Genomic DNA, 52,526 nt, shown 5'->3' on the forward strand with positions numbered 1-52,526 from the left:
GACATAGAACACGTCTGCGGCGATCTCGGTTGCGCGGTTGAGGACCGCTACGGGATCGACAGCACTGTCGGGGTTGCGTGATGTTCTTTCTGCTTCGCATGGCATTCTGGCTCGGGCTCGTGCTGGTGCTGCTGCCGCGCGAGAAGAGCCCTGACACCGACAAGCTGCCGCAGATCAATGCGCACGAAGCCGTGCAGGCCGCGACGGCTGCGGTCTCCGACATGAGTCAGTTCTGCAAGCGGCAGCCGCAGGCCTGCGAGGTCGGCGGCCAGGCCGCGACCGTGATCGGTCACCGCGCCCAGGAAGGCGCGCGCAAGATCTATCAGATCATCACCGACAAGCCCGAGACCACGGAGAAGCCGGGCGACAAGTTCATCGGTCCGGTGAAGCCCGCAAGCCTCGACAAGCGCGGCAACGATCATACCGGGTCCATCGATGCGCCCGTGGCCGAGGAGGTTCCGAGCAACGAGGCCCCGGCGGACACGCTGTCGTCGGACGATCTCACGGCCGAATGGCAGCTGCCGCCTGCGCCCTGATCGGCGGAACCAGCTGTCGCTTTCGTCGTCCCGAGCGCCTATATGAGGGCTGTTTCCGGGACCGAAGAGCACCATGACCATCGACGAGATCCGCGACAATTTCGCCCTGCTGGACGATTGGGACGACCGCTACCGCTACGTGATCGAGCTCGGCCGCACGCTCGCGCCGATGCCGGAGGACGAGCACTCCGCCGCCAACAAGGTTCAGGGCTGCGCGAGCCAGGTCTGGCTCTCAAAGCACGTCGACGACAAGAGCGCCGTGCCGGTGCTGAACTATCTCGGCGACAGCGACGCGCACATTGTCCGCGGCCTGATCGCCATCCTGCTCACACTGTATTCGGGGCGGACGCCGCAGGAGATCCTGACCATCGATGCGCCGGCCGTGTTCGATGAACTCGGGTTCCGCGAGCACCTCACGCCGCAGCGCTCGAACGGCCTGCGCTCGATGGTGGAGCGAATCCGGTCAGACGCGCGCGAGGCACTCGCCGCCGCGTCCTGAAAGGTCAGGTCGTTCGAGCATCGTGCGCATCTTGGGACGCATGATGCTTTGACTGACGATTGGGACAAGGCTCGGTGGATGTTTTGCCCGAAGATCGCCAGCGGCCGATCGCGACGGAGCAAGGCACCGCACTCCCGGCCACCCTCCCCTGGAGGGGGAGGGTCGATCGCACGCGAAGCGGGCGAGCGGGGTGGGGTGAAACCGCGGAAACCGGTGCGAGTGGAGAGATCACCCCACCCCGGCTCACACGCGCTTCGCGCCTATGAGCCGACCCTCCCCCTCCAGGGGAGGAGGGTGGGCAGCGAGGAATATCTCCCAATCTACTTTTCGCGTTCGGGACGCTGCTGGCCGAGGCCCATCTTCTTGGCGAGCTGCGAACGTGTCACCGCGTAGTTCGGCGCCACCATCGGATAGTCCGCCGGCAGGTTCCATTTGTCGCGGTACTGCTCGGGGGTCATGTTGTACTGCGTGCGCAGATGCCGCCGCAGCGACTTGAAGCGCTTGCCGTCCTCGAGACACACCAGATAGTCCGGGTGGATCGACTTCTTCACCGGTACCGCAGGCCTTGCCGGTTCTGGCGCCGGCTCGCTGCGCCCGGCCGCCACGCGGGTCAGCGCCGCGTGCACCTGGCTGATCAGCGACGGAATTTCCGCTGCCGGCGTCGGATTGTTGCTGAGATAGGCCGAGACGATGTCGGCCGTCAGATCGATAAAGCTTTTGCCGGCGCCGTCTGTCATCGCAATCTCACCCCCGCTCCCACCCGTTGCCGCTGATGGCAATTGCCACCCCGCCCAGGGTCACCCCCAATGATGACCCGCCAAGTATCACTTGCGCGGAGTGACGGCGTTGTTCAGCGATTCTGCAACCAATATGGGCGAATGACTGGCAAAATGACAAGATAGTGAGGACTTCTTCTTGGGAAGTCTGTCACCATCCAAGTAATGTGTCCTGTATGCCAGAGGGGATCAACCCGGGCGTGTCAGGAGCGGCCTTCGAGGTGAGTGCGCAGCTCGTCGATCGAAGCGAAGCGCATCATGCCCTCGGGCATCTGCGCCTCGATCGAGCCGTCCGAATAGAGTGAGTAGGCCATCCCGTCCACGACGCCCGACTTGATGATGCTGACGGCCGGCGCGTCCAGATCCTGCGGCTCGGGTGGCGGAGGTGGCGCCGGCTCTGGCTCGACGAAGGCCGGCGCGGCGCGGGCCAGCCGCCGCGGGAAAGGCGGACGCGACGGCTCCGCGCTGCGCGTTCGCTCCGGTCGCGACCAGCTGTCCTGGAAAGGCGGGCTTGGTTCAGCAGCAGCCGGCTCCTCCGGCGGAAGCGACGGCGGTTCATTCAGCGGCGGCGATCGGAAATCCGTCGGCATCGGCTCGGCACCGCGCCGTTCCGCCCGTTCGCGCTCTCGCTCGCGGCGAGACGACGAGGCGAACAGCAGGTTGCGCCTCGGCCGCTCGGCAGGCTCCGCGGCCGCCTCGCCCGCCGGTTCGGTTTCGGCGGCACGCAGGGTGGCGGACAGCGGCGGCGGCGGAGACGCAGGCGGTGACGACAGCGGCGACGACGCCAGTCCCGAGGACAAGGGTGACGACAGGTCGGGCATGCGGGGACGAGGCCGGGGCGAGCCCCCTTCCCGCCAGACGTCCTCGCTCGGAAGCACCGGGGGCGGGTCGAGGTCGTCGGCCTTGGTGCCGGCGCCGGGAAGCTGCAGAGGCCGCGAGTCGGCATCCGATGCAAGGCGCTGCTGCCGCAGGCGGGCAGAGATGATCTTCAGTTCGCCGAGGACAGCCGCCATCGCAAACAGGATCAGTCCGCTGCACACGCCAAGAGTCCCGGACAGGATCAGCGTGCTGCCGACGCTGAACTCCTTGAACGGGATTCCATAGGCGATCGCCCCGAGCCCGGCCAACACGGCGAGCGCACCAGCGACCAACATAGCACTCATCATTCGAACCTATCCCCTAATGCGCCGGTTCCGGACCGGGTCCCGACCGAAATCACATTAGATAGCCTGCGGTTGCACGCGCCCCTGAATCCGGTTTCTAGTCCAAATCCGCGACAATTTGCAGCAGAAGTTCGACCAAGAGCCGCGGGCCCTGTTCGGCACCCAACTGCGCCCGCCACGGTTTCGCCATATTACACCCTTGCCAACCATCGGCATTCATTGAAGTTCCCCCGGGTTTTCCCTGTCTCCGTGGTTCAGCGGGCGTTCATTTGGCTGTGCCAGTATGGCGCGAAGCAGCCGGAATTCGGGTCTTCGCTGCACTGCGATGGAAGCGTGAAGCTCAACTTTCCAACACCTCGGGAACCGGGACGCGCTATACGCAGGCGGGGAACACAGGCCTGAAGCGCGGAAGCGGGGTCGTTAGGGGACGCCGGGTCACTATCAGCCATGACAACGATAACCACTTCGGTCCTCGAGACGCCCACGCGGCGGTCGCTCGAGCGGACCTATGACGATCTCGCGATGCTCGTGCTCGCCGCAGTCGCGGTGGTGGCCGGGCTGACCTTCCGCGATTATGGCCTCGGCTGGGACGACTACACCCATGCCGAATATGCCGATCTGTTGCTGCGCATGTATGGTTCCGGGTTCAGGGACCAGGCGGCGCTGTCGTTCGCCAATCTCTATATGTACGGCGGCGGCTTCGACATGGTTGCAGCGCTGCTGCACAAGATCCTGCCGCTGGAATTGTTCGAGACCCGCCGGCTGGTCGGCGCCATCGTCGGCCTGATCGGCCTTGGCGTGACCTGGCGGCTGGCGCGCCGCATCGGTGGCCCGGTCGCCGGCCTTGCCGCCCTGCTGCTGCTGGCGCTCTGCCCGATCTTCTACGGCCACATGTTCATGAACCCGAAGGACGCCCCCTTCGCGGTCGCCATGGTCGTGCTGCTGATGGGCCTCGTGCGTCTCGCCGAGGAGTATCCCTACCCCTCGCCGCGCACCATCCTGATCCTCGGCCTGGGCGCTGGCTTCGCGATCGGCTCGCGCATCCTGGGCGGCATGGCCGTGGTCTACGCCATGGTCGGCTTCATGCCGCTGTTCCTGGAGGAATACCGTACCCAGGGGCCGCGTGAGGCGGTCCGCCGCTTCGCCCATTTGCTCTATGTGCTGATCCCGGGCCTGATCCTGGGCTACCTGATCATGGGGCTGATCTGGCCGTGGTCGATCCTCGAACCGGCCAATCCGTTCCGCGCTCTGACCTACTTCTCGCACTTCTTCGAGAAGCCGTGGAAGGAGATGTTCGACGGCGCGCTGGTGTCGGTGCCGGACATGCCCTGGTCGTATCTGCCGACCCTGTTCGCGCTGCAGCTGCCCGAGCTGATGATCGCGCTGTTCGTCGCCGGTGCCGTCGCCTCGATCATGTCGCTGTCGCGGCCGGACATGCCGGCCCGCCAGAAGAGCATCCTGCTGATGCTCACGCTCGCGGCGACGCTGCCGATCCTGATCGCGATCGTCAAACGCCCGGCGCTGTACAACGGCATTCGCCACTTCGTGTTCGTGATCCCGCCGATGGCGCTGCTCGGCGGCGTCGCGTTCTCCTGGCTGCTGTCCTGGCTCAACAATGACGAGCGCCGCAGCTGGCAGCCGGTGGCGATCGCCGCCTTCTGCTTCGGATTGCTGCTGCCGCTGGCGGAGATGATCCGGCTGCATCCCTACCAGTACACGCATTTCAACTTCATCGCCGGCACCGTGCGCGAGGCCGACACGCGTTTCATGCTCGACTATTGGGGCCTGGCGCTGAAGCAGGCCTCGGACGGGCTCAAGGAGCAGCTCGACGAGCGCCAGGAGGTGCCGCCGATCGGGCACAAATGGAAGGTCGCGGTGTGCGGCCCGCAGCGCCCCGCCCAGGTCGCGCTCGGCCCCGATTTCACCATCGGCTGGGACAGCCACGCGGCCGACTTCGCCATGACGCTCGGCGAGTTCTACTGCAAGGGACTGACCGCCCCGGTGATGGTCGAGATCAAGCGCGACGACGTCGTGTTCGCCCGGGTCTACGACATCCGCGGCCGCAGCATCTCCAGCCTGCTGTCGATCCCGGCGCCCTAGCCCACAGACGAGATTGACCAGGCGACCGCCCCGATGACGGACGATCGCCTTGGTTGGCCGTCTTGCTTCAGACCACGCACCGCTCAGAAGTGCGCATCGATGTCGACGACGCCGATCAGCTTCTGGTTGACGAACTCCTTGAGACCCAGCCCGATCAACTCGCGGCCATAACCCGATCGCCGGATGCCACCAAACGGCAGATCGGCCTCGACCTTGGTCGGATGGTTCACGAACACCATGCCTGTCGAGATCCGCTTGGCGAGCTCGGCGCCATGGGCCGGATTGCCGGTGAACACGGACCCGCCGAGCCCGAACGGCGAATCATTGGCGATGCGGACCGCATCATCCTCGTCCTTCGCCCGGAACAGCATCGACACCGGGCCGAAGAACTCCCAATGACGCGCCGGATTGTCCGCAGCGACGTCCGTGAGGATCGTCGGCTGCACGAACGCACCGCGATTTGGCACGGGCGGACCGACCTCCTCGGCCGTGGCGCCGAACGCAACGGCGGCCCTGATCTTTTCCTTCACCTCCTCGGCAGCGCCCTGCGAGGACAGCGGCGCCAGCGTCGTCCTCGGATCGAACGGATCGCCCGCCACCAGGCCAGCGACACCCTGGCGATACCTGCCGAGAAAATCGTCGTAGATCGGATCGACCAGGATCATGCGCTTGGACGAGACGCAGACCTGGCCGCCATTCCAGTGGCGTCCGAACACGGCCCATCGCGTGGTCTTCTCGAGGTCGGCATCCGCGAGCACGATGAAGGCGTCGGCGCCGCCGAGCTCCATGGTCGATTTCTTCAGGGCCTTGCCGGCCTGCGCGGCAACCACCGCGCCCGCACCCTCCGAGCCCGTCAGCGCCACGCCGTGAACCCTGTCGTCATTGAGAATGAGCTCGACCTGCGATCGGCTGGCATAGAGGTTCTGGAACGCGCCGCGCGGCAACCCGGCCTCAGCCATCAGCTTCTCGAACGCAGCCGCCGATTGCGGGACGTTCGAGGCATGCTTCAGAAGCAGCGTGTTGCCGGCCGACAGCTGCGGCGCCAGGATGCGCGCGATCTGATAATAGGGAAAGTTCCACGGCTCGATCGCCAGGAGAACCCCGAGGGGCTCACAGACCAGGACGGCCTCGCCTTCGGCCGGGTCGAGCACCGGGAGCTTCTCCGGGGCCAGCAGCGCCTCGGCATGGCGCGTGTAGTATTCGAGGATCTTCGCCGACAGCTCGACCTCTGCCTTGGCTTCGCCGAACAGCTTGCCCATTTCCAGCGTCAGCAGCCGCGCATAGGCCTCGCTGTCGCGGCGCAGGATGTCTGCCGCGGCCTGCAATATCCGGCCGCGCTCGGCGAACGACGTCTGCCGCCAGGCGAGAAACGCCTCGTGCGCGGCGCTGATCGCCGCGCGCACCTCATCATCGGTCGCATCCGGAAATGAGGCGAGTGTTTCCCCCGTATAGGGATTGATGGTCTGGTAGGTCATGGTCGTTCTCCGTGGCGCCCTCGCCCGCTACACATGCGTGCTGCGGCGGACGCCCGCGGGAGTCCCCGGAAGCCACGGCATGAGCATGTCCGGCCTACCTAGCTGTGCAGAAATTATGCATCTTGATGGGCATCAACAGGAGCGTCCCCCTAACGCGACCGTGATGATGGAGCGCCGGTCCGGGCCGGCGGCAGCATGCCCCGTCATGCAGAGGCAAACGGCCGCGAAGCGCGCATGGCGGCCCTCTGGCTACGCGACTTGCCGGAGTCACTCGGGCCGCCTAGGCTTCGACGATGATTTCGAGAGCGGGAAATGCCATGTCGCCAGCCGAAGCGCGCCTGAAGGAAGTGCCCTCCAACATGACGGAAGCGGAGTGGTCGCAGCGGGTCAACCTCGCCGCCGCCTATCGCCTGGTGGCGATGTTCGGCTGGGATGATCTGGTCGACACCCACATCTCGGCCCGCGTCCCCGGCCCGGAGCATCACTTTCTGATCAACCCCTACGGCCTGCTGTTCGAGGAAATCACGGCGTCCAGCCTGATCAAGGTCGACCTTTACGGCAACCAGCTCTCCGAGAGCGAATACAGCATCAACCCCGCCGGCTTCACCATTCATTCGGCGATCCACGAGGTGCGCGAGGACGCCGGCTGCGTGATCCATCTGCACACGCTCGACGGCGTCGCGGTGTCGAGCTGCGCCGACGGCCTGCTGCCGCTGAACCAGATCGCGCAATACGTCACCCACGACCTCGCCTATCACGACTATGAAGGCGTGGCGCTGGACCATGACGAGCGCCCGCGGCTGCAGCGAGATCTCGGCACCAAGAACCACATGCTGCTGCGCAATCATGGCACGCTGACCGTCGGCCGCTCGGTCGCCTCCGCGTTCGAGCGCATGTACCACCTCGAGCGCGCCTGCTCGATCCAGGTGCGCACCCGCACCCTGGGGCCTGCGGCCTATCCGGTGCGCGAGGAGGTCGTCGACAAGAACGCCAAGCTGTTCGACAACGAGGATCGGATCGAGCTCCGCTCCAACAAGCTGGTCTGGCCGCCGCTGCTGCGCCGGCTCGACCGGGTCAACCCGGGCTACCGGAATTGATTTTGGCGGGGTGATGGGCTATCAACGCGCATCACCCTCTACGCTATCTTGAATGAAACGCCGTCCAATTCCGGGCGGCGTTTTTGCGTCCGGGGTCACGGCATCAGTCGGCGCTGCATTCGATCTTGCCCTGTACCTCGCGCCGGGTGCCTGCCTTGTCGTCCGGCAGAGTGGCGATGAGTTGGTACTGTCCGCGATACGGCGCATCGTCGCCACGGGCACGACGGGTCTTGATGATCAGGACCAGTTCGGGCGAAGGCTCCTTACCCTCCTTCATCCAGCTCACGGCGAGCCTGATCTCCCGATCGTCGGACCAGGACTGGGTCAGATGCCCGGCCTCGAAGCTGACCCGGCGGACCGCCTGCGGCATCCAGGACATCTTGAACTCGGCTTCGCCGCCGAACCCGCTGATCCCGCTGCCGATCGAACGTCCGGCCGAGCCGTGCAATTCGACGTCGATGGCCTTGTCCTTGGCGTAGCAGATCACCGTGCTGCTGGCGCGTGCCGACACGGTCGCACCAAAGACAAGCGTCGCAGCAAGGGCGATGCTCACGCCCCGTCCAGTCACGGCCATTCCAAACATCCTCGAGCCTCGATTGCACACCGTGCATTGGTCGTCGGATGGCGGCGTCCGGTTTGACGGACAATCAAGCAGGCGCCAGACGACAAACGCCGCCCTGACAGGGCGGCGTTCATGTCCTCGTGGACGTCCTGCAGGCTGCGCTCACACCAGGCTCGCGCGCGAGGCCTCCCGCCAATCCCCGGCCGAGCCGGCGCCTTGCAGTTCGGCCGCCAGCCGGCGCTCGACGAACCGGCGCTCATGATCGGCGAGCTTGGTCGCAAGCAACCGGCGATAACGCCGCACATTGGCTTCGCGGGAAAACCGCAGACGGGCGGCCGGCCGCGTCCAGACGGCTGACGCGCCGGGCGCATGCTCACCCGCAGCACCGTCAGCCTCGACATCGACCCGCGGCACGATGCGCATGGCCGCCCCGCCGCGCGGGCGTGGCGGCTGATCCTCGCGGTCCAGCTGACGCAGCGCGCCGAGAATGTCGGACAGGCGGAGCGGATGGACGAGCCCTGGAATCTTGCGCAGGCCGGGCTGCGACTCCACGGCGTACATGTCCGATGCCCAGGACGACAGGATCAGCCGCTTCTCGGCCCGCGACAGCTTGACGTCGTTGATCAGGTCGGCCGGAGATTCGTAATGCGAGGCCGGATGGAAACCGGCTCCGGCTGCGGTAATCGAAACACGATGCTCGCTCATGGCGTCTCTCCTCCTCAACTCCTTTCACAAGAGACTGATGGCATCGCGACGCGGGCGACAAGGCGTCCCCGCGTCGCAGGTCAAAACGCGTCAGGCCGCCTTCTGCTGCGCGATCTGCTCCACCTGTGCGGTGCCGATGGCGATGCGGCGCGGCTTCATGGCCTCGGGGATTTCGCGCACCAGCTCGATCCGCAGCAGGCCGTTGTCGAAGGTCGCTGACGTCACCTGCACATAGTCGGCGAGGTTGAACTGCCGCTTGAACGGGCGCGACGAGATGCCCTGGTAGAGGTACTCGCGGCCCTCTTTGTCCGTCTTGCGGCCTTCCACCGTCAGCACATTGTGCTCGGCGGTAATGGACAGCTCATCGGGGGCGAAGCCGGCCAGCGCCAGCGAGATCTGATAGCGGTCGTCGCCGAGCCGCTCGATGTTGTACGGGGGATAGTTGTCCTCGACGGCGCGCTGCGTCTCGTCGAGCATGTCGAACAGGCGGTCGAAGCCGATCGTCGAACGCCACAGCGGGGTGAAGTCGTAGGTCCTCATAGCCAAGTCCTCCTGGGAGCAAGATGGATACAAGGAGCGCCGAGCGATGCAGGACGAACTCTGCTGTCCAGACACCCGGTCAGCGCCCAGATCGTCAACCGGGCCCGGATGGCACCCGGCGCCGCCGGAGCGGCGACAAACGAATTAGAAAATTCAGTGCGGGATTCAAGAGGGCTCGTGCGGATTTTTTTGCCGCGATTTCTCGCCGCGCAAACGCGTGTCAGGCGGCGACGGCGGACAACCGCTGCAACCGCATCGTCGCCTCGCGGAGCACGCTGACGAGGCGGTCGCGCTCGCGCTGATCGATGTCGCCGCGCGACAGCACCGCCTGGCAATGCGCCACCACGCGCTGTTCGCTCTCGATCAGGAAGCGGGTCAGACGCCGGGGATCCCCCATGCTCATGACCGCGGTGGGGTTGGGCGGCGGATGATCGTACTGCCACGCTGGCATGATCGGCCCTGCGAGCTCTTGCTGCCTGCGCTGCTGATGAGACCGGGGCGGCGCGACAGCGCGCAATCACACCTCCCGTCGACCGTCGGTCCGCCCGGCCACGGCAGCGATTGTGGCCGGTTCTGGACCGATTGCGGTCGTGACAGGGATTGATAGCTGCGCGTTGTGGCCGATCCACGACCAGCGCTGCGGCAATGAGTTGTTTGTCCGGATTATTTGTTGCCGGGGCGGGCCGGCGGCCTGCCGTCCGCCCCGGCGTCACGATCAGTAGTCCATCGCCGGGGCAGCGGCGGCTTCGGCCTTCTTCGGCTTGTCGGCCACCAGCGCCTCCGTGGTGATCAGGAGCGAGGCGACCGAGGCCGCATCCTGCAGCGCGGTGCGAACCACCTTGGCCGGGTCGATCACGCCGGCCTGCACCAGATCCTGGTACTCGCCGGTCGCGGCGTTGAAGCCCCAGCTATAGGTATCCTTCTCCAGCAGCTTGCCGACCACCAGCGAGCCGTCGTCGCCGGCATTCTGCACGATCTGCCGCACCGGCACCTGGATCGCGCGCCGGATGATGTCGACGCCGGCCTTCTGGTCGGAGTTCGCGGTCTTGACGCCGTCGAGCACCTTGGTCGCTCGCAGGAGCGCTACGCCGCCGCCGGGCAGGATGCCCTCCTCCACCGCGGCGCGGGTGGCGTGCAGCGCGTCGTCGACGCGGTCCTTGCGCTCCTTGACCTCGACCTCGGTGGCACCGCCGACCCGGATCACCGCGACGCCGCCGGCGAGCTTGGCCAGCCGCTCCTGCAGCTTCTCGCGGTCGTAGTCGGAGGTGGTCTCCTCGATCTGCAGCCTGATCTGCTGCGTGCGGGCCTCGATGTCCTTCTTCGCGCCGGCGCCGTCGACGATCGTGGTGTTCTCCTTGTCGATCACCACCTTCTTGGCGCGGCCGAGCATCGACAAGGTCACGTTCTCCAGCTTGATGCCGAGATCCTCGGAGATCGTCGTGCCGCCGGTGAGGATCGCGATGTCCTCCAGCATGGCCTTGCGGCGGTCGCCGAAGCCAGGCGCCTTGACGGCCGCGATCTTCAGGCCGCCACGCAGCTTGTTGACGACGAGCGTGGCCAGCGCCTCGCCCTCGACGTCCTCGGCGACGATCAAGAGCGGCTTGCCGGACTGTACGACGGCTTCGAGCAGCGGCAGCATGGTCTGCAGGCCCGACAGCTTCTTCTCGTGGATCAGGATGTAGGGATCCTCGAGCTCGACCCGCATCTTCTCGGAGTTGGTGACGAAATACGGCGAGACATAGCCGCGGTCGAACTGCATGCCCTCGACCACTTCGAGCTCGGTGTCGAGGCTCTTGGCCTCCTCCACCGTGATCACGCCCTCATTGCCGACCTTCTGCATGGCCTCGGCGAGGAAGCGGCCGATCTCGCTGTCACCATTGGCAGAGATGGTGCCGACCTGCGCGATCTCGTCATTGCTGGTGATCTTCTTGGCGTGCGCCTTGAGATCTTTCACGATCGCGTCGACCGCCAGATCGATGCCGCGCTTGAGGTCCATCGGGTTCATGCCGGCGGCGACCGACTTCGCGCCTTCCTTGACGATGGCCTGGGCGAGCACGGTGGCGGTGGTGGTGCCGTCGCCGGCGAGATCAGCGGTCTTCGAGGCCACTTCGCGCACCATCTGCGCGCCCATGTTCTCGAACTTGTCCTCCAGCTCGATCTCCTTGGCGACCGTCACGCCGTCCTTGGTGATGCGCGGCGCGCCGAACGATTTCTCGATCACGACGTTGCGGCCCTTGGGACCGAGCGTGACCTTCACGGCATTGGCGAGGATGTCGACGCCGCGCAGCATGCGGTCGCGCGCGTCGGTGGAAAACTTCACGTCCTTGGCAGCCATGTTCATCGTCTCCTTTCTCTAATGACTGTCAGTTCTGAGGATTAAGCGGCCTTCTTCGCCGCGACGGGGGCGTCGATGATGCCGAGCAGGTCGCTCTCCTTCATGATCAGGAGATCCTTGCCGTCGATCTTCACCTCGGTGCCCGACCATTTGCCGAACAGCACGCGGTCGCCGGGCTTGACGTCGAGCGGCACGAGTTGCCCCTGCTCATTCCGCGCGCCAGGGCCCGCGGCGACGATCTCGCCCTCCTGCGGCTTCTCCTTGGCGGTGTCGGGAATGATGATGCCGCCCTTGGTCTTCTCCTCGGCATCGATACGGCGCACGAGCACGCGGTCGTGCAATGGACGGAAATGCATGCACATCCTCCTTCACAAGATCAGCGATGTCATAAGCCTCGGGTCCCATGAGGCCCCCGGGCGAGCAACGACCTAGGAAAGCCGAGATTTTCGTTCAAGAGGGTCACGAAAAATTTTTGGCACTCGGCGGGAACGATTGCCAGGACGGCTTGACCGCGGCTGCCGTCCTGACCAGTTCTACGGGCGCCAAAAACCGTCCCCTTCCGTCGAGGAAAAAACGATGCAGCTTCTGCGTTGTGTCCGGCCTTTGGTCCTACTGCCGGCGATCGTGCTCTCCCTCCTGACAGCCCCTGCCCTCGCCCAGATCCCCGACCTTAAGCTCGGCCGAGTGCCGACGCTCGCGCCGCTGGTCAAGGAGGTGACGCCCGCCGTCGTCAACATCTCGGTCGAAGGCAAGGTCCGGCAGGACAATCCGCTGTACCAGGACCCGCTGTTCCGCGATTTCTTCGACGTGCCCAAGCAGGTCGAGAAGCAGATCAGCGCCACCGGCTCGGGCGTCATCGTCGATGCGGCAAGGGGCTATGTGATGACGGCCAATCATGTCGTCGAGCACGTCACGACCGCGCAGATCCGCACCAAGGACGGCCGCAAATTCTCGGCACGCCTGGTCGGCCGCGACCCCGCCACCGACATCGCGCTGCTGCAGATCAAGGACCCGACCGAGTTGAAGGCCATCGCGCTCGGCGACAGCGACGCGCTCGAGGTCGGCGACTTCGTGATCGCGGTCGGCAATCCCTTCGGCCTCGGACAGACCGTCACCTCCGGCCTCGTCAGCGCGCTCGGCCGCACCGGCCTCGGCAAGCAGGGCTATGAGGATTTCATCCAGACCGATGCCGCGATCAATCCCGGCAATTCCGGCGGCGCGCTGATCAATCTGCGCGGCGAGCTGGTCGGCATCAACACCGCGATCATCTCGCCGGGCGGCGGCAATGTCGGCATCGGCTTCGCCGTGCCGATCAACATGGCGCGGCGGGTGATGGAGCAGCTGGTCGCCAATGGCCGGGTCGATCGCGGCCGCATCGGCGTCACCCTGCTCGACCTGGACTCGCCCGCCGACGGCCGGGTGATCGGCGCGCGCGTCGCCGACGTGGCGGCAGGCTCCCCGGCCGAGCGCGCCGGCCTGCGCAAGGGCGACGTCATCGTGAAGGCCAACGACATGCCGGTGCGCAGCGCCACGCAGGTTCGCAATCTCATCGGGCTCACGCCGGTCGGCCAGCGCGTCCGTCTCGTGTTCGAGCGCGACCGCGCACTCGGCAATGCGACGGTCGAAGTTGCTCCCGTCGCAGAGGAGCGCGCGCGGGTGCGGACGTCGGGCTGAGGGGCCATTTCAACCTTCAGTCCCCGGCGGAGACGAACACGACGTGTAGTAAATTTTTACCGCACATCAAGCATGGAACGAGACGCGGATACCTCCCTAAACGGCTGTTAAGTGCTGCCGCGCTTAGTGCGCCCGGGTGGAGGGTGTGCAATGCGGACTGATGGGCTGGCGTTCAGTTTGCCACGCTGGCGCGTGACGCGGTGGCTGGCGGATCCGGGACATGAGGTGTCCGCGGACATCCGCCTCGCCTTGACCGGCGAGCTCTACGGCTGCTGGTCGGTGTTCGCCGGCGGCGCCATCAACACGGTGGCCGTCGCCGCCGCGCTCGCACTGCGCACGCCGACCTCCCTTTTCATCACCTGGTTCTTGCTCGAAGTCGCGATCTGCCTGTCACGCCTGATCGTGATGATCATAGCCTATCGCCGCGCGCGCCGGCAGCTCTCGACCCCGACCGACATCCACATCCTGCTCGCGGTCGCCTGGAGCGCCAGCGTCGGCTTCGGTGTCGGCATCAGCCTCGCGTCCGGCGACTGGATCGCCGCGTCGCTCACCTGCATCTCCTCGGCGGCCATGGTCGGCGGCATCTGCTTCCGCAATTTCAGCGCGCCGCGCCTGGTCGGCACGATGATCCTGTGCAGCATCGGCCCGGTCATCCCCGGCGTCGCCACCTCGCACGAGCCGCTGCTGTTCGCGATGTATCTGCAGATGCCGGTCTATTTCCTCGCCATGACCGGCGCGGCGTTTCGCCTGAACAAGATGCTGGTCGCGGTCATGCATGCCAAGAGCGAGAGCGACGAGCGCGCCCGGCTCGATCCGCTGACCGGACTCAACAATCGCGCCGGCCTGATCGACGCGCTGCAGCGCCGGCTCGCCAGCAAGCACCATGACGGCCCGGGATTCGCCGTCCTCTATCTCGATCTCGACGGATTCAAGCCCGTCAACGATACATTCGGCCACGCCGCCGGCGACGAGCTCCTGATGATCGTCGGCCGGACGCTCAGGGAGATCGTCGCGCCGTCCGACGTCATCGCCCGGATCGGCGGCGATGAGTTCGTCGTGCTCTCCACCGATCCCGCGCTCGATCACGCGCTGGCGCTCGGCGATCGCATCATCGAGGTGATGACCACGCCCTTCGTCCTTCCGAACGGCGCCCAGGTTCATGTCGGCATGAGCATCGGCATCGCCGCGGCGCCAGACCACGGCACAGATCCGGAGTCGCTGCTGTTTGCGGCGGACGCCGCGCTGTATGAGGCCAAGGCGAGCGGCAAGTCGTGCTGGAGATTGGCCTCGGCGGAGGCCAATCTCGCAGCGCTGCGCAAGGTCACGGGCGACCAGATCACGACGAGGCCGGTCGTGACGGCGGCCTGATTTCGGCCTAGGCGGCCGAGGCGAGCCAGCTGTCGAAATCGATCGCGCCCAGCCGGGCCTGCCCGAGCGGTGTCAGCGACTGGTCATCGATGAGAGCGCCGAAATAGCCGGCCTTGGGATCGGCCACCACCTCCCTTCCATCGCCTGCAGCCCGCAGGCGTCGCGAGACGAAGCTGGCAAAGGGCTGCTTGTCGGGACCGGCAATGTCGATCGTGGCATTCAGCGGCGCCCGCAACACCACGTCGGCAAGCGCGGCCGCGACATCATCGGCCGCGATCGGCTGGAACATTGCCGCGGGCACGACGACCTTCCCGTCGACCGCGCCCGCATCGGCGATGCCGCGGACGAACTCGAAGAATTGCGTCGCCCGCACGATCGTGTACGGCAGGCCCGAGGTCTTGATCACCTGCTCCTGCGCGACCTTGGCGCGGAAATAAGCGAGGTCGGTCATTCTGTCGGTGCCGACGATCGACAGCGCGACATGGTGCTTGATGCCGGCGGCCTTGCCCGCGGTGACCAGGTTGCGGCTCGAACGCTCGAAGAAGTCGAGCACCGCCGCCGGGCTGAAATCGGGCGCATTCGAGACGTCGACGACCACGTCCGCGCCTTCCAGCGCGCGGCCGAGACCCTCGCCCGTGACGCTGTTCACGCCGGACTTCGGTGACGCCGGCACCGCGTCATGACCTTGCGCGGCCAGCCGCGCCACCAGCTTCGATCCGATCAGCCCCGTGCCACCGATAACGACGATCTTCATGGCTTCGCCTCCTATGAATTCGAGTGTCATGCCCGCACGAAGGCAAGCAGGTCCGGATTGATCACCTCGTGATGGGTGGTGCACATGCCGTGGGGAAAGGTCTCGTAGATCTTGAGCCTGCCGCGCTTCAGAAGCTTGACCGACAGCCGCGCGGACGCATCGATCGGCACGATCTGATCGTCGTCGCCGTGCATCACCAAGGTGGGCACGTCGATGGTCGACAGATCGTCGCTGAAGTCGGTTTCGGAGAACGCCTTGATCCCGTCGTGGTGGGCCTTGGCGCCGCCCATCATGCCCTGGCGCCACCAGTTATGGATGACGCTGTCCGACGGCGTCGCGCCCGGCCGGTTGAAGCTGTAGAACGGGCCGGAGGGAAACTCGGTGTAGAACTGCGTCCGGTTGTCGGCGAGCGCCTTGCGCAGTCCGTCGAACACCTCGACCGGCAATCCCCCGGGATTGCCAGGGGTCTTGACCATGATCGGCGGCACCGCCCCGATCAGCACGAGCTTGGATACACGCCCCTGCGGCTGGCCATGACGCGCGACATAGCGCGTCGCCTCGCCGCCGCCGGTCGAATGACCGATATGGACGGCGTCGCGCAAATCCAGGTGCTCGACCACGGCAGCCGCGTCGGCCGCATAATGGTCCATGTCGTGTCCGTCGCTGACCTGCGCCGAGCGCCCGTGACCGCGGCGGTCGATCCCGATCACGCGATAGCCGTTCGCGAGGAAGAACAGCATCTGATTGTCCCAATCGTCGGAGGACAGCGGCCAGCCGTGATGGAACACGATCGGCTGCGCCGTCTTCGGTCCCCAATCCTTGAAAAAAATGTCGACGCCGTCGTTGGTCGTCACATAGGCCATCGTCGCTCTCCTGCACTGATCAGCGGGGCGCCCGACAATGGGCGCGGCGACGGTATTTTTGCCTGGGCGGAGCTTCGGCTCTTGCTTCGGACCGGCTCGGATTGTCGAAAACCGGCGTAACGGTCAGTGAGCGTCCTGCGCGGAGGCGCGTCTGATCGCCGCACGTCCGTTCGACCGCCGCCAGCGGTCCGGACTGAGGCCGACCAGCTTCGTGAACGTCCGGGTGAAGTGGCTCTGGTCGGCGAAGCCCACCTCGAGTGCGATCATTCCCAGAGTGAGCTCGCCCTGCAAAAGCAGATCGCGGGACCGCGCGACCCGACGCTGCAACAACCATTGATGCGGAGCGACACCGACCGACTTCTTGAAGGCCCGCGCGAAGTAGCTCGGCGACAGGTCGAACTCCGAAGCGATGTCCTGAAGCAGGATGTTGCCGGAGAGCCTGGCCTCGATCAGATCGCAGGCACGGCGCACCTGCCAGGCGGCCAACCCGCCCGGCAACAGCGGCGCCGGTTCGCCGCAGCCACCATATGTTCGCACCACATGGGCAGCGATCGTCATCGACAAATGATCGACAAACAGCCGGTTGGCCTCATCAGGCCGTCCCAACGCCTCGCTCATCGCATGGCTGAGATGGCGCATGGTCGGGTCGTCGACGCCCACCGCCGGCTCGTAGGACAGTTCGCCGACGGATGCCATGAACATCTCGCGGGCCGTGACGTCGATGACCTCGCGTGACAGACGATAAAAGATCGAATGAAACGGCTTGTCGATGACATAACAGGGCGCCCGCTTCATGTCGTAGAGATAGGTGCCGCCGGCGAAGATGTCCTTCTTGGCTACCGCCCGCCCGTTCTCCCAGCATTCGCATTCGGGATAGTCGCGAAACTTGACGCTGACCATGTAGGCGTCGTCAGGCGGAAGCGGGTCTGACAGGCCCCTCTGCGGGTTGTCCGACCGGCATTCTGCGGACTCCAACGCGCTGTCGGCGAACGCCCGAGTGACGAGCGTCGGCGCCTGTTCGAGCCGCAGACCCGCCTTCAATCGCTTGCCAAAAATCTCGCTTTCGGCCATGGCGCCTTTCCTGCCGACCAGGGTTGTATGGTACCCTGATCGGGCGGGAAAGGAGGAGCCCCGTTGTCGCAGCGGCCGCATGTCGGAGACGCGGGCCGCTGGAGTTCCATGACGGCTATCGCGGCATCTCCGCGAGCGCGGCGAGGATGCGGGCCCAGGAGCGGATGCCCTTGTGGTAGCTCTTGAGGTCGTACTTCTCGTTCGGCGAATGGATGTTGTCGTCGTCGAGACCGAAGCCGACCAGCAGCGAGTCGAGGCCGAGCGTCTTCTTGAAGTCGGTGACGATCGGGATCGAGGCGCCCGAGCCCATCAGGATGGTTTCCTTGCCCCACTCCTCGGTCAGCGCCTGCTTGGCGGCGGCGAGCGGCTTCATGGTCCAGTCGAGCGCGATCGCGGCACCGGCCGAATGGTCGCCGAACTCGACCGAGCAGTCGCCGGGAATGCGCGCCGACACGTAGTCGCGGAACGCCTTGCGGATCTTCAAAGGATCCTGGCCTTCAACGAGGCGGAACGAGACCTTGGCATGCGCCAGCGACGGGATCACCGTCTTGGAGCCCTCGCCGATATAGCCGCCCCAGATGCCGTTGATGTCGCAGGTCGGGCGTGAGGAGATTTGCTCGATCAGCAGGCGATCCTTTTCGCCGGCCGGGATCGACAGCCCGATCGGCTTGAGGAAACTCTCCGGCGTCAGGTTCAGCTTCTTCCACTGCTCCAGGACGTCCGGCGGCACGTCCTTCACGCCGTCATAGAAGCCGGGGATGGTGATGCGGCCGTCGGCATCGAACAGTCCGCCGAGCACCTCGGTCAGCACGCGGATCGGATTGCGCGCGCCGCCGCCGAACACGCCCGAATGCAGGTCGCGATTGGCAGCCTTGATCTTGATCTCTTCATAAAGAAGACCGCGCAGCGAGGTCGTGATCGCGGGCGTGTTCGGGTCCCACATGCCGGTGTCGCAGACCAGCGCGAAGTCGGCCTTGAACTCGTCCTTGTTCTGTTCGAGGAACGGCACGAAGTTCTTCGAGCCGACCTCCTCCTCGCCCTCGATCACCACGGTGACGTCGAGCGGCAGCGAACCCGTCACCTTCTTCCAGGCGCGGCAGGCCTCGACGAAGGTCATCAGCTGGCCCTTGTCGTCCTCGGCGCCGCGCGCGACGATGATCTTGCGGCCGTCGGCGTGGTCAGTGACCACGGGCTCGAACGGCGGCCGGTGCCACAGGTCGAGCGGGTCGACCGGCTGCACGTCGTAATGGCCATAGAACAGCACGTGCGGCTTGGCCGCGCCGTGGCCGTTGCTCTTGCCGACCACAGCCGGATGGCCGGCGGTCGGCCGCACCTCGGTGGCGAAGCCGAGCGTCGTGAGATCCTTGGCGAGATGATCGGCCGCCGCCTTGCAATCCTCAGCGAAGGCCGGGTCGGCCGAGATCGACTTGATGCGGATCAGTTGGAACAGCCGGTCCAGGCTGTTGTCGAAATCAGCATCGATGTGATCGAGAACGGATTGAAGCTGCGCATTGGCCATGGCCAAGAGATCCCTTCGCAAGTGACGCCTGTCGGCTTGCTTTTAGCCCCGTTGCGCGGTCCGGACCAGCGTGATGCCGCGAGCATCACGCTGGCGTTGACAGCATGGCTCAGCGCCGCAGCAACCCGCCGAGCGCGCCGCGCACGAGACTGCGGCCTATCGAGCTGCCCAGCGAACCACCGACCTGCTTGCCGAGATCGGCGGCGATGCCGCCGACGACCTTGTCGGTCACCTGGCGCGCGACGTTGCGGGCAATCACCTGCGTGGTCGAGAGCTGGCCACGCTTGACGTTGGTGCCGAAGATCGTCGCCGCGAGATTGCCGATCGTGCCGAGCACGCCGCCGGACGAGCCTTCCGTGGTCGCCGCCTTTCCGGCGATCCGCTGCTGCAGGAGTTCGTAGGCTGACTCCGCATCGATCTCGGTGTCGTACTTCCCCTTCACCGGACTTGCCGCGATGACCGCCTTGCGCTCCTCCGCCGTGACCGGCCCGATCCGCGCCGACGGCGGCCGGATCAGCACGCGTTCCACCATCGACGGCGTGCCGTTGCCTTCCAGGAACGAGACCAGCGCCTCGCCCTTGCCGAGCTCGGTAATCACCTTGGCGGTGTCGAGCTTCGGGTTGGGACGGAACGTATCGGCGGCGGCGGCCACCGCCTTCTGGTCGCGCGGCGTGAACGCGCGCAGCGCATGCTGCACGCGGTTGCCCAACTGCCCGAGCACGCGATCGGGAACGTCGAGCGGGTTCTGCGTGACGAAATACACGCCGACACCCTTGGAGCGAATGAGGCGCACCACCTGCTCGATCTTGTCCATCAGCGCCTTCGGCGCGTCATTGAACAACAGATGCGCCTCGTCGAAGAAGAACACCAGCTTCGGCTTGGCGACGTCGCCGACCTCCGGCAGTTCCTCGAACAGCTCGGACAGCATCCACAGCAGGAAGGTCGCGTAGAGCCGCGGGTTCTGCAGAAGCTTGTCGGCGACGAGGATGTTGATCATGCCGCGGCCGTCGCGGTCGGTCTTCATGAAGTCCGTCAAGGTCAGCGCCGGCTCGCCGAAGAACTTGGTGCCGCCCTGGTTCTCCAGCACGAGCAGCTGGCGCTGGATGGTGCCGACGGTGGCGCGGGTGACATTGCCGAACGACTGCGCAGCCTTCCGGATCGGCGCCAGTGGATCGGCCTCCGCATTCGCGCCCTTCTTGGTGTCGGGAATGATCGCGTCGAGCAGCGCGCGCAGATCCTTCATGTCGATCAGCGCGAGCCCGTTCTCATCAGCGACACGAAACGCAACGTTGAGCACGCCTTCCTGGACATCGTTGAGGTCGAGCATCCGCGCGAGCAGCAGCGGTCCCATCTCGGTGACGGTGGCGCGCACCGGATGCCCCTGCTCGCCGAACACATCCCAAAATACCGTCGAGAACTGATCGGGCTGATAGGTCAGGCCGAGCTCGCCCGCGCGCTTGACGATGAAGTCCTTGGCTTCCCCGGTCTGGGAGATGCCGGACAGGTCTCCCTTGATGTCGGAGGCAAAGACCGGAACGCCTGCGCGCGCAAACCCTTCGGCCATGACCTGCAGCGACACGGTCTTGCCGGTGCCGGTCGCACCGGTGACTAATCCGTGGCGATTGGCGAGCGCGAGCGTCAACCAGGCCGGCTGCTCGCCGGCACCCACGAGAATTTTTTCGTCGGTATCAGCCAGAGATTTTCCGGATGGTGCCATGTTGATCCATCTTTCCAGAGTGCTTGTTTCGCATCGCACGGCGGCGGGGCGTCTCGTGCGGTAACATACTTTAGTTTCGCAGGTTGGAACCAGCGTCAGGGTGCCTCACCTCTTCGCAACGCGCGCGCATTGTTGAGCGATGGTGCTGCGCGGCGCGCACATTTGGCCGGTCGATTCAACATTCGGTCTTGCATCGTTGCAACAGTTCATCGTCGATCGCGAATCGATTCGCGAGCGAGGCTGGGTCGTCGCTTGTATTTCACGGATCGTCCGATCAAGATGAATTCAGCGAGAGGACATCCGGTCTTGGGGGATCGGATGAAGACGGGGTTCACATGAACGAGTTGATTGAGCCGCTGGCCAGAATGGCCGGCTTCGATGGAGTCGTGGCTGAATTCATCGGTATCGAGCCTGACCTCCGCCGCAACGACCGACAGCCGCGACTGGCGCCGCCTTCCCTGCCCGATGAACTCTTCGACCTCGACCGCAACCGGACCGACGCGGATCAGACGGCGCGATCCCGACAGGCTCACCCGGCCTGAGCCGGCCGCCTTGAGGCCCCTCACAGGGGCCACATCACCTGAAGCACCTTCGCGCGCGCCGAGTATCATGACATATCCAATCACCGAACTCGAAGGCATGACGACGTTCTATGCCTCCAAGCTGAAAACATTGGGCATCCGGACGACCGACGCCTTTCTCGAAGCCGCCCGTACCGTGAAGGGACGCAAATCTCTCGCCGCGAAGACCGGTATCAGTGAGCAGCAACTGCTCGACTGGGCGAATGCCGCCGACTACATGCGCATCCCCGGCATGGGCAAGGCCAAGGTCTGCCTGGTCCGCGCAGCCGGCGTCACCACGGTGCGTGAACTGGCACACCGCAACCCGGCCCGACTGGCGCAGAACATCAAGGAAGTGAATACCAAGCGGAAGCTGGTTCGCATCCTGCCGTCGGAGAAATCGGTCGGCCGGCTGATCGAAAAAGCGCGGCAGTTGGAGCCGAAGATCAGCTATTGACGGACAGGCTCGCCGCTTCGTGCGGCTTCGGCGGTGCAACGTCTTGACTCGCCCGTGGCAACCGCGCAAAGCGGCGCCCATGAGCGCCGTTCTGCCCTCTTCCGCCCCGGACCTCGCGTCGAGCCACCCGCTGCTGCGGACGTGGCTGGCCCGTCCTTTTGCCGCGGTCATGGGCATCCTCAACGTGACACCGGATTCCTTCTCCGACGGCGGCCATTTCGATGCGCCGGAACGCGCGCTGGCGCAAGCCACGCGGATGATCGCGGCGGGCGCCGACATCATCGACATCGGCGCCGAGTCGACCCGGCCCTACAAGGGCGCGGAGCCGGTCACGGCCGACGCGGAACTGGCGCGCCTGAAACCGATCCTGCCTGCAATCGTGGCACTGGGGGTCCCCGTGTCGATCGACAGCATGAAGGCCAGCGTAGCCGCCTACGCGCTCGACCAGGGCGCTCAGATTGCCAACGACGTCTGGGGCCTGCAGCGCGATCCAGCCATGGCCGAGATCGTCGCGGCCCACGGGGCGCCGGTGGTGGTGATGCACAATCGCGCCGAAGTCGATCCTGAGATCGACATCATCGACGACATGGTCCGCTTCTTCGCGCGTTCGCTGGACATCGCCGCGAAGGCCGGCATTCCCGCAGGCAATATCGTGCTCGATCCCGGCATCGGCTTCGGCAAGACCGCGCCGCAGAGCATGACGGCGCTGGCACGCCTCGACGAATTCAAGCGTTTCGGACTGCCGATCTTGGTCGGCGCGTCACGCAAGCGCTTCATCAGCACCGTCGTGGCCTCGGAGCCGCAGGAACGGCTGGGCGGATCGATCGCGGCGCATCTGATCGCGGCCCAGCGCGGGGCTGCGATCATCCGGGCGCATGACGTCGCCGAGACGGTTCAGGCCGTGCGCGTGGCAGCGGCAATCGAGGCACAGAGATGACCGATACCATTTTCATCAAAGGCGTCCTCATTCACGCCCGTCACGGCGTGATGGAGCATGAGAGCGAGGTCGGCCAGCGCTTCGTCATCGATCTCGAACTCTATACAGACCTCTCGGACTCCTCGCGCAGTGACCGTCTCGCGGACACGGTCTCCTACTCCGATGTGGTCGAGACGGCGACGGCCGCGTTCAAGGACGTCAACTACCGGCTGCTCGAACGCGCCGCGGGCGCGGTGGCCGACGCGATCCTCGCGACCTTCGCCCGCATTCGCGCGGTCAAGGTCACCGTGCACAAGCCGCACGCGCCGATCGCCGCGATCTTCGAGGATGTCGGCGTGGTGCTGACGCGCTCGCGCCATCCGTGATGCCATGTCCAGCGCGCTGATCGCTCTCGGCGGCAATGTCGGCGATGTCAGGTCGACATTTCGGCACGCCATTCCCGAGATCATCACGCGCGCACAGGCTACGCTCGCCGCGCGTTCGGCCGACTACATCACACCGCCCTGGGGCGAGGAGCAGCAGCCGCCCTTCATCAATGCCTGCGTCGCGATCGAGACCGCCGTCGCGCCTCGCGCGCTTCTCTCCGTCCTGCACGAGGTCGAGCGGATGTTCGGCCGCAATCGCGCACAGGAGACACGATGGGGGCCGCGCACGCTCGATCTCGACCTGATCGCCTACGACGATGTGAGCCTCGACACGCCCGATCTCACGCTGCCGCATCCGCGGCTGTTCGAACGCGGCTTCGTGCTGGTGCCGCTGGCGGAGATCGCCGGGGATCGCCGGATCTCCGGCCGCCGGGTCGACGAGGCGCTGCGGGCGGTTTCGCGCGACGGAATCCGGCCGCTGCCCTCAGCCGAATAGCTGACATTCCCGGCCAAACAACCGTTTGGCTTCGCGTTCCCGACGTGGCATTTTGCGCCACAATAATCGCCATAACAGACGCCCGGGAGATGCGAGCCGCATGACGACCGACACCGACACTCTGCGCCTGGCCGCCGACTTCGCGCCGGCCAGCGAAGCGGACTGGCGCAAGCTGGTCGATGGCGTGCTGAAAGGCGCCGCCTTCGAGAAGCTGGTCGGCAAGACCTATGACGGGCTCAAGATCCAGCCGATCTATCCGCGCGCCAAGGATGCCGCGCCGGTCGCGGGCCGCGCCCCGGCCGCGCCTTGGCAGATCATGCAGCGCGTCGATCATCCGGACGCCGCGAAGGCCAATGCGCAGGCGCTGGTCGACCTCGAAAACGGCGCCACCGGGCTGACGCTGGTGTTTGCGGGATCGAATGCGGCGCATGGCTTCGGCCTCGCCGCGACCGCCGATGCGCTTGCCCGCGCGCTCGACGGCGTACATATCGATGCTGCGATTGCCATCGAATTGCAGCTTGGTGAATCGTCCGCGCCTGCCTCGGTTCTCGCCAACTACGTCAAGCAGCGCGGCTTCAAGCCCGAGGCCTGTGACATTCGCTTCGGCCTCGACCCGATCGGCGATGCGGCGAGCCGCGGCGCCAGCGCCCATGACGCGGCTCACCTCGCGTCCAGCGCCGTCGACGTCGTCAAGCAACTGCACGGTGCCGGATTCAGCGGGCCCTTCCTCGCTGCCGATGGCCGGGTCGTCCACGACGCCGGCGGATCGGAGGCGCAGGAGCTGGCCTTCGTGCTCGCCTCCGGCGTCGCCTATCTGCGCGCGCTCGAGGCCGGCGGCATCGCGCTCGAGACCGCGCGCAACATGATTTACGCGCGGCTCGCGGCCGACACTGATCAGTTCCTCTCGCTGGCGAAATTCCGCAGCCTGCGCCGGCTGTGGGCGCGCATCGAGCAGGCCTGCGGTCTGCAGCCGAAGCCGCTCTTCATCTCCGGCGAGACGGCGTGGCGCATGCTCACGCGGCGCGATCCCTATGTAAACATGCTGCGCGCCACGATCGCGACCTTCGCGGCCGGCCTCGGCGGCGCCAACGCCGTCACCGTCCTTCCGCACACCGCCGCGCTCGGCCTGCCCGATGCGTTCGCACGCCGCGTCGCGCGCAACACGCAACTGGTGCTGCTGGAGGAGAGCAATCTCGCCCGCGTCGCCGATCCCGCCGCCGGTGCCGGCGGCATCGAGGCGCTGACGGCCGAGCTTTGCACCACCGCCTGGGCGCTGTTCCAGGAGATCGAGAAGGCCGGCGGAGTCGTGGCCGCGCTGCAGGCTGGGCTGATCCAGTCCAAGGTCGCCGCGGTGAAGCAGGCGCGCGATGCCAACATCGCCAAGCGCCGCGACGTGCTGACCGGGGCCAGCGAGTTTCCGAACCTCAACGAGGCCGAGGTGGCGGTCGAACCGGTCGCGCCGCTGGCTTCGCCCTCGCCTGCCAAGGCCGCGCTCAGCTTCGCGCCGCTGACGCCGATCCGTCTTGCCGACGCCTTCGAGCGGCTGCGCGATCGCTCCGACAGCCTGCTCAAGAGCAAGGGCCAGCGTCCTCAGGTGTTCCTCGCCAATCTCGGCACCGCCGCCGACTTCACCGCGCGCGCGACATTCGCCCGCAGCTTCTTCGAAGCCGGCGGCATTGCCGCCATCGACGGCCCGGGCGGCTCCGATCCGGCCGCGCTCGCGGAGGCCTATCGCGCCTCCGGCGCAACGATCGTGTGTCTCTGCTCGTCAGACAAGGTTTATGGCGATACCGCAGTTCCCGCGGCCAAGGCCCTGCAAGCGGCCGGCGCGCGACATATCTATCTCGCAGGCCGCGGCGGCGAGCAGGAGGCTCCTCTTCGCGAGGCCGGCATCGGCAGCTTCGTGTTCGCCGGCGGCGATGCGCTGAAGACGCTCGAAGACGCCTATACGCATCTGGAGTGAGCATGACCGAGGCCAGCAAACCCGTCCTCACCGGCGGCTGCCAATGCGGCGCCATCCGCTACGCGCTGATGGCGGCGCCGACGCGCGTCAGCATCTGCCATTGCCGGATGTGCCAGAAGGCGACGGGCTCGCCGTTCGCGTCGCTCGCCGACATCAACCACGAAAGCTTTGCCTGGACGCGCGGCACGCCGGGAACGTTCCGCTCCTCCTCGATCGCGAACCGCTATTTCTGCGCCGCCTGCGGCACGCCGCTCGGCTTCGGCGCCATCGACGGGCCGCGCATCGAGATCATGACCGGCAGCTTCGACCGGCCGGACCGGGTCGTGCCGACGCGGCAGTTCGGCTCGGAATCCCGCCTCGGCTGGGTCGTCGCGATCGCCAATCTGCCGAGCCAGACCACGCAGCAGAACTACGGACCGGAGAAGATGGCCCGCATCGTCAGCCATCAGCATCCGGATCATGACTGAGCGCTGACCGATGCATCAGGATCGACCATGTTCAGCTGGCTGGCCGCACTCATCGAAACCGCGATCCACACGGTCTGGACCCGCAGCGTGACGGCGGATCCACGCAATGATCCGGTCTACAAGACGAAGCTGAAAGAGCTCATCGAGAGAAACCGCAGGTTTGAGGACGCCCGGGAATGACCCGCATTCCGAATTTCGCCGACATCGCCTTTGAACCGACCGCTGCCCCCGCGCCTACGGGCGCCGCCGAGCCATGGCTGACACCAGAGGGCATTCCGGTGAAGCCGGCCTATGGCGAGGCCGATCTCGCCGGCATAGACTTCCTCGAGACATGGCCGGGCACCGCGCCCTATCTGCGCGGCCCCTACCCGACCATGTATGTCAACCAGCCCTGGACCGTCCGGCAATATGCCGGCTTCTCCACGGCCGAGGATTCCAACGCGTTTTATCGCCGCAACCTCGCCGCGGGGCAGAAGGGCCTGTCGGTCGCGTTCGATCTCGCCACCCATCGCGGCTATGATTCCGATCATCCGCGCGTCGGCGGCGATGTCGGCATGGCGGGCGTGGCGATCGACTCGATCTACGACATGCGCACCTTGTTCGCCGGCATCCCGCTCGACCAGATGAGCGTGTCGATGACCATGAACGGCGCGGTGCTGCCGATCCTCGCTTTGTTCGTCGTCGCCGCCGAAGAGCAAGGCGTGCCGCCGGAGAAGCTGTCGGGCACCATTCAGAATGACATTCTGAAAGAGTTCATGGTGCGCAACACCTACATCTATCCGCCGTCGCCCTCGATGCGGATCATCTCCGACATCTTCGCCTTCACCTCGCAGCGGATGCCGAAGTTCAATTCGATCTCGATCTCCGGTTATCACATGCAGGAGGCCGGCGCGACGCAGGACCTGGAGCTCGCCTATACGCTCGCCGACGGCGTCGAATACTTACGCGCCGGCATCGCCGCGGGCCTCGACGTCGACCGCTTCGCGCCGCGGCTGTCGTTCTTCTGGGCGATCGGCATGAACTTCTTCATGGAGGTCGCCAAGCTCCGCGCCGCGCGGCTGTTGTGGGCGAAGCTGCTGAAGCCATTCAATCCGAAGGACCCGCGCTCGCTGTCCTTGCGCACGCACAGCCAGACCTCGGGTTGGTCGCTGACCGCGCAGGACGTCTACAACAACGTCGTCCGCACCGCGGTCGAGGCGATGGCGGCAACGCAAGGCCATACCCAGTCGCTGCACACCAACGCGCTCGACGAGGCGCTCGCGCTGCCGACCGACTTCTCCGCCCGCATTGCCCGCAATACGCAGTTGTTCCTACAGCAGGAGAGCGGCACCACCCGGATCATCGATCCCTGGGGCGGCTCGTACTACGTCGAGCGCGTCACCCGCGATCTCGCTGCAAAAGCCTGGGGCCACATCCAGGAGATCGAGGAGCTCGGCGGCATGGCCAAGGCCATCGAGGCCGGCGTGCCCAAGCTGCGCATCGAGGAGGCCTCGGCCAAGACCCAGGCGCGCATCGACACCGGCCGGCAGTCGGTGATCGGCGTCAACAAGTACAAGCCGACCGACGAGCCGCCGCTCGACGTGCTCAAGGTCGACAATTCCACCGTGCGCCGGCTGCAGATCGACAAGCTGTCGCGGCTGAAGTCGGAACGCAAGCAGGCCGAGGTCGATGCCGCCCTCGCGGCGCTGACGCGCTCGGCGGGCGACGGCAACGGCAATCTGCTGGCGCTGGCGATCGAGGCGGCGCGCGCCAAGGCCACCGTCGGCGAAATCTCCGACGCGCTGGAGAAAGTGTTCGGCCGCCATCGCGCCGAGATCAAGTCCATCACCGGCGTCTACAAGCGGGAGATCGCCGCCATGTCCGGCAAGGCCGAGAAGCTGCAGACTCTGATCGAGTCGTTCGAGGAGGCGGAGGGACGCCGTCCGCGTATCCTCGTCGCCAAGATCGGCCAGGACGGCCACGACCGCGGCCAGAAGGTGATCGCATCCGCCTTCGCCGACATCGGCTTCGACGTCGACATCGGGCCGCTGTTCGCCACCGCCGACGAGGCGGCCCGCCAGGCGGTGGAGAACGACGTCCACATTCTCGGCGTCTCCTCGCTCGCCGCAGCCCATCTCACCGCCGTGCCGGAGCTCAAGGCCGCGTTGAAGAAGCAAGGCCGCGAGGACATCATGATCATCGTCGGCGGCGTGGTGCCGCCGCAGGATTACGACGCGCTCTACAAGTCCGGCGCCGAGGCGATCTTCCCGCCGGGCACGGTCATCGCTGACGCCGCCGAGGAACTGATTCATAAGCTCAACGCGCGGCTCGGCCACAGCGAGGCGGCGGAGTAGTCTTTTAGAGTTTGCTGCATCATCTGCCGGCGCGCGGTCATGCGATCGCGCGCCGTTGCATATGCGGCCATGAACCTCCGCGATCCCCAGCGATACGCATCTTGATCCACCGGATTTGAATTGCCATGACCCGTTCCTCGCTCTGCATTGCCGCCCTCCTCGGCCTCCTTGCCGCGTCTCCCGTTTTCGCCGCCGAACCCAAGCCGGACGCCACCATCAACACCAAGGCGGTCGAGGCCAACGTCACGCTCGATGCGCAGATCAAGGCCGACGGGCCGCTCGCCGCCTATTGTCTTGCCGATGGCAGGAAGTGGATCGACCGGAACGCCGCCGACGCCGCCAAGGAGCGCAAGGAGGACCCGCAAGCGTTCCGTGACCGCAAATGGTCGTATGAGCGCAAATATTCGCTCCGCTCGGTCGTCGCCGGCCGCTACGTCAGCGTGCTCAGGGACGACTACATGGACACCGGCGGCGCGCATCCGAACAGCGATGTCAACACCATCCTGTGGGACAAGACCGTCGCCAAGCCGATCAGCATCCGCCCCTTCTTCACCGAGACCGCCGACAATGGTCCCGCGATGAAGGCGATGCTCGCGGGCGTTATCACCTCGCTCAAGGCCGAGAAAAAGAAGCGCGATGCGACGGAGACCGCGACCGCCGAATGGTTCAAAGGTCTGGAGCCGAAGCTCCTGAAGATCGGCGCGGTGACGCTCGCTCCCTCCACGGAAGCCGGCAAGAGCTCCGGCCTCACCTTCCACTATCCGCCCTACGCGGTCGGCCCCTACGCCGAAGGCCAGTACGTCGCCTTCGTGCCGTGGGAGACCCTGAAACCGTATCTCTCGCCCGAGGGCCAGGCGATCTTCGCCGGCGCCAGGCCGAAGAAGGATGCGGACGACAACTAGCTGGCCGCGCGCCGCGCATCCGGTATAACGGGCGCATGTCCCCTCGCTCCCCGTCTTCGCCTGACATCACGGTTTTGGCCGACGATATCCGCTCCGGCAGCCGCGCGGCGCTGGCGCGCGCGATCACCCTCATCGAGAGCCGCCGGGCCGATCATCAGGCATCCGCGCGCGAGCTGGTGCAGACGCTGCTGCCGCAGACCGGGAACGCGTTCCGGGTCGGCATCACCGGCTCGCCGGGCGTCGGCAAGTCGACCACCATCGATGCACTCGGCATGCATCTGATCGCGCAAGGCCACAAGGTCGCGGTGCTCGCGGTGGATCCGTCCTCGGCACGCACCGGCGGTTCCATCCTCGGCGACAAGACGCGGATGGCGCGGCTGTCGCATGACACCAACGCCTTCATCCGCCCTTCGCCGTCCTCCGGCACGCTCGGCGGCGTCGCCGCCAAGACGCGCGAGGCGATGCTGTTGTGCGAGGCCGCGGGCTTCGACGTGATCCTGGTGGAGACGGTCGGCATCGGCCAATCCGAGACCGCGGTCTGCGACATGACCGACTTCTTCCTCGCCTTGATGCTGCCCGGCGGCGGTGACGAGCTGCAGGGCATCAAGAAGGGTCTGGTCGAACTCGCCGACATGATCGCGATCAATAAGGCCGACGGCGACAACGTCAAGCGCGCCAACATCACCGCCGCCGACTATCGCGGCGCGCTGCATCTACTCGCGCCCCGCTCCGAGCATTGGCATCCACCGGTCGTGACCTATTCGGCGATGGCGGGCTCGGGCATTGCCGAGCTGTGGCAGAAGGTCGTCGAACATCGCAAGGCGATGGTTGCCTCAGGCGAGTTCGCCGCGCGCCGCCGCGACCAGCAGGTGAAATGGATGTGGACCATGCTGGAGCAGCGGCTGATGGCGCGGCTGCGCACCGATACGTCGATCCGTGCCAAGGTGAAGAAGCTCGAAGCGGAGGTCGCCGAAGGCCGCATCGCGCCGGCGCTTGCGGCCGAGCAGCTTGCGGAGCTGCTGAAGTGAGCGGTCGGGTCCGCATTCTCATCACCGGCTTCGGCCCGTTCCCCGGCGCGCCGTTCAACCCGACCATGCCGCTGGTGAAGCGTCTCGCGGCACTGCGCCGGCCCGCGCTCGATCACGTCGAGATCAGCAGCCACATCTTTCACGTCACCTACAGCACGGTCGATCGTGAGCTGCCACAGCTGATCGCCGAGCGGCGGCCGCACGCGCTGCTGATGTTCGGCCTTGCCGGGCGAACCTCCTATCTCCGCATCGAGACCCGCGCCCGCAACGCTGTGACGGCGACTTTCCCCGATGCCGACCGCGCTATCGCGCGCAAGGGCGTCATCGTGCCAGGTGCGCATCCGATGCCGTTCGGTCCGCGCATGGCGCGGCTGCTGCGCGCCGCCCGCGCCACCGGCATCGACGCAAGGCCGTCGCGCGATGCCGGCAGCTATCTCTGCAACTATTTGAGCTGGCGCGCGATCGAGGCGACGCGGGTGCCAGGCGGTCCAGGGCTCGCCGCCTTCATCCACATTCCCCCACTGCCGCGCGCCAGCACGACATTGCGGCACGGCAGCTCGCGCATCACCCTGGAAGCGCTCGTCGATGCCGGCGAGGCGATGCTGATGGAGCTGGTGAAGCTCGCGCGGATGAAAGCTTAATCGAACTCATCAGCATCAATCGCTTCAATGCGATCGAATTGACAGAGCTTACGAGTTGAAGCCGAGCTCGCGCATCACCGCCAGTGCGCCCCCTCTCCCCGTCCTTCACCTGTCCGATTCACACATCGCGAAGCCTCAGTCCCGTGCCGAACTTGATGCGTTCGAAGGCTTCGAGGCCGAGGCGCATCGTTTTCGGCCCGGGCTTTCCGTAGTAGCCGTCCCATCCTCCGAGATGTGCGATCACCCAAGCGGCGAAGGCGAGCGAATCCTGGGGATATGGATTTTTCTGGCGCGCGGTCCTGCTTGGCAGTCCGGCGGAGATGGCTTCGAGGATTGGCAGATCGGTAGGTTCGAACACCTCGAGAGCGCTTTGGTGAGTGGTGCCGTCACGCGCTTTGACAAGCTGCATCACGGTGACGCCTGCAACAGCGATGGCTGCGACGAAGCGGATCATGACCTCAGGCTCGCTGATATCGGCGGCCTCGACGTCGAAGCCACCAGTCTTGAGGGTATGGAAATATTCCTCGGAGACCCAGCGCATTCGATAGGCTTCGATGGCCCGGCTTGCCTCCTTGAGGTTGGTCACCGGTCGCGTCGTGATGAGCCGCCAGTGGATCGGTTTACCTTGCGCTGGTGGGCGGACCTCGCGGATATCGACCATGGTCAGGGCGACGGTCTCCGGCAAAGTGGCGGCGCACTGGCGCGGCCTGCGCAAGACGATCGGAGCGAAGCGGACCGCGAGTTCGCTGGAACGGGCCTTGCGGCCCGGCGCCGCCGGGATATCGACCTTGGACCGGCCTTGCTCGGGCAGTGCATCCATATGCGCGAACAGCAACTCGATCTGCTCGCCCTCATCGGTCGCAATGCGTCTGTTCTGACAGGCGCGCACCACCAGATGCACCGCTTCAGGACGCTGCGCGAAATACTCGTACATGTCGCTTTCGCGATCGGAAACAACGGTAATGCTCGCGGCCTTCTTCAGCACTTTTGCAGCGCACTGCGTGGTATCGATCCAGCGCTGCGATTCCTTCTCGGCTGTCTTTCGCGATCGCCGACTCTTCGTCTTGCCGCCTTTCCGGTTCCAGACCTCGGCATCGACCAACCCGATGACGCCGCCAGTGCTGGCATCCACCGCAAGGGCAGCGTGGAGCAAGACGCCGCGCAGAGCCCCGCCTTTGCCGATCGGTCCATAGCCATCGGCCTTCGCGCGTCGGCCGCCCAGCGCAAGCTCGCTCGTATCCTGCGCGACAATAATATCACGTTCGCTCGCGCGAGCAGCTGTCTGCTCCGCCGCATAGGATGCGATCTCCTTTGCCGTCACTGCCTTGTTACGAAGGAAGCGCGTGAATTGCATCTCGCGCGCACGGTCGCAGCGCGCCAATTGGCGCACGCAAGAGCAGGGCCGCTTGACCAGCGCAGCATGCAAATGGGCCCCCCTTTTTGCAGCCGCAAGTCGCCAAACCGACCCAGCCCGTATCCTGCTCCAGACATGGCCTCTTCCCGCGCGTCGTTGCCTAACCCACGGAATCAGCAATCAAAACACTTGGCAAGATCTGTGAATAGGACAGCCGTCCTTCACGGGGAGAGGGTTGGGGTGAGGGGCAGCCACACGCAAGGGCCCCGCGGAAAGCCCCCCCTCACCCGGATTGCATCTTCGATGCAATCCGACCTCTCCCCGCACGCGGGGAGAGGTGCGCACAAGCCGCCGAATATCAGCTCAAGAAACGATCCGCCTTGGTGCCTCAGACAGCCGTCCCCGCGGGTAAAGATTTAACCCTACCCGCAACAAACAGGGCCTGCGACGCTGCTCAAAAGCCGGCTGTCAGCGCTTTCGCGTTATCTCAAGCAAACCAGAGCTGACCCACGCGAGCCTGACCTCATGGACGTCAAACGCCGCAACCTGATCGGCGCCACGGTGGCCGGTGCCGCCGGCGCCCTGGCGCTGCCGAGCGAGCCGGCGCAGGCCACCCCGCTGACCGCCGCGCTCGGCCGCGACGCCACCCAGTACGGCGTCAAGCCGAACAGTCCCGACGACCAGACCCGCGCCTTGCAGCGCGCGATCGACGAAGCCGCGCGAGCGCAGGCGCCGCTGGCGCTGCCGCCCGGAATCTATCGCAGCTCGATGCTGCGCCTCGGCAGAGGCAGCCAGCTCATCGGCGTCCGCGGTGCGACGAAGCTTGTATTCACCGGCGGCGGCCCCTCGCTGCTCTCGGCCGAAGGTGCCGACGGTCTCGGCATCAGCGGCATCTCGCTCGACGGCAGCGGCATTGCTTTGCCCCAGCGCCGCGGCCTGCTTCACGTTGCGGCGGGCCGCGATGTCAGGATCGTCGACTGCGAGATCATCCGCTCCGGCGGCAGCGGCATCTGGCTCGAGCAGGTCTCCGGCGACGTCAGCGGCAACGTCCTCACCGATATCGCGGTCACTGCCATCGTCTCCTTCGATGCGCTCGGGCTGATCGTCTCGCGCAACACCATCAAGGGCACCCGCGACAACGGCATCGAGATCCTGCGCACGGCGATCGGCGACGACGGCACGATGGTGCTCGATAACCGCATCGAGGACATCAAGGCCGGACCCGGCGGTTCCGGCCAGTACGGCAACGCGATCAACGCCTTCCGCGCCGGCAACGTCATCATCAGAGGCAACCGCATCAGGAACTGCGACTACTCCGCGGTGCGCGGCAATTCCGCCTCCGCCATCCAGATCGTCGGCAACAGCGTGACCGACGTCCGCGAGGTCGCGCTGTATTCGGAGTTCTCGTTCGAAGGCGCCGTCATATCGGGTAATACGGTCGACGGCGCCGCCTTCGGGGTCTCCGTCTGCAACTTCAACGAGGGCGGCCGCATCGCCGTCGTCCAGGGCAACATCATCCGCAACCTGATTCCGAAGCGCCCGATCGGCACCGCGCCCGACGACGATGCCGGCATCGGCATCTATGTCGAGGCGGATTCGTCGGTGACCGGCAACGTCGTGGAGAATGCTCCGTCCTATGGCATCGTCGCCGGCTGGGGCCGCTATCTCCGCGACGTCGTCATTTCCGGCAACGTCATCCGCAACGCGCTGGCGGGCGTCGGCCTGTCCGTCTTTCCGGGAGGAGGAACGGCGCTCGTCACCAACAACATCATCTCGGGCACGCCGCGCGGCGCGGTGATCGGGCTCGATCACATCAAGCCGGTCACGCCCGACCTGACGCAAGACACCGCGCAACGCTATGCGCAGCTCACCGTGACCGGCAACGCCGTCACGCGATGACGGATCAATAGGCGACAGCCAGGGCCGGATAGCGGCGTTCGATGGCGTCGAGATCGACCACCGGATCCTCATCATCGGCGCCGGAGTCCATCCCGATGCTCAGAGCCTGCTCGAGCGCGGCCATGTCAATGCGGGCAGGCGCGACCGTCAGCTCCGGCTCGACCTCTTCGTCGGTCGGGTAATCCGGCTCCAGGTCATCCTCCAGGCGATCCTCGAAGTAACCCTCCGGGCCACCATCCAAGCCATCCTCGGGCAGATCCTCGGCCAGGTCGAATCCGACCACCTCGATCTCGCTGTCCACGATGATCTCGGATTCCGAAAGAATGGCTTCGAGTGTGCGCGGCAGCTCGATCGGACGTTGCAGCGCCGGCTCAGGCTCCACGTGCCGTGCCACCACGGGTGCCGCGGCCATGATCATGGAGGGTGCCGGGCTCGGCACGATGCTCACCACCTCCGGCCTCACCGGATTGGGCCTCGCCAGATTGGGCATCGCCCGTTCGGGCATCACCGGCTGGGGCTCCGCGGACAGCGACTTCCAGGTGGCGACGGCCGCCTTGGCGTGGCGGATGTCCTCGATGAGAGACTGCTCGGTGTAATAGCGGCGCCAGCGACCGCTCTGAAACAGCTCGCTCAGATGGTCGAGGCGCCGTTCGGCGAGCGCGCACCAGCGTGCAGCCAGTTCGCGGCTGCAAGCCACGTCCGGTCGATGTGTCATAGGGGAGCCCGTGAAATAAGGGGACGGACGCACTCGGCACGAATCAACGCAACGTGACGTGAATATTTTGTGGAAAAGGTTAACAAAGTCTAGCTATCGCCATCTTGTTTGGCGGCCAAACCGTAGTTGCGCGGAAATTTTGACCGCAAGTTTTCGGGCTTTTGCTCCGCTCGGCAACGCCCGCGCGATCCGCGATCCAAAAACTCAACCTGAGAGATGCCGCGCGGGCCGGCCACCGCCGATGATCCGGACCCGGCGCCGAGCCACCGCTCAAGCGCGGCCAAAAATGAAAGAGCCGTCCGGGGGGACAACCGGACGGCTCAGAGCCATATGGGCGCTTGGGGTGGATGGGCGCTCGCGCCTGATATAGCTTGGGGAGAGGATCACCGCTCCCACATACCTTCTGTCGTGATCGCCCGGGCCCCCGTTCAAAGCGACGGCGGGATTTTTGGATCACGAAAACGTTGACGCTACTGCTGCGCCGGACGCAGGGCACCGGCCGCCGGAGTGTCTCCGGTCGCCATGGTCGCAGCAGAGGCCGGACGCAGGTCGCGCGCAGGTGCGGCGTCCTGTCCGCTGTCGCGCGGCTTGGCCGCCGGAGCAGCTGACATCGCCGGCGCATCCCGGGGAGACAGTACCGCCTGGACCGCCGCCAGCGCGTCCGCCTGCCCTGCCCCGAACAGATCGTCCTGACCGGGCGAGCCGAGATCGCGCGCGGTCTTGGTCAGCACGGTGCGGACCGTTTCCGGCTTCAGCGCCGGATTGCGCTCCAGCACCAGGGCCGCGAGCCCGCTGACATAGGCCGCCGAGAACGAGGTGCCCGAAATGACCTGATACTTGCCGTCCGGCGCCGGCAGGAAGATGTCGGCGCCGGGCGCCGCGAGCGCGACGTAGTTGCCGCGGTTGGACGCCGCCAGCAGTTGATCCCTCGTGTCGGTCGCGCTCACGGCGATGACGTTCGGATTGGCGGCTGGATAGAGCGGCGGAGATTTCGCGCCGGCATTGCCGGCGGCCGCGACCATGACGAGATCCTTCGCCGCCACCGCCGCGATCGCCCGCTCGATCACCGCATCCTTGGGGCCGGCAAAGCTCATGTTGATGATCTGGGCGCCATGCAAGGCGGCGTAGTCCAACGCCTTCAGGATGACGTAGGAGCTGCTCTCCGGGCCGCCGCCCTTCTTGGTCACGCCGAAGGCCCGGATGGCGATGATGCGCGCAAAGGGTGCGCTGCCCATCAGCCGCTTGTGCGAGACGATCACGCCGGCGATACCGGTGCCGTGCACATGCGGCTCCGCGTCGCCGCCGAGCGCGTCGAAGGCATCGAACGCGGCGTCGACGAATTCGGGGTGCTTGAGATCGACGCCGGAATCGATCACGGCGATCGTGACGTTCGCCCCCTGCGCCAGCCGGTGGGCTTCGGGCAGCCGCAGCTTCGCCAGCGCGTATTGGGCCGGATCGCCCTCGGCCGGAGGCGCCTGCTGCTGCAGCTGATAGCGGTAGTTCGGCTGCACCGAGCGCACGCTGGTGTCGGCTAAGAGCGCGCGGCGCACCGTTTCGACCGAGCGGCGATCGGTGATGCGAAACAGGCCGATGGTCGCATTGATCAGCGGAAAGGCCTGCGAGCTGACGCGCTGCAGGCGATGGCGGCGCGCCAGCGCGTCGGCCTGCTCGGCCGAGAGGCTGCCGTCGATCTCGGCGACCAGCTCGTTGGCGATGGTCTGCTCATCAGCGGCTGCCACTGCGCTGGGCGCGCGGCGCTGGGCTGACTTGGCTGAACTCCCCTTGTCCGACCTGCCGCTGTTCGAGCCGCGCTTGTTCGCCGCCGTCTTGGCCGATTTGTCCTGTCCGGCCTCGGCCGACGGACGGTCCAGACATTCGCCCGCGACGCCGCGGTCGACCGGGCTGCAGCGGACCTGCAGATTCGGCGCGTAGCGCGCGTTGGGTAGAGCCGGGCGGAGCGCCATACTGGGCGGCGGCGTCCGCAGCGCCGCGCTGGGATTGATACTCGGCACACGGCTGGGAATGTTGATGGCGGGCGACCGCATCATCGCCTGGGCCTGCGCGGACAGCGTTCCCCCAACGATCAGCATCGCGACCGCGACGACGCATGCGGCGATCCCGGCGCGCGGCCGAGCGCCTCGGGGAAGGCCTTGATGCGGGCCTTGATACGAGCCTTGGCAGGACATCGGTCGCTCTCCCACGTCGGTGAGAGAGATTATTGCGCGGCGACCGCGAGACCGACGATCTTCTCCTCCGCGAGACGCGCGATCAGGGCGTCGGCTTCGGCCTTTGACAGCGGTCGGCCGCCGAGCTGCAGCTTGAACAGGCCGCCCTTGGCGCCCTCGACGATCGAAGCCTGATAGCTGTCGAGCAGCGCCGTGATGTCGGCGATGCGCGCATCCGGCGCGAACCGCACCAGCGCGTAGGCCGGCGCAGGCGATCCGGCGACCTGCGGCCCGAGGCCGCGGATGAGCGGCGCCGCCGGAGCCGGAGCTTCCGCCACCTGCGACCGCGCCATGCTGTCGCGGGCCGGCTCAGATGCCGGAGCCATCGCCGGAGCACTGGGCGGCGGCGCGACCTTCGCCTTTGCAGGCGGCTCGGCGGCGACATTGTCCTGAGCGACCGAAGCGGTCTGATAGGTGGTCTGCGAGCGCATGAGTACGGCGCCGATCACGCCGGCCTGCGCCAGCACCAGCAGCGCACCGAGGCTGACGGTCCAAGCCAGCGTCTTCGGCGAGAGGCTGTCGAAGAATCCCATCAGCCGCGCGCCGAAGCCGCGCGGCACCGCGGGCTTCTGCACCGGATCCGCATCGATCGCCGCGAACAGCTTCTGCATCGCGCGCATCGACGGCGCGCCGAGGCTCTCGTTCAGCGCGATGGTCTCGGCATATTCCTTCTGGATTTCGGCATATTGCCTGGCGAGATCAGCGTCCTCGGCCAGCGCCTCCTCAACCCGGCGCATGTCGCGCGCGCTCAGCGTGCCGGCGGCGTACCACGGCAGCAGCAGTTCGACGTCACCGGGCTCTTGCTCCAGCATCTTCTTGCTCAAAGCCATCATGGCCAGCCTCTCTCAATGCCGGCCGCCTTCAGGAGTTCGGCCAATTTCTTACGCGCATAGAACAGGCGCGTCTTCACGGTGTTCTCGGGAATTCCGACGATCTCGGCCACCTCCTCCACGGATTTCTCGTGGTAGTAGACGAGATCGACGATCTCCCGGTGGTCGGGCGAGAGCGCCGTCAGGCACTTCCGCAGGGCTTCCCCGGTATCCTTCTTCTGTACCGCCACTTCCGGATCGTCGGACGTATCCTCGATCGCGTTGGCGGCTTCGTCCTCCAACTCAACGTCCTTGCGGCGCCGTAGTGCCGACAGGGCCTTGAACCGGGTGATCGCCAGCAACCAGGTGGAGACGGCAGAGCGGCCTTCGAACTTGCCGGCCTGACGCCATACATCGAGAAAAACCTCGCTGATGAGGTCTTCCGCGACCTGTTCGTCCCGCACGAGCCGGAGCCCGAAACGGTACACCCTGACATGGTGCCGTCCGTACAGCACCTGCATGGCGAGCCGGTCGCCTTGAGCGATCCGGGCAATCAGGGTTTCGTCTGACGCCGCTGCTGTCACGCTCAATGGCCGTCTCGCAAGATTGGTCTGGAGGAAGGTGGGTGCGGTTCGAATACAACCGCAAAATTCTTGAAAATACCGGAAAGATACGTCCCCAACTGTGAGCCCGCGCACAGATCAAAAAATTGTGCTGCAGCGCCCGGGCCGATCGCGACCACCGGGTTCCCACCTGTCATCTCACGTCCCGTCCACCAACTGCGCCCAATCCCGTAGATTCCCTGTCGCGGCCTGCGCGCGACGTGATCTCCATCCCAGTTCCATAGATACCAAAGTTAAATGCTTCCCACGTAGATTTTTTGCGACGGCGAAGAATTGCGAGCAGATGGGCACGACGGCACCGCCTTTTCCCAGGCCCAACGTGGCCGAGACCGGGAGCGTCCCCTCGCCCCTGGCCGGCGATCTGCGCGCGCGTCGTGCCGCGCGGCGGCGGCAGATGCTGGCGTTGATCGCCGGATGCTACGTGATCGACGCCGTCATCCTGCTGATCTACGCGCAAGCCGGCACCGTGCCGGTCGCCATTGCTCCGGCCTATGCGGCGATCGGCCTGCTCACCGTCGCACTGTGGACCGCGTTGTCGGAAAGCGGCTTCAACGATCGCTTCCGCGATCACTATCTCGTCGTGCCGCAATCGCTCGTCAGCATGATGATCACGGTTGCGTTCTGCTACATCGCGCCTGATGTCAGCATCCTGTTCCTCTGCACGCTCTACATCGTCGTCAGCTTTGCGTCCCTGCGGTCGACGCCGCGCCAGAGCGCGATCTGCTGGACCTTTCTCGCGGTCGGGCTGGCCGGTCTGTTCCTGCTCACCGACAAGCCGCTCGGCATGCCGCACGGCAACGGTCTCGAACGGCTCGCGACTCTCCTGGTGTTCCTGCTCACGATCGCCGGCTGCATGATCCTCGGCCTCATTTCCAGCACATTGCGCCAGACGCTGTATCAGCGGGGACAATCGCTCAAGGAAGCCAATCGCCGCATCGAGGAGCTCGCCGAGCTCGACGAGCTCACCGGCACGCTGAACCGGCGCGCGATCATGCTTGCGCTCGAGGACGAGATGTCGCGGGCGCGGCAGATCGGCAGGCCGTGCTCGGTCGTGCTGATCGATCTCGACTGGTTCAAGCGCATCAACGATACGCGCGGCCATCCGACCGGCGATGAGGTGCTGCGCACCTTTGCCATCACGATGTTCGCCAATATTCGCGGCGGCGACCGCTTCGGCCGCTATGGCGGCGAGGAATTCCTTCTGCTGCTGCCCGGCGCTCCGGCGGACGCGGCGGGGCGCCTGGCCGAACGTCTGCGCCGGATCATTGCCGACCAGGATTGGAGCGCATTCTCGACCGATGTGCAGGTCACCTTCTCGGCCGGCGTTGCCTCGCTGCGCGGCGACGAGACCGCGGACTCGCTGCTCGCCCGAGCCGACCGCGCGCTCTACCAATCGAAGGCAGACGGACGCAACCGCGTGACCAGTGCGTGACATTGAAAGCATGATCGTGCCGCGATGAGTTCGAAATCGAACCCGAGTGATAGTCTGCTGGACGAGCTCGAGGACACGCTCGCCCACGGCACCGTGGTGCGGCGGGTCGAGACGCTGCGCAAGGTCACCGACCTGTTCGTCAGCGGCGCCGCTGATTTCGCCGACGTCCAGGTCGCGCTGTTCGACGACGTCTTCGAGTGCCTGATCGACCATATCGAGGTCTCGGCGCGCGCCCTGCTCGCCCAGCGGCTGGCGCCGCTCGACTCCGCGCCACCGCGGACGCTGCACCGGCTCGCCGACGATGACGCGATCGAGGTCGCGGGGCCGGTGCTGTCGAAGTCCGAGCGGCTCGACGAGGCCGCGCTGATCCGCACCGCCGAAACCAAGAGCCAGGCGCATCTGTTGGCCATTTCGCTCCGTCGCGTGATCAGCCGGGCCGTGACCGACATCCTGCTCCGGCGCGGCAACGACGAGGTCGTTCACAGCACGGTCAGCAATCCCGGCGCTGACGTGTCGCAGTCGAGCTTCGACACGCTCGTCGACCGCGCGAGCCTGGACGAAGGCCTGGCGGCATGCCTGGCGATGCGCCCCAATCTGCCGCGGCACCTCTATCTGAAGCTGGTCGCGAAGGCCTCCGCCACCGTTCGTGCGCGGCTCGAAGCCGCCAACCCCAATCTCGCGCAGGAGGTCTCATCGGCGGTCCGCACCGCTGGCCGGCGCGCGCGGTCGAGCGCGGTGGCGCTGACCAGCCAGACCGAGATCGCCCATGCGCTGGTGCGCTCGCTGCACGCCGACGGCCGTCTCGACGACGGGCTCGTCCTCGAGTTCACCAGGCAGGGCAAATTCGACGAGGCCAATGCCGCGGTGGCGGCGATGGCCAACGTTCCGATCGCGGTCGCCGAGAGCATCATGATCGAGAGCCGCGCCGAAGGCGTGATGATCCTCGCCAAGGTCGCGGGCCTCGCTTGGCCGACGGTCAAGTCGATCATCCTGATGCGCCACGAGCTGATGCGCGATGAGCCGACAAGCGCCCCGCCCGCCGATCTCGAGGCGTGCAAGGCCACCTATCAGCGCCTCCGTCGCGCCACCGCGCAGCAGGTGCTGCGCTTCCACCGCGTGCAGGATGGCGCGGTGCCCGTGCAGGCCTAGCCGCAACTAATAACGCAGCACCTTCGGGCCGATCAGGGCGCCGAGCCCGGCTACGATCGACGCGGCCAGGGTGTACCAGGTCGCCACGAACAGCGGGGAATCATCGGTGCAATGCGCGGCGTAGAGCGTGGCCGCGATGCCGGCGGAGACCAGCCCGGCGATCGCGCCTGCCGCCGCCGGACGCGACGGCGCGCCATGGCGCAGCCCGAACAACGCCGCCGTCAGCAGCGGCAGTGACAGCACCGGGATGGCGCTGACACACAGCATCGAATTGTGGCCGACCATCCGCGTCAGCATCGGCGACCGCTGCGGCAGCATCATCTCGGCGGCGATCCCGCCGACCAGGATGACGACCGGTGCGATCAGGAGCCAGCTCCAGCCCTGCAGCGACGCCTCGGGGCGGGACAGATGCAGGCTGATGATCAGCGCCGGGATCGCCAGCGCCGAGGTCACCACGAATTTCAGGTCGAAGAACGGATTGCGCACCGCAAGCCAGATGTCCGGACGGACGCCGAGGCCGATCAGCAGCATCGCGGTCGAGACCGGCGTCGCCGCCATCAGGGCCAGCGCCATGATGATGCCGACCGGCTGCGCACGCTGCGCATTGTCGGCGGCAAGGGTGCGGATGAGCTGATCGGTGTCCATGATCATGTATCCCGTAGCTTGGCCGTGAGAGTGGAGAGCGCGCGGTGCAGCGCCACCCGCACCGCCCCCTCGCTCATGGCGAATTTGGCGGCGGTCTGCTTGATCGAGGCCGCCTCGACCGCGATCGACTGCAGCACGTCGCGCTGACGCTGCGGCAGCGTCTTCAACTGGGCGTCGACCTCGGTGGCCGAGACCGTCGGCGCCGGCGGTTCGTCCGCCAGCGTCTCCGAAAAATCGTCGATGTCGACGAACACGCGGCGGCCGCGCCGGCGCAGCGTGTCGATCAGCTTGTTGCGCGCGATCGCGAACAGCCAGGGCGCGAACGGCGCGTTGACGTCCCAGGTATGCCGCTTGAGATGCACCGCCAACAGAATTTCCTGCACAATGTCCTCGGCTTGGTCTGGCGGTTGACCGGCGCGCGCAAGCCCGCGCCGCGATGCTGCGCGCAGCACCGGCGTGATCGCCTTCAGCAGACGATGATAGGCTTGGTCGTCACCGGCGACGGCTTGGCGCATCCAGGCCGTCCACTCGTCGTCACGCTCGCGCACCTAGGCTCCCACCCCCAGAAGTTCGCCGCTACGGCCCCGTTGTTACGCGCACGCCAACTGATCACGAATTCGTGATTTCGGCCTTGGCCTCGGAAGCATCCGAGTTACGCCACATCGAGAGCACGCCAGCGGGCAAGTCTTGAACTGTTCCCTGGGACCGCTCCATAGCATCGAATCGTTCGGTGCGGGGCGAGGTTTGTTGGCTGCGCCGCCAAGGCTGATGTCTCAGCCGGGCGTCGCCCATCTTTTGCCGTCACCGGCAGGAAGATACCCATTTTCTGCCCCGTTCTCGACATCTGTCGGGGTCTCACTCCCACTTGGGCTGGCGGGATGGGGAGAAGGCCGACGATGACGATCCAAGCCAGTGGACGTTCAGCATTGATCATTGCCGCCGCGTTCGTTCTGGGCCTTGTTGGCACTGGATTGGCGCCTGCGGCCGAGCAACAGGGTTACAGCCCGTTCCTGCCGGTGGGCTCCGACAGTGCGCCGGCTGCGAAGCAGGACGGGTTGAAACAGGACGGGTTTCCCGCGCCGATGCCGGCCGAGGCGCAAGCCGCGCCGCCCGCGCAATCGGCCGATGCCGCGCCGAGCGAGCCTGCCGCGGGCACGGAAAGCGCCACCGTGAACCTCGTCACCGTCAGCAATGACGACAGCTCGGGCTGGGACAAGGCCTCGATCATCGGCAAGATCTTCATCGCCTGCGGCACCCTGCTCACTCTGGGCTCGGCGGCGCGGATGTTCATGGTCTGAGGGCATGATCTGAGGCCTGCGCCTCGCCACACTTGATGCGCATCGATCCAGCGGGCACATTGCCCGCTGTTTTGATTTGCGGGGGTTGGGCCATGAGCGTTTTCGAGCACATCATCGTCGAGGGCAAAGGCGCCGTCGGCGTCATCACCTTGAACCGGCCGAAGATGCTCAACGCGCTGTCGTTCGGCGTCTTCCGCGAGATCGCCGCGGCGGTCGACGACCTCGAATCCGACGACGCCATCGGCTGCATCGTGATCACCGGCAGCGAGAAGGCCTTCGCGGCCGGCGCCGACATCAAGGAGATGCAGCCGAAGAGCTTCATCGACATGTTCTCGAGCGACTTCACCGCGATCGGCGGCGACCGCGTCGCGCGCTGCCGCAAGCCGACCATCGCCGCGGTCTCCGGCTACGCGCTCGGCGGCGGCTGCGAGCTCGCGATGATGTGCGACTTCATCATCTGCTCCGACACCGCCAAATTCGGCCAGCCGGAAATCACGCTCGGCACCATCCCCGGCATCGGCGGCACGCAGCGCCTGACGCGCGCGATCGGCAAGGCCAAGGCGATGGACCTCTGCCTCACCGGCCGCATGATGGATGCCGCCGAGGCCGAGCGCTCCGGCCTCGTCAGCCGCGTCGTGCCGGCGGACAAGCTGCTGGAGGAAGTCATGGCCGCGGCCGAGAAGATCGCGTCGATGTCGCGCCCAGCAGCAGCCATGGCCAAGGAGGCCGTCAACCGCGCCTTCGAGACCCCGCTCTCCGAAGGCATGAACGTCGAGCGCAACCTCTTCCACGCGACCTTCGCGCTGGAGGACCGCGCCGAGGGCATGGCCGCGTTCATCGAGAAGCGCAAGCCGGTGAACAAGAACCGCTAGCTCCGACGTCCACCGCGCGAAAGCTCCGCGAATCGATTCGCGGACGCGCTGGCGATGCGCCCCTCACCTGCTTACCGAGCGCGTCGAAATGGGGCCATCCCATGGCGGCGCGACCGCCGTCCTGTGGCGAGAGCGCCACAACAAACCATGGAAAAGCCCGGCGGATTCCACATCCCCGGTTTGTGTGTGGCAGCGCCGCGCCGTAAACAGGTAAACGATCGGTTAAGATCGTGGGACGCGGCGGAGTCGGATGGTGGGTCGGGCCAAGAATTTTGGCGTCGGCAGGGTACGTGCGCGAAGGAGCGGCCTCGGCCTGGTCCTCGCAGCCTGCCTTGCCGCCATCAGCTCGCCAGCACGCGCCGAGGACCTCGCCGCCGCGCTGGTGAAGGCCTATCAGACCAATCCGGCGCTGAACGCCGAGCGCGCGCGCCAGCGCGCCACCGATGAGAACGTGCCGCAGGCACTGGCCGGCTATCGTCCGCAGCTGGTCGCAAGCCTCAGCAGCGGCCTGCAGGCGGTGCGCAATCTCCTGCCCGGCAACACCGTTCAGACCGCGACCTTGAAGCCGTGGACCATCGGCGTGACGGTCACGCAGACGCTGTTCAACGGCTTCCGCACCGCCAACAGCGTGCGCTTGGCCGAGCTGCAGGTGCAGTCCGGCCGCGAGGCGCTGCGCAATGTCGGCCAGGGCGTGCTGCTCGACGCCGTCACCGCCTACACCAACGTGCTCGCCAACCAGTCGCTGGTCGAAGCGCAGCGCTCCAACGTCGCCTTCCTGCGCGAGACGCTGGCGGTGACGCAGCGCCGGCTGAATGCCGGCGACGTCACACCGACCGACGCCGCGCAGGCCGAGGCGCGGCTGTCGCGCGGCCTGTCCGACCTCAACGCCGCCGAGGTCAATCTCGCCATCAGCCAGGCCACCTATGCGCAGGTGATCGGCATGGCCCCGAGCCAGCTGCGCGCCGCCGATCCGGTCGACCGCCTGCTGCCGCGTTCGCGCGAGGACGCCATTGCGCTCGGCAACAAGGAGAACCCGGCGGTCGCCGCGGCGAGCTTCGACGTCGACGCCGCCTCGACCTCGATCCGCATCGCCGAAGGCACGCTGCTGCCCAGCGTCACCCTGCAGGGCAGCGTCAGCCGCGGCCGCGATTCGGACCAGACGCTCGGCACCTTCGGCACCGACCAGGCCTCGATCGTCGGCGCCGTCACCGCGCCGATCTATGACGGCGGCACGGCGGCCTCACAGACGCGCCAGAGCAAGGAGCTCGCGGCGCAGAGCCGGCTCGTGCTCGACCAGATCCGCAACCAGACGCGCACCGCCGTGGTCAGCGCCTGGGTCGCCAATGAGGGCGCCAAGGTCGCCGTCAGCGCCTCCGAGGCCGAGGTGAAGGCCGCCACCGTCGCGCTGCAGGGCGTCTCGCGCGAAGCGCAGGGCGGCCAGCGCACCACGGTGGACGTCCTCAACTCACAGTCCGACCTGATCCAGGCCAAGGCGCGGCTGATCGGCGCCCAGCGCGACCGCGTCATCGCCTCCTACACGCTGCTCAGCGCCGTCGGCCGGCTCGACGTCAAGAACCTCAACCTGAACACGCCGGACTATCTGCCCGAGGTTCACTATCACCAGGTCCGCGACGCATGGCACGGCCTGCGGACGCCATCGGGTCAGTAGCTGAACAAAGCATCCCGATCGCTCGCTCGGGACGCATCGGCTTGCTTTGGCGACATGGCCGGATAGTCTGGCGCTCCATCGACTGCGGGGAGCTGGGATGGCGGCATTTCGTTACCTATTACTTGCGCTCGTCCTCATCAGTTCCAGCTCGGCCGCCTGGGCCGACAAGCGCATCGCGCTGGTGATCGGAAACTCCGCCTACAAGACGGTGGCGCGGCTCTCCAATCCGGCGAATGACGCCAAGCTCGTCGGCGACATGTTCCGCGCTGCAGGTTTCGAACGGGTCGATACTAGGCTCGATCTCGGCGTTCAGGAGATGCGCCGCGCCTTGCGCGAGTTCGGCGCGCGGGCGCGCGAGGCCGAGGTCGCGGTGATCTACTATGCGGGCCACGGCATCGAGCTCGACGGCGTCAACTATCTGATCCCGACCGACGCCTCGCTGGAAGCCGACAGCGACGTGCTCGACGAGGCGATCGCGCTCGAGCGCGTGCTGTTCGCGATCGAGCCCGCCAAGCAGCTTCGGCTCGTGGTGCTCGACGCCTGCCGCGACAATCCGTTTGCGAAGACGATGAAGCGCAGCGTCGCCTCGCGCAGCATCGGCCGCGGCCTCGCCAAGGTCGAGCCGGCGAGCCCGAACACGATGATCGCGTTCTCGGCCAAGGCGGGCTCGACCGCCGCGGATGGCGACGCCAGCAACAGCCCGTTCGCACAGGCGCTGGTCGCGCATCTGCCGAAGCCCGGCCTCGATCTGCGCCGCGCCTTCGGCTTCGTCCGCGACGACGTGCTGAAGGCGACCGGCTATCGCCAGGAGCCCTATGTCTACGGCTCGCTCGGCGGCAATGATGTCGCGCTGGTGCCCGCGGCATCCGCGCCGAGCGCAGCCGCCGATCCCGACGCGGCGATGCGGCGCGACTACGAACTCGCCGAGCGCATCGGCAGCGCCGCGGCGTTCGATGCATTCATCGAAAAATATCCCTCCGGCTTCTACGCGGCGCTCGCCAAGGCGCAGCGCGCCAAGCTCGCGTCAGGCGCATCCGGTGCGGCGCCCCCCGCGGCGCCCGAAGTCACACGCAGCCCGCCCGAGCCGCCCCAGCGAGCCGAGGCCGAGAGGCCGGCCGCATCGCCCGATCCGGTCGTCGTCGCAGCGCTGCCCACGCCGGCGGACAAGCCGGCCGCGACACCGCCTCCCGACCTTCCACGTCTGCTCGCGACCGAGCTGCGCCGCGTCGGCTGCAGCAGCGCCGACGGCGGCGGCAATTGGGACGGCAATGCGCGCCGCGCGCTGGAGCGCTTCAACAAGCAGGCCGGCACCACGTTCGACATCAAGATCGCCAGCATCGATGCGCTCGATGCGGTCAAGGCGAGGTCCGGCCGCGTCTGTCCGCTGCTCTGTCCCACGGGGCAGCGCGCCGAAGGCGAGAGCTGCGTCGCGATCGCCTGCCCCGCGGGCCAGATCCGCGACGATGACGGCGATTGCGTCCGGCGCAAGGACCAGCCGGTCGCCAGGAAGCAGACCGAGCCTGCGAAGCGCGAGGAGCCCACCCGCAAGAAGGAGCCGGCGGTAGCGATGCGCTCCGAGCCGGAGCCGAAGCGCGTCAGCGGCGGCGGCCGCTGCACCAGCATCAGCCAGCGCTGCGCCATCCAGATCGGCGGTCGCTGCAACCCCGCCACGGGCCATTGGGAATATGGCCGCAACGGCGCCGGCGGCGACACCATGGCGTTTAACAATTGCCTCAGCCGGATGATGGCGGGAGGACGGTGAGCGCGACTCCGCGCCGGATCGCGAGACAACCGGAACGATCTGGAACAGGAGGCGAAACCCGCTCACAATGCGCGCCAGAACCTGCCACGGAGGCGCGCATGCTGTTCATGGTGATCGAACGTTTCAAGGACCGCGATCCGATCCCGGTCTATCGCCGCGTGCGCGACCCCGGGATCAAGTTTCCCGACGGCCTCAAATATCTCGGCAGCTGGATCGAGCCGAATTTCGACCGCTGCTTCCAGCTGATGGAATGCGACGACGCTCGGCTGTTGCAGCAATGGATCCTCGACAATGCCCGCGACTCCGGCATGACCTTCGAGATCGTGCCGGTGGTCACCAGCGCCGAGACGCGCGAGGTGGTGGCGCCGTATCTCGATCGGGCGTGATCGCAGGAAGCGCGATCGATGCTCGATTATGCAACCGAATTGCTTGCCGCATGCCTCATCGGCTACGCCATCGCTGCGCTGATTCCGTCGTGGCGCGCACTGCTGATCGCGACCCTTGTTGCGCTGCTGGTGACGAGGGTTCACAGTCTTCGCGACTTATTGTTCTCGCCGATATTTGATGGCTGTTCCGCCCCGTGCGCCCCGTTCCTTCTCGGCGGACCATTGCTGGTTGTGACGAAGATCGGCTTCGTCACGGGTGTCTTGATTCGAGTCCTGACCCTGCTCGCCCAGGCACGCGGGATCTCACTACGGTCAACGACCGCAATCCGCGTCGCAGGAGGACTCGTCGCGCCAACCCTGCTTGTCATCGCGCCGGAGGTGCTGGAATGGCCGCCCTGGTCGATGCTCTGACTGGCCTTGCGCCCGACTCATCGCTCGTTTAGGGGGTCGGCACCGCAGTTAAGGTGACCAGCGCCGAGACGCGCGAGCTGGTCGCGCCGTATCTCGATCCGGCGTGAACATGGCAGGAGCAATCGTGAACTGGTTCGAAAGGCTCACGGGATTTACGGAAGTCGACTATGCCTCCACGCGGGCCCGACTGAAGGTCGAGAATGGACGCCTCACATCTCTCGTCAACGGCCGGAGCTACGCGACCGGACGGCTCGAGCTTCCGACCCTGTCGGAGCTTCGGCGACAAGCCCAGCAATCGCCGTGCAGGTCGGGGAAGCTTCGCGTCGGCCTGGTCAGCGGTGACGTCCGCACCCTGCATCTGCTTCCGGAGTTCGCAGGCGCCCTGTTCCAGGTCGCGTCGCAGTTCAACCTGCTGGAGATGGTCGGACCGCACGCCACACCCGAAGACGGCGTGACGATCTATCAGTCCGATCCGACACAAGGGCCGGCCTGCGCGGTCGCCGCCGGCGCAGCGACCATCTACCGGAACTACTTCGCTCCCGTCGGGAAGCAATCAGGCCAGACCCGCGACCGGCAGCTCGACGCGCTCGCAGATCTCGGTGCGGCGCTGAGAAGCCGCCTGCCCCGCGACACCGGCGAGCTCTGGGCGATGACCAACGGCTACGCGCTGTGCACCCGCAGCGGGCTCGATACCATCACCGCGCTGCTCGCGGCGAGCAGCCCTGAGGAGATCGACGCGCTGCGTGGACACCTTCGGATCGGCATTCACAGCGATGTCGAACTGACGGACGCAATAGAGCCGATGTCGACGGTGTCGCAAGCGTTCTGCTCCGCGCTTCCCGTGGCCTATTGCTCAGCCGCGCCTCGCTATTGGGAATCCTTCGCGCGCCTTGTCCTGGAGGCGAGCTACGAGGCGACGATCTGGGCCGCGGTGCTCAACGCGGCCCGCGGGTGGAACATCGTGCTGCTCACCAGCGTGGGCGGCGGAGCGTTCGGAAACGACGACGCCTGGATCGAAGATGCGCTGCGCCGGGCGCTGCTGCTGGCCTCCGGTTTCGACCTCGACGTCAAGCTGGTGAGCTATGACCGTCCGACCGAGGCGTTCCTGCGGCTCCATCGCGAGTTTGGCTAGCTCAGGCGCCAAGCACGAGCGCGTAGCCCGGACGAGCGCAGCGACATCCGGGGTCATCGCAGACGGTCGTGGTGAACCCGGATGTCGCTGCGCTCATCCGGGCTACACGACACGTCTCTACCCCTCGAACGAAAACAGCTCGATCGGGTCGCTGAAGCCGCGCACCGGGAATTCGCCGACGCGCTCCAGCGCGAACGGGCCTTCGACCAGCTCGGCAAACGCGCGCGACATCAGCACGGGACGTCCGACCTGCTTGGTCAGCGCCTCCATGCGCGAGGCCATGTTCACCGCCGGCCCGATCACGGTGAAGTCGAGCCGCGTGCGCGAGCCGATATTGCCGTACATGACGTCGCCCACATGGATGCCGATGCCGAAGCGCAGCGGCTCGCGGCCGCTCTCGGCGTTGCGCGCGTTCAGGTCAGCCATCGCCTGCTTGGCGCCGGTGACGGCGTGCAGCAGGTTCTCGCAGGCGCCGGGCTGGCTCAGCGGAAAGATCGCCAGCAGGCCGTCGCCGATGAACTTCAAAATCTCGCCGCCGTGGTCGGTGATCGGCTCGACCATCGCGTCGAAATAGCCGTTGAGCAGATCGATTACGTCGTCGCGCGGCCAGTTGTCGGAGATCTTGGTGAAGTCGCGCAGATCGCAGATCATGATCGCCGCACTCACAGTCTCGCCGCTGCCGCGCCGCGTCGCGCCGGCCAGCACCATCTCGCCGGCATGCGTTCCCACATAGGTTTCGAGCAAGGTGCGCGCCAGCCTGTTTTTGATACGGATCTCGCTGACCAGCGCCAGCACCGGCAGGAGCCGCTTCAGCGCAGCGATCTCGGCATCATTGAAGCCGCCGCGCTGGTCAGTCGAAAAGGTGACGCAGTGGCGCTTGCCGAGCGTGTGCAGGATCGGCCAGGCGACGTAGTCGGTCAGGCCCAGCGCCCGCATGTCGTCATAGACGCCATGCTGCCGGCCGAGCGCAGCATCGCGCGCCAGATCCTCGCGGATCTCGTCGGCACCTTGGTAGACCTCGCTCACCGGGCTGCCGATGAACTCGGAGCGCGACCCGACGTCGTAGTCGACGCGGTCGATCTCGGAGCTCTCCATCCCGTCGCTCCACACGATGCGCGCGCCGAGCCATTGCGGGTGATTGATGCGCACGTGCAACGACGCCCGCTTGACGGGCACGCCCGCACGCTGCAGGCGGATGCACATCTGCGCGAAGATATTGTCGATGAAGCGTTCGTCGTGGGTGCCGCTGGTGAGCCAGTCCACGACCTCGTCGCCCAGGCGCTGGCCAGGGGCAAGAGGAACGTCGGTTGCGGTCATGGCGGTCTCCTGGGCAGGCGCGGCAGTGCCCGGGAGATGTCGTGTCGCAGCGCAAAAGAGTCAACCGATACCAACGCATCGCGCCCCCACCCGGATGGGCAGGAGCAAACCGGCCGGAAGGGGCGGATGCTGGACATCCGCCCCTCCCGTGACACGCCACTCAGAAGTGCACCACCGTGCGCAGGCCGAGGACCACTGCATTCCCGGTCTTCACGCCGGCAGCGTTGAAGCCGCGGCCGCCCGGATTGATCACGTACTGGGCGTCGAACTTCAGGTTCATCCAGCCGGTGGCCTGCCAGCCGTACCAGGCCTCCAGCGGAATCTCGTTGCCGCCGGCATTCGGCGTCAGCGCCGCCGAATTGACGTGGGTGGTTCCGACCGCGAAGCCGACCTCGTCCTCGGGACGGAACGAGAAGGTTCCGGTGTGCTTGATGCCCCAGGAGATCTGGTAGTCCTGATAGGCGGTGCGGTGATCGGCGACGCTGGTGTTGAGGAAGGTGTACCAGCCCTGCGCCTTCGGACCCTCGACGGTCAGGCGCTGCAGGATCGACTCGTAGATGCCGTAGCGGCCGCGCGAATCGCTGAGGTTCTGAGCGCCCACGCCAGGACCGCCAAGGTAGACGCCGGTGACACCGGGCAGACCGCCGTCGATGGTCGACGCGTTGTCATACCAGCCGCCGAACCGCCAGGTGCCGTTGAGCGGACCGCTCGGCTCATACACCACCTCGACCGGCACCAGGACGCCCGAGGCCGGATTGGAGCGCGGAATACCCGGCGCGAGATAGACGCCGGCATCCGACGTCGTCAGGTAGTTCGGATTGGCGTCGTAGATGCCGACCGACAGCTTCCACTCCTTGGTGAAGTTGTAGTGCACCACGCCGGCCCACTGGCTCACCGGCCAGTTGTAGATGTAGCCGCCCTGGATGTTGCCGGGCTGGCCGCCGCAGAACGTCAGGTTGATGAACTCGCACTGGCCGAAAAAGAAGTCCGAGCCGACCGGCAGCCGGCCGCCCTTCAGCACGAGGCGGTCATCGAGCAGCTTCTGCTGATAGTAGAATTCGGTGAGGCGCAGGATATTGCCGCGGCCGAACACCTCGTTGGTCAGCTGCAGCGCCGGAATGCCGGCCTCGCTGTTGAGGTTCTTGCCGAAGCGGTCGACCAGCGTGATGCCGATCAGGCCGCCCTGGATGCCGGCGAGCTTGGCCATGTCGAACTTGGCCTCGAACCACAATTGCCCGGCATTGGCCGACGTGTTGCGCGAGCCGCCGGACAGGTTGGTGACGGCCTCGTCGCCGAGCGTGAGCGCGAGCGAGATGCCCTGCTCCTTCAACCGGGTCCGGCCGAGATCGCCGAACAGATACGGCCGCGTCCAGAAATCATCGACACCGGCATAAGGAATCGGCTGCGCCTTCACCGGCAGATCGGCGGCAACGGCTCCGCCTCCCAGCAAACAAGACAAAGCAATCCCTACGCCGCACACGCGTGCGGTCGTCACAAACCCACTCATTTTCCTGCTCCTCGCAGCGTCCCCAGGCTCCGGCTGTTGTCTGACGCGTCCGGCCCGGAGCCTCGTCCCGGCACGCGCTTCCCCTCGGCTCACCCCCGGCCGCCGCTCATTTCTTGAGCGAATTCGTCAACCTGAGATTGGACGAAGACCCTAGCAAGCGCAGAGATGCCTTTGAATAGTCATATTATATTTGGGAGTCGGTATAAATGTAACTGTGACATCAGCGTCACATACCGCATTGCGGAATTCTTAGGCACAAGGAGGCGAGGGAGCGTGGTCTCGTAGGGCGGGTTAGCCGCAGGCGTAACCCGCCGCCTCGACGGCGGATTACGCTCCGCTAATACTACTGAGTCAAAAATCGACGATATGGCCGGCTGAGAATCAAGTATTTGTAGAGATTCAGACTTTCACGCGCGGG

52 protein-coding genes (1 of these 52 cut by a window edge) are annotated in these 52,526 nt (G+C 66.2%); 28 read left to right on the plus strand and 24 right to left on the minus strand.

What is annotated here, in order from left to right; genetic code table 11:
- The 3 genes from ACQR1Y_RS23335 to ACQR1Y_RS23345 all read left to right on the plus strand — a co-directional run.
- Nucleotides 1-81, plus strand: partial view of a hypothetical protein gene (locus tag ACQR1Y_RS23335; protein WP_434878355.1) — the final stretch only. Its footprint begins 189 nt before the window's first position; 81 of the gene's 270 nt are visible here — the last part of the coding sequence; its start codon lies beyond the left edge, outside the window; its stop codon occupies nucleotides 79-81.
- Complete coding sequence (locus ACQR1Y_RS23340; protein ID WP_434861035.1) at nucleotides 81-536, plus strand: DUF5330 domain-containing protein; 456 nt, start codon at nucleotides 81-83, stop codon at nucleotides 534-536. Before ACQR1Y_RS23335 ends, ACQR1Y_RS23340 begins: the two co-directional genes overlap by 1 nt.
- A gap of 73 nt (nucleotides 537-609) precedes the next feature.
- Nucleotides 610-1,035 carry a SufE family protein gene (locus ACQR1Y_RS23345; protein ID WP_434861034.1) on the plus strand — a complete coding sequence of 142 codons (426 nt, stop codon included), beginning with the start codon at nucleotides 610-612 and terminating at the stop codon, nucleotides 1,033-1,035.
- Nucleotides 1,036-1,355: 320 nt separating this feature from the next.
- Here ACQR1Y_RS23345 and ACQR1Y_RS23350 read toward each other — a convergent pair whose 3' ends face one another.
- Both ACQR1Y_RS23350 and ACQR1Y_RS23355 read right to left on the minus strand, forming a co-directional pair.
- On the minus strand, nucleotides 1,356-1,772 hold the full coding sequence (locus ACQR1Y_RS23350) for a MucR family transcriptional regulator (RefSeq protein ID WP_434861033.1): 417 nt from the start codon (nucleotides 1,770-1,772) through the stop codon (nucleotides 1,356-1,358).
- Between the two features lie 242 nt (nucleotides 1,773-2,014).
- The gene (locus ACQR1Y_RS23355) at nucleotides 2,015-2,977 is read right to left on the minus strand and encodes a hypothetical protein (RefSeq protein ID WP_434878356.1); all 963 of its coding nucleotides are present in this window, start codon (nucleotides 2,975-2,977) and stop codon (nucleotides 2,015-2,017) included.
- Nucleotides 2,978-3,421: 444 nt separating this feature from the next.
- On the opposite strand from ACQR1Y_RS23355, the gene ACQR1Y_RS23360 reads away from it, so the two are divergent.
- Nucleotides 3,422-5,074 carry a glycosyltransferase family 39 protein gene (locus tag ACQR1Y_RS23360; RefSeq protein WP_434861031.1) on the plus strand — a complete coding sequence of 551 codons (1,653 nt, stop codon included), beginning with the start codon at nucleotides 3,422-3,424 and terminating at the stop codon, nucleotides 5,072-5,074.
- An 83-nt stretch (nucleotides 5,075-5,157) separates the two neighbouring features.
- Here the strand turns inward: ACQR1Y_RS23360 and ACQR1Y_RS23365 are convergent, their stop codons facing one another.
- The gene (locus ACQR1Y_RS23365; protein ID WP_434878357.1) at nucleotides 5,158-6,549 is read right to left on the minus strand and encodes an NAD-dependent succinate-semialdehyde dehydrogenase; all 1,392 of its coding nucleotides are present in this window, start codon (nucleotides 6,547-6,549) and stop codon (nucleotides 5,158-5,160) included.
- A 317-nt stretch (nucleotides 6,550-6,866) separates the two neighbouring features.
- Here ACQR1Y_RS23365 and ACQR1Y_RS23370 point away from each other — a divergent pair, with 317 nt between their 5' ends.
- Nucleotides 6,867-7,646: a class II aldolase/adducin family protein gene (locus tag ACQR1Y_RS23370; RefSeq protein WP_434861029.1), complete on the plus strand. Its 780-nt coding sequence runs from the start codon at nucleotides 6,867-6,869 to the stop codon at nucleotides 7,644-7,646.
- A 103-nt stretch (nucleotides 7,647-7,749) separates the two neighbouring features.
- On the opposite strand, the gene ACQR1Y_RS23375 is transcribed toward ACQR1Y_RS23370, so the two are convergent.
- The 6 genes from ACQR1Y_RS23375 to groES form a co-directional block, all read right to left on the minus strand.
- Complete coding sequence (locus ACQR1Y_RS23375; RefSeq protein WP_434878358.1) at nucleotides 7,750-8,220, minus strand: hypothetical protein; 471 nt, start codon at nucleotides 8,218-8,220, stop codon at nucleotides 7,750-7,752.
- A 150-nt stretch (nucleotides 8,221-8,370) separates the two neighbouring features.
- Nucleotides 8,371-8,913, minus strand: a complete 543-nt coding sequence (locus ACQR1Y_RS23380; protein WP_434878359.1) for a hypothetical protein — start codon at nucleotides 8,911-8,913, stop codon at nucleotides 8,371-8,373.
- A gap of 90 nt (nucleotides 8,914-9,003) precedes the next feature.
- The gene (locus tag ACQR1Y_RS23385) at nucleotides 9,004-9,453 is read right to left on the minus strand and encodes an Hsp20 family protein (RefSeq protein ID WP_434878360.1); all 450 of its coding nucleotides are present in this window, start codon (nucleotides 9,451-9,453) and stop codon (nucleotides 9,004-9,006) included.
- Nucleotides 9,454-9,673: 220 nt separating this feature from the next.
- The gene (locus ACQR1Y_RS23390) at nucleotides 9,674-9,904 is read right to left on the minus strand and encodes a hypothetical protein (RefSeq protein ID WP_434861025.1); all 231 of its coding nucleotides are present in this window, start codon (nucleotides 9,902-9,904) and stop codon (nucleotides 9,674-9,676) included.
- A 264-nt stretch (nucleotides 9,905-10,168) separates the two neighbouring features.
- Nucleotides 10,169-11,788, minus strand: coding sequence for a chaperonin GroEL (gene groL / locus ACQR1Y_RS23395; protein WP_434878361.1), 1,620 nt, complete (start codon nucleotides 11,786-11,788; stop codon nucleotides 10,169-10,171).
- 41 nt (nucleotides 11,789-11,829) lie between these two features.
- Nucleotides 11,830-12,144, minus strand: a complete 315-nt coding sequence (gene groES, locus ACQR1Y_RS23400) for a co-chaperone GroES (RefSeq protein ID WP_012043173.1) — start codon at nucleotides 12,142-12,144, stop codon at nucleotides 11,830-11,832.
- A gap of 220 nt (nucleotides 12,145-12,364) precedes the next feature.
- Between groES and ACQR1Y_RS23405 the strand changes: the two genes are divergently transcribed.
- A complete protein-coding gene (locus ACQR1Y_RS23405; protein WP_434878362.1) occupies nucleotides 12,365-13,462 on the plus strand; it encodes a trypsin-like peptidase domain-containing protein in 1,098 nt (365 codons plus the stop codon).
- Nucleotides 13,463-13,612: 150 nt separating this feature from the next.
- Nucleotides 13,613-14,830, plus strand: coding sequence for a diguanylate cyclase domain-containing protein (locus tag ACQR1Y_RS23410; RefSeq protein ID WP_434878363.1), 1,218 nt, complete (start codon nucleotides 13,613-13,615; stop codon nucleotides 14,828-14,830).
- Nucleotides 14,831-14,837: 7 nt separating this feature from the next.
- Here ACQR1Y_RS23410 and ACQR1Y_RS23415 read toward each other — a convergent pair whose 3' ends face one another.
- From ACQR1Y_RS23415 to ACQR1Y_RS23440, 6 genes are all read right to left on the minus strand, one after another.
- On the minus strand, nucleotides 14,838-15,584 hold the full coding sequence (locus ACQR1Y_RS23415) for an SDR family oxidoreductase (RefSeq protein ID WP_434878364.1): 747 nt from the start codon (nucleotides 15,582-15,584) through the stop codon (nucleotides 14,838-14,840).
- A 26-nt stretch (nucleotides 15,585-15,610) separates the two neighbouring features.
- Complete coding sequence (locus tag ACQR1Y_RS23420; protein WP_434878365.1) at nucleotides 15,611-16,447, minus strand: alpha/beta fold hydrolase; 837 nt, start codon at nucleotides 16,445-16,447, stop codon at nucleotides 15,611-15,613.
- A 123-nt stretch (nucleotides 16,448-16,570) separates the two neighbouring features.
- Nucleotides 16,571-17,599, minus strand: coding sequence for a helix-turn-helix transcriptional regulator (locus ACQR1Y_RS23425; protein ID WP_434861019.1), 1,029 nt, complete (start codon nucleotides 17,597-17,599; stop codon nucleotides 16,571-16,573).
- Between the two features lie 34 nt (nucleotides 17,600-17,633).
- Nucleotides 17,634-19,037: a M20/M25/M40 family metallo-hydrolase gene (locus ACQR1Y_RS23430; RefSeq protein WP_434878366.1), complete on the minus strand. Its 1,404-nt coding sequence runs from the start codon at nucleotides 19,035-19,037 to the stop codon at nucleotides 17,634-17,636.
- Between the two features lie 109 nt (nucleotides 19,038-19,146).
- Nucleotides 19,147-20,754: a helicase HerA-like domain-containing protein gene (locus tag ACQR1Y_RS23435; protein WP_434878367.1), complete on the minus strand. Its 1,608-nt coding sequence runs from the start codon at nucleotides 20,752-20,754 to the stop codon at nucleotides 19,147-19,149.
- 206 nt (nucleotides 20,755-20,960) lie between these two features.
- Nucleotides 20,961-21,365: a hypothetical protein gene (locus ACQR1Y_RS23440; protein WP_434878368.1), complete on the minus strand. Its 405-nt coding sequence runs from the start codon at nucleotides 21,363-21,365 to the stop codon at nucleotides 20,961-20,963.
- Between ACQR1Y_RS23440 and ACQR1Y_RS23445 the strand changes: the two genes are divergently transcribed.
- From ACQR1Y_RS23445 to ACQR1Y_RS23495, 11 genes are all read left to right on the plus strand, one after another.
- Nucleotides 21,364-21,771 (plus strand): DUF4332 domain-containing protein, encoded by a 408-nt coding sequence (locus tag ACQR1Y_RS23445; RefSeq protein WP_434878369.1) that lies wholly within the window; start codon nucleotides 21,364-21,366, stop codon nucleotides 21,769-21,771. The genes ACQR1Y_RS23440 and ACQR1Y_RS23445 overlap by 2 nt on opposite strands.
- 79 nt (nucleotides 21,772-21,850) lie before the next feature.
- Entirely contained in the window at nucleotides 21,851-22,708 is an 858-nt protein-coding gene (gene folP / locus ACQR1Y_RS23450; RefSeq protein WP_434878370.1) for a dihydropteroate synthase, read from the plus strand.
- Nucleotides 22,705-23,073 (plus strand): dihydroneopterin aldolase, encoded by a 369-nt coding sequence (gene folB / locus ACQR1Y_RS23455; protein ID WP_434861013.1) that lies wholly within the window; start codon nucleotides 22,705-22,707, stop codon nucleotides 23,071-23,073. Before folP ends, folB begins: the two co-directional genes overlap by 4 nt.
- Nucleotides 23,074-23,077: 4 nt before the next feature.
- Nucleotides 23,078-23,569: a 2-amino-4-hydroxy-6-hydroxymethyldihydropteridine diphosphokinase gene (gene folK, locus ACQR1Y_RS23460; protein WP_434878371.1), complete on the plus strand. Its 492-nt coding sequence runs from the start codon at nucleotides 23,078-23,080 to the stop codon at nucleotides 23,567-23,569.
- Nucleotides 23,570-23,669: 100 nt separating this feature from the next.
- Nucleotides 23,670-25,532: a methylmalonyl-CoA mutase family protein gene (locus tag ACQR1Y_RS23465; RefSeq protein WP_434878372.1), complete on the plus strand. Its 1,863-nt coding sequence runs from the start codon at nucleotides 23,670-23,672 to the stop codon at nucleotides 25,530-25,532.
- Between the two features lie 2 nt (nucleotides 25,533-25,534).
- Nucleotides 25,535-25,999, plus strand: a complete 465-nt coding sequence (locus ACQR1Y_RS23470; RefSeq protein WP_434861010.1) for a GFA family protein — start codon at nucleotides 25,535-25,537, stop codon at nucleotides 25,997-25,999.
- A 27-nt stretch (nucleotides 26,000-26,026) separates the two neighbouring features.
- Entirely contained in the window at nucleotides 26,027-26,179 is a 153-nt protein-coding gene (locus ACQR1Y_RS23475) for a hypothetical protein (RefSeq protein WP_434861009.1), read from the plus strand.
- Nucleotides 26,176-28,332: a methylmalonyl-CoA mutase gene (gene scpA, locus ACQR1Y_RS23480; protein WP_434878373.1), complete on the plus strand. Its 2,157-nt coding sequence runs from the start codon at nucleotides 26,176-26,178 to the stop codon at nucleotides 28,330-28,332. The genes ACQR1Y_RS23475 and scpA overlap by 4 nt, the downstream gene beginning before the upstream one ends.
- A gap of 125 nt (nucleotides 28,333-28,457) precedes the next feature.
- Nucleotides 28,458-29,234, plus strand: a complete 777-nt coding sequence (locus ACQR1Y_RS23485) for a DUF3298 domain-containing protein (protein ID WP_434861007.1) — start codon at nucleotides 28,458-28,460, stop codon at nucleotides 29,232-29,234.
- 35 nt (nucleotides 29,235-29,269) lie between these two features.
- Entirely contained in the window at nucleotides 29,270-30,262 is a 993-nt protein-coding gene (gene meaB / locus ACQR1Y_RS23490; RefSeq protein ID WP_434878374.1) for a methylmalonyl Co-A mutase-associated GTPase MeaB, read from the plus strand.
- On the plus strand, nucleotides 30,259-30,903 hold the full coding sequence (locus tag ACQR1Y_RS23495) for a pyroglutamyl-peptidase I (RefSeq protein ID WP_434878375.1): 645 nt from the start codon (nucleotides 30,259-30,261) through the stop codon (nucleotides 30,901-30,903). The genes meaB and ACQR1Y_RS23495 overlap by 4 nt, the downstream gene beginning before the upstream one ends.
- A 118-nt stretch (nucleotides 30,904-31,021) precedes the next feature.
- On the opposite strand, the gene ACQR1Y_RS23500 is transcribed toward ACQR1Y_RS23495, so the two are convergent.
- Nucleotides 31,022-32,329 (minus strand): IS4 family transposase, encoded by a 1,308-nt coding sequence (locus tag ACQR1Y_RS23500; protein ID WP_434878376.1) that lies wholly within the window; start codon nucleotides 32,327-32,329, stop codon nucleotides 31,022-31,024.
- A gap of 453 nt (nucleotides 32,330-32,782) precedes the next feature.
- Between ACQR1Y_RS23500 and ACQR1Y_RS23505 the strand changes: the two genes are divergently transcribed.
- Nucleotides 32,783-34,156 (plus strand): TIGR03808 family TAT-translocated repetitive protein, encoded by a 1,374-nt coding sequence (locus ACQR1Y_RS23505; RefSeq protein ID WP_434878377.1) that lies wholly within the window; start codon nucleotides 32,783-32,785, stop codon nucleotides 34,154-34,156.
- Between the two features lie 4 nt (nucleotides 34,157-34,160).
- Here ACQR1Y_RS23505 and ACQR1Y_RS23510 read toward each other — a convergent pair whose 3' ends face one another.
- From ACQR1Y_RS23510 to ACQR1Y_RS23525, 4 genes are all read right to left on the minus strand, one after another.
- Complete coding sequence (locus tag ACQR1Y_RS23510; protein ID WP_434878378.1) at nucleotides 34,161-34,871, minus strand: TIGR03809 family protein; 711 nt, start codon at nucleotides 34,869-34,871, stop codon at nucleotides 34,161-34,163.
- Between the two features lie 470 nt (nucleotides 34,872-35,341).
- Complete coding sequence (locus ACQR1Y_RS23515) at nucleotides 35,342-36,961, minus strand: S8 family serine peptidase (RefSeq protein WP_434878379.1); 1,620 nt, start codon at nucleotides 36,959-36,961, stop codon at nucleotides 35,342-35,344.
- Between the two features lie 125 nt (nucleotides 36,962-37,086).
- A complete protein-coding gene (locus ACQR1Y_RS23520) occupies nucleotides 37,087-37,929 on the minus strand; it encodes a hypothetical protein (protein ID WP_434878380.1) in 843 nt (280 codons plus the stop codon).
- A complete protein-coding gene (locus tag ACQR1Y_RS23525) occupies nucleotides 37,926-38,495 on the minus strand; it encodes a sigma-70 family RNA polymerase sigma factor (RefSeq protein ID WP_434861000.1) in 570 nt (189 codons plus the stop codon). The genes ACQR1Y_RS23520 and ACQR1Y_RS23525 overlap by 4 nt, the downstream gene beginning before the upstream one ends.
- Before the next feature lie 316 nt (nucleotides 38,496-38,811).
- Here ACQR1Y_RS23525 and ACQR1Y_RS23530 point away from each other — a divergent pair, with 316 nt between their 5' ends.
- Together ACQR1Y_RS23530 and ACQR1Y_RS23535 are read left to right on the plus strand one after the other, a co-directional pair.
- Nucleotides 38,812-39,960 carry a GGDEF domain-containing protein gene (locus tag ACQR1Y_RS23530; protein ID WP_434860999.1) on the plus strand — a complete coding sequence of 383 codons (1,149 nt, stop codon included), beginning with the start codon at nucleotides 38,812-38,814 and terminating at the stop codon, nucleotides 39,958-39,960.
- A gap of 24 nt (nucleotides 39,961-39,984) precedes the next feature.
- Nucleotides 39,985-41,109, plus strand: coding sequence for a DUF2336 domain-containing protein (locus ACQR1Y_RS23535; RefSeq protein ID WP_434878381.1), 1,125 nt, complete (start codon nucleotides 39,985-39,987; stop codon nucleotides 41,107-41,109).
- Between the two features lie 6 nt (nucleotides 41,110-41,115).
- On the opposite strand, the gene ACQR1Y_RS23540 is transcribed toward ACQR1Y_RS23535, so the two are convergent.
- Both ACQR1Y_RS23540 and ACQR1Y_RS23545 read right to left on the minus strand, forming a co-directional pair.
- Nucleotides 41,116-41,754, minus strand: a complete 639-nt coding sequence (locus ACQR1Y_RS23540) for an NrsF family protein (RefSeq protein WP_434878382.1) — start codon at nucleotides 41,752-41,754, stop codon at nucleotides 41,116-41,118.
- A 2-nt stretch (nucleotides 41,755-41,756) separates the two neighbouring features.
- Nucleotides 41,757-42,302: a sigma-70 family RNA polymerase sigma factor gene (locus ACQR1Y_RS23545; RefSeq protein WP_434860996.1), complete on the minus strand. Its 546-nt coding sequence runs from the start codon at nucleotides 42,300-42,302 to the stop codon at nucleotides 41,757-41,759.
- Between the two features lie 348 nt (nucleotides 42,303-42,650).
- Between ACQR1Y_RS23545 and ACQR1Y_RS23550 the strand changes: the two genes are divergently transcribed.
- From ACQR1Y_RS23550 to ACQR1Y_RS23580, 7 genes are all read left to right on the plus strand, one after another.
- Entirely contained in the window at nucleotides 42,651-43,052 is a 402-nt protein-coding gene (locus tag ACQR1Y_RS23550) for a hypothetical protein (protein ID WP_434860995.1), read from the plus strand.
- A gap of 92 nt (nucleotides 43,053-43,144) precedes the next feature.
- Complete coding sequence (locus ACQR1Y_RS23555; protein WP_434860994.1) at nucleotides 43,145-43,924, plus strand: enoyl-CoA hydratase; 780 nt, start codon at nucleotides 43,145-43,147, stop codon at nucleotides 43,922-43,924.
- A 250-nt stretch (nucleotides 43,925-44,174) separates the two neighbouring features.
- Nucleotides 44,175-45,593, plus strand: coding sequence for a TolC family outer membrane protein (locus ACQR1Y_RS23560; RefSeq protein WP_434878383.1), 1,419 nt, complete (start codon nucleotides 44,175-44,177; stop codon nucleotides 45,591-45,593).
- A 97-nt stretch (nucleotides 45,594-45,690) separates the two neighbouring features.
- On the plus strand, nucleotides 45,691-47,355 hold the full coding sequence (locus tag ACQR1Y_RS23565) for a caspase family protein (RefSeq protein WP_434878384.1): 1,665 nt from the start codon (nucleotides 45,691-45,693) through the stop codon (nucleotides 47,353-47,355).
- Nucleotides 47,356-47,453: 98 nt separating this feature from the next.
- A complete protein-coding gene (locus ACQR1Y_RS23570; RefSeq protein WP_434860991.1) occupies nucleotides 47,454-47,741 on the plus strand; it encodes a DUF3303 domain-containing protein in 288 nt (95 codons plus the stop codon).
- Nucleotides 47,742-47,759: 18 nt separating this feature from the next.
- The gene (locus tag ACQR1Y_RS23575) at nucleotides 47,760-48,152 is read left to right on the plus strand and encodes a hypothetical protein (protein WP_434878385.1); all 393 of its coding nucleotides are present in this window, start codon (nucleotides 47,760-47,762) and stop codon (nucleotides 48,150-48,152) included.
- A gap of 124 nt (nucleotides 48,153-48,276) precedes the next feature.
- Complete coding sequence (locus tag ACQR1Y_RS23580; protein ID WP_434878386.1) at nucleotides 48,277-49,284, plus strand: hypothetical protein; 1,008 nt, start codon at nucleotides 48,277-48,279, stop codon at nucleotides 49,282-49,284.
- A 117-nt stretch (nucleotides 49,285-49,401) separates the two neighbouring features.
- On the opposite strand, the gene ACQR1Y_RS23585 is transcribed toward ACQR1Y_RS23580, so the two are convergent.
- On the minus strand, nucleotides 49,402-50,601 hold the full coding sequence (locus ACQR1Y_RS23585; RefSeq protein WP_434878387.1) for an adenylate/guanylate cyclase domain-containing protein: 1,200 nt from the start codon (nucleotides 50,599-50,601) through the stop codon (nucleotides 49,402-49,404).
- Nucleotides 50,602-50,761: 160 nt separating this feature from the next.
- Nucleotides 50,762-52,108, minus strand: a complete 1,347-nt coding sequence (locus ACQR1Y_RS23590; protein WP_434878388.1) for a carbohydrate porin — start codon at nucleotides 52,106-52,108, stop codon at nucleotides 50,762-50,764.
- Nucleotides 52,109-52,526: the final 418 nt, after the last annotated feature.

Source organism: Bradyrhizobium sp. HKCCYLRH3099, from assembly GCF_051167855.1.
Classification (GTDB): domain Bacteria; phylum Pseudomonadota; class Alphaproteobacteria; order Rhizobiales; family Xanthobacteraceae; genus Bradyrhizobium.

Excerpts from the sequence above, each read along its gene's own strand:
- ACQR1Y_RS23375 (WP_434878358.1), bottom strand. The coding sequence starts at position 8,220 with ATGGCCGTGACTGGACGGGGCGTGAGCATCGCCCTTGCTGCGACGCTT.
- ACQR1Y_RS23535 (WP_434878381.1), top strand. The coding sequence starts at position 39,985 with ATGAGTTCGAAATCGAACCCGAGTGATAGTCTGCTGGACGAGCTCGAG.
- folP (WP_434878370.1), top strand. The coding sequence starts at position 21,851 with ATGAGCGCCGTTCTGCCCTCTTCCGCCCCGGACCTCGCGTCGAGCCAC.
- ACQR1Y_RS23440 (WP_434878368.1), bottom strand. The coding sequence starts at position 21,365 with ATGATACTCGGCGCGCGCGAAGGTGCTTCAGGTGATGTGGCCCCTGTG.
- meaB (WP_434878374.1), top strand. The coding sequence starts at position 29,270 with ATGTCCCCTCGCTCCCCGTCTTCGCCTGACATCACGGTTTTGGCCGAC.
- ACQR1Y_RS23570 (WP_434860991.1), top strand. The coding sequence starts at position 47,454 with ATGCTGTTCATGGTGATCGAACGTTTCAAGGACCGCGATCCGATCCCG.
- scpA (WP_434878373.1), top strand. The coding sequence starts at position 26,176 with ATGACCCGCATTCCGAATTTCGCCGACATCGCCTTTGAACCGACCGCT.
- ACQR1Y_RS23530 (WP_434860999.1), top strand. The coding sequence starts at position 38,812 with ATGGGCACGACGGCACCGCCTTTTCCCAGGCCCAACGTGGCCGAGACC.
- ACQR1Y_RS23345 (WP_434861034.1), top strand. The coding sequence starts at position 610 with ATGACCATCGACGAGATCCGCGACAATTTCGCCCTGCTGGACGATTGG.
- ACQR1Y_RS23475 (WP_434861009.1), top strand. The coding sequence starts at position 26,027 with ATGTTCAGCTGGCTGGCCGCACTCATCGAAACCGCGATCCACACGGTC.
- ACQR1Y_RS23575 (WP_434878385.1), top strand. The coding sequence starts at position 47,760 with ATGCTCGATTATGCAACCGAATTGCTTGCCGCATGCCTCATCGGCTAC.
- ACQR1Y_RS23370 (WP_434861029.1), top strand. The coding sequence starts at position 6,867 with ATGTCGCCAGCCGAAGCGCGCCTGAAGGAAGTGCCCTCCAACATGACG.
- ACQR1Y_RS23505 (WP_434878377.1), top strand. The coding sequence starts at position 32,783 with ATGGACGTCAAACGCCGCAACCTGATCGGCGCCACGGTGGCCGGTGCC.
- ACQR1Y_RS23550 (WP_434860995.1), top strand. The coding sequence starts at position 42,651 with ATGACGATCCAAGCCAGTGGACGTTCAGCATTGATCATTGCCGCCGCG.
- ACQR1Y_RS23590 (WP_434878388.1), bottom strand. The coding sequence starts at position 52,108 with ATGAGTGGGTTTGTGACGACCGCACGCGTGTGCGGCGTAGGGATTGCT.
- ACQR1Y_RS23385 (WP_434878360.1), bottom strand. The coding sequence starts at position 9,453 with ATGAGGACCTACGACTTCACCCCGCTGTGGCGTTCGACGATCGGCTTC.
- ACQR1Y_RS23390 (WP_434861025.1), bottom strand. The coding sequence starts at position 9,904 with ATGCCAGCGTGGCAGTACGATCATCCGCCGCCCAACCCCACCGCGGTC.
- ACQR1Y_RS23520 (WP_434878380.1), bottom strand. The coding sequence starts at position 37,929 with ATGATGGCTTTGAGCAAGAAGATGCTGGAGCAAGAGCCCGGTGACGTC.
- ACQR1Y_RS23380 (WP_434878359.1), bottom strand. The coding sequence starts at position 8,913 with ATGAGCGAGCATCGTGTTTCGATTACCGCAGCCGGAGCCGGTTTCCAT.
- folB (WP_434861013.1), top strand. The coding sequence starts at position 22,705 with ATGACCGATACCATTTTCATCAAAGGCGTCCTCATTCACGCCCGTCAC.
- ACQR1Y_RS23515 (WP_434878379.1), bottom strand. The coding sequence starts at position 36,961 with ATGCTGATCGTTGGGGGAACGCTGTCCGCGCAGGCCCAGGCGATGATG.
- ACQR1Y_RS23355 (WP_434878356.1), bottom strand. The coding sequence starts at position 2,977 with ATGATGAGTGCTATGTTGGTCGCTGGTGCGCTCGCCGTGTTGGCCGGG.
- ACQR1Y_RS23405 (WP_434878362.1), top strand. The coding sequence starts at position 12,365 with ATGCAGCTTCTGCGTTGTGTCCGGCCTTTGGTCCTACTGCCGGCGATC.
- folK (WP_434878371.1), top strand. The coding sequence starts at position 23,078 with ATGTCCAGCGCGCTGATCGCTCTCGGCGGCAATGTCGGCGATGTCAGG.
- ACQR1Y_RS23470 (WP_434861010.1), top strand. The coding sequence starts at position 25,535 with ATGACCGAGGCCAGCAAACCCGTCCTCACCGGCGGCTGCCAATGCGGC.
- ACQR1Y_RS23565 (WP_434878384.1), top strand. The coding sequence starts at position 45,691 with ATGGCGGCATTTCGTTACCTATTACTTGCGCTCGTCCTCATCAGTTCC.
- ACQR1Y_RS23430 (WP_434878366.1), bottom strand. The coding sequence starts at position 19,037 with ATGGCCAATGCGCAGCTTCAATCCGTTCTCGATCACATCGATGCTGAT.
- ACQR1Y_RS23510 (WP_434878378.1), bottom strand. The coding sequence starts at position 34,871 with ATGACACATCGACCGGACGTGGCTTGCAGCCGCGAACTGGCTGCACGC.
- ACQR1Y_RS23420 (WP_434878365.1), bottom strand. The coding sequence starts at position 16,447 with ATGGCCTATGTGACGACCAACGACGGCGTCGACATTTTTTTCAAGGAT.
- ACQR1Y_RS23560 (WP_434878383.1), top strand. The coding sequence starts at position 44,175 with ATGGTGGGTCGGGCCAAGAATTTTGGCGTCGGCAGGGTACGTGCGCGA.
- ACQR1Y_RS23465 (WP_434878372.1), top strand. The coding sequence starts at position 23,670 with ATGACGACCGACACCGACACTCTGCGCCTGGCCGCCGACTTCGCGCCG.
- ACQR1Y_RS23410 (WP_434878363.1), top strand. The coding sequence starts at position 13,613 with ATGCGGACTGATGGGCTGGCGTTCAGTTTGCCACGCTGGCGCGTGACG.
- ACQR1Y_RS23540 (WP_434878382.1), bottom strand. The coding sequence starts at position 41,754 with ATGGACACCGATCAGCTCATCCGCACCCTTGCCGCCGACAATGCGCAG.
- ACQR1Y_RS23340 (WP_434861035.1), top strand. The coding sequence starts at position 81 with ATGTTCTTTCTGCTTCGCATGGCATTCTGGCTCGGGCTCGTGCTGGTG.
- ACQR1Y_RS23365 (WP_434878357.1), bottom strand. The coding sequence starts at position 6,549 with ATGACCTACCAGACCATCAATCCCTATACGGGGGAAACACTCGCCTCA.
- ACQR1Y_RS23435 (WP_434878367.1), bottom strand. The coding sequence starts at position 20,754 with ATGGCACCATCCGGAAAATCTCTGGCTGATACCGACGAAAAAATTCTC.
- ACQR1Y_RS23445 (WP_434878369.1), top strand. The coding sequence starts at position 21,364 with ATGACATATCCAATCACCGAACTCGAAGGCATGACGACGTTCTATGCC.
- ACQR1Y_RS23360 (WP_434861031.1), top strand. The coding sequence starts at position 3,422 with ATGACAACGATAACCACTTCGGTCCTCGAGACGCCCACGCGGCGGTCG.
- ACQR1Y_RS23485 (WP_434861007.1), top strand. The coding sequence starts at position 28,458 with ATGACCCGTTCCTCGCTCTGCATTGCCGCCCTCCTCGGCCTCCTTGCC.
- ACQR1Y_RS23585 (WP_434878387.1), bottom strand. The coding sequence starts at position 50,601 with ATGACCGCAACCGACGTTCCTCTTGCCCCTGGCCAGCGCCTGGGCGAC.
- ACQR1Y_RS23425 (WP_434861019.1), bottom strand. The coding sequence starts at position 17,599 with ATGCGGCCGCTGCGACAACGGGGCTCCTCCTTTCCCGCCCGATCAGGG.
- groES (WP_012043173.1), bottom strand. The coding sequence starts at position 12,144 with ATGCATTTCCGTCCATTGCACGACCGCGTGCTCGTGCGCCGTATCGAT.
- groL (WP_434878361.1), bottom strand. The coding sequence starts at position 11,788 with ATGGCTGCCAAGGACGTGAAGTTTTCCACCGACGCGCGCGACCGCATG.
- ACQR1Y_RS23350 (WP_434861033.1), bottom strand. The coding sequence starts at position 1,772 with ATGACAGACGGCGCCGGCAAAAGCTTTATCGATCTGACGGCCGACATC.
- ACQR1Y_RS23555 (WP_434860994.1), top strand. The coding sequence starts at position 43,145 with ATGAGCGTTTTCGAGCACATCATCGTCGAGGGCAAAGGCGCCGTCGGC.
- ACQR1Y_RS23415 (WP_434878364.1), bottom strand. The coding sequence starts at position 15,584 with ATGAAGATCGTCGTTATCGGTGGCACGGGGCTGATCGGATCGAAGCTG.